The sequence below is a fragment of the bacterium genome, assembly GCA_040753085.1.
GTDB lineage: Bacteria > UBA9089 > JASEGY01 > JASEGY01 > JASEGY01 > JASEGY01.
Genome location: JBFMHI010000007.1, coordinates 1 through 51855, shown reverse-complemented (window position 1 = coordinate 51855; position 51855 = coordinate 1). Strand labels below are relative to the sequence as shown.

The following is a 51855-nucleotide window of genomic DNA, read 5'->3' as shown; positions in this document are numbered from 1 at the left end:
GCAAAAGTATAGTAACACCAGAAGGTCTAAAAAACAACCTTCAAAATACAAGGGGCGTATTGTCTCTTCGGCCAAAACTGTTACCACTTTTTAGGGCTGTTTCTGACCGAAATGAGACAATGCCTTAACATCGTAGTAGTTATTATTGCAACTATCACGGCCAATGAAGGTAAGCAATACCGTTATCCATTAACTATACGGTTCATTAGATGAATTACTTCGACCTGAAGGGAAGGGTATTCAGTCCAATAATTTTTGCAACCAAGCTTTTGCATAAAACCACAGATAGATGGAGAAACCGTCATGCCCCTGCGGGGCACAAAGAACGATAAAAATAACTACGAGGGAGAAGAAATAGGATTATGTCGATAACCAGGGTTGTTAATGGGATGAAGAATATCATTGGCTATAAAACCGAATGGAAGCCGTTTTTGAAACCGATTAGCTTTATCCTTGGGATTACCCGAAGGTGTAACCTTAAGTGTAAGATGTGAAAGAATCCAAAGAGATTACCTCTGCCCTGTGCGGCTGGATACGCTACCCTTTTGATCGTTGAGGACGGCGGTGTCTATCCCTGTACGGTATCTGGGATAGGGGCAGTAGGAAATATAAAGACACAACCCCTTGATGAGATATGGTATAGCGATAAGATGAACAGGATGCGCCGGTTAATCAAGAGCGGAAGGTGTAGGTGTTGGACCGCCTGTAATATGTGCCCATCCTTAGTAAACTCTAAATGGAGGGAGATCGGCAGAGACTACCTTTTAAACAGGATTAGTGGGAAATGAACCCTGGTTTAAAAAGGTTAGGGGCGATCGCCTACTTCAAGCCTTTTGGTGGCACCTGGTAAGGGGACTTGGGACGGCCAGCCTTTCCCGTCCGAGGATGAAATATTTTTTTCTTCGTGTCCTTCGTGCTCTTCGTGGTTTATCCTTATTTACCCCATCCTTTTACCCAATTTGTGGGTAAGGATAAGCCCTTGATGGGAGGGGTTAGGGGAGGGTGGTAGCTCTTTTTCTAAGGTTTTTAGCAAGAGTAATAATATTGCCCGCCCATTTCACCCTCACCCTATCCCTCTCCCATCAAGGGAGAGGGAATTTTGCTTTATCTCCCAACTAACTGCTTAACTTAGTTTTGAGTAGTTACGTTTGGGCCTCCCTTGTTTGAGGGGGAAAAGGCGACCATCTCCTTAGGCGGGTGGCGAGAGTGTTGACCGGCCGTCATAATATCTCCACCATTGGCATCTCCGGAGATTGGGGATTCGGCATGAGGATTCTTGTCCTTGGGTCAACTACCAGGTCTAATACCTTTAAAGCTACTTGTCCTATGAGAGGCGGTGAGCCTTCCGCCTCTGCCAACACATCGAAGTTACCAGTTCGTCCTTTAATTTCTATAGTTACTACACCATATATTGATTTTGATTCTGTGCTGTTGTTTGCATATTTGACCTTTACTTCCCGAATCTTCTTCAATCCAAGTTCCTTCACGATATTGTGAGGTAACACAACCATCGTGGCGCCAGTATCAATGACGGCATCGATCTCAATGGACTTCATCGTCTCAAGCAAATTCGTAATTTTGACCTTTTCGATTACCTTCCCCATATTTGGCACCTCAGTCATCGTTTCTTAGTAAGTGTTCGACCACAAAGACACTAAGACACAAAGATTAAAGAATTATGTAACCGTTCAGCACATGATGCTGGATGCTCGATCCTCGATGCTCGATCTTCGATCCTCGATGCTCGATGCTCGATGCTCGATGCTCGATGCTCGATGCTCGATCTTCGATGCTGGTAAAGGATTCAGTATCCAGGATCGAGCATCCAGAATCGAGGATCGAGGTTGTGTCTTCGTGCCTTGGTGGTTGAACGGTTACTTTTTATTTTATCACAGAGTTAGAATCTATGTCAACTAAAATCTTGAATGAGACAGCAATTCTTATTGTAACCGTTCAGCACATGATGCTGGATCCTCGATGCTCGATCTTCGATGCTCGATCTTCGATGCTGGTAAAGGATCCAGTATCCAGGATCGAGCATCGAGCATCGAGTTTGTGCCTTAGTGGCTGAACGCTTACTTTTTATTTAGGTCAATAGTAGTTATCGACTTTTTATTCTGTTACTTAAATGCCTTACGGTTTTGCCGCAGAATCCAACATCCGGTGATTTTGTAGCACGAAGTAGAACTCACCGAACGGGTACTGTTACGAAAGGCAGGATCAAGAGGAAGAATGATTGTAACCGTTCAGCCACAGATGCACACAGATGAAACACGGAAAATCCGTGAGCCGTGTCCGTGATTCGGGTCTGTCCTTAGGCTGTAGGGACAACCCTTGTGGTTGTCCGTCTACGGAACGGACATGGACAAGCACGGACAGGGACAAGCCCTGTCCCTACACTTCCGCCTTCTGTCCTGTGTTATTTATCTGTGCTAATCCGTGCAGCTATACCTGAACGGTTACGAATGATTACACCCAGTGGCCAGAGGGCTATTCGTAATGGCCGAAACGATGAACCAGCTCCAGTTATCGGTTATCGATTACCGATCACTGATTAAGGACAATCATCCGCCGGGTTAAGCGCCAATCTCCGGTTTTAAGCTGGTAAAGGTAGGTGCCGGAGGCCACTGGCCGGCCGGATTCGTCTTTGCCGTCCCAATAAGCGGCCCGGTCTTTGGTTAGATAAGAACCAGCCTCAATCTCTCCCAGGCTGAGTGTGCGCATCAACTGGCCGCTCAGGCTGTAAATCCTGATCTCAACGGCGGCTGCTCCAGGAAGGACGTAGGGGAGCCAGGTCTCAGGATTTACCGGATTAGGATAATTTTGACCTAAAAGAGGCACGGCCGGGACATGTTGGGCTATCCCGATTTGGATGATCGAGGTTAAGAACTCCTTGATTTCTGAAGTGGCCGACCCGACCGGGGCATCTTCCAGGGCCTGGTAAATAGCCCGATAGGCGTCTAAATACTGAGAGTAGTCGAGGGAATCATTGGCCGCCTGCAATGGCGCCGCTGATCCACTCTGGTGACTCTTGTGCCAGTTAAGTCCGATGATCAGCACATCAGAGGCATTAACTTCCCCGTCTCCATTGGCGTCAGCGCAAGTAGCTGCCGAGGTTGACCAGGCATACGCTTCCTGGGCAGTCCATAAGGTGCTGGCCGCCGGACGGGTATCACCCTTGTAATGCCAATAGTAGCCAATAGGCAGGACATCCTTGGCGTCCACATAACCATCATTGTTAGTATCTCCTGGCCAGACATAGAGGCTGGTCACACCGGTAACTGTGCCGACCGTAATCTGTCCCCCCTGCACGGAGAGGCCAAATTCGGTGCCGTCATAGTGTCTGGCCGAGATATTGCTGAAACTGAGGCTTACTGTTTCCTGATAGGCGGCATTGTCTGACAACTGAAAGCTTAGGCCGACTACCACCCCGTATCCATTTGCCCCGCCCGTAAAGTAGGAGGCCTTCCGGCTGACGCCCACCTCCACCTGTCCCCTATCCCGATCCACCTCGTAATCAAAAACCAGTTTGTCAGAATCCATGCCCAGGAAATCGCCTATGCTGACCGAAGTGACCTCCAGGTAATTGGCCGGGGTAAAATTGAGGCTAAAGGAGAGGCCAAAGAGGTCACCCACCGGATAGGTCGAATCCCCTACTTCGACCGCCAGGGTAAAAACATCTCCCGGCGCCACCTGGTAGGAGGCAGGATTAAGGTGCAGGGCAGCGGTTGTATCCGGAGACAATACATGTACGGTTATCTCATCCGCCACACTGGATTGGGCGCCATTATTGACCGTCAGTTGAAATTCATAATCTCCGATAACGGCAGGCGTAAAACTAACTTCCCTGGTTTGAGACAGGGTAAATGAGGCCGGATTATCTGGATTTTGCGTCCAGCTATAGGTAAGCGATCCTCCACCAGGGTTGTAACTTCCCCCACCGTCAAGGATGACCATGCTTCCCAGGTAAACCGTCTGATCCTGGCCGGCATCGGCTACGGGGGTTAAGCCTGTTCCCCGCCAGGGGAGATAATCTACAAAATCGCTCACCCGATTGCCTTTCCCCTCCGGATTGTAGAGGCCAAGAGATGACCCGTCTTCGGGGCCGGAAGAATCACCCCACCAGTTATTCTCAGCCAGGATAGTTACCGAGATGTCGGAATTAATGATCCCATAATTCGAGTTGTCTGTTATCTCACAATTAGCAATGGAAGGGGCGGAAGAGGAAGCCGCGGCTATCCCCTGATAGTTGCTGTTTATGGTGCAATCGCTGATAGTTGGCGAGCTGCCCTGGAGGCATTCAATTCCCTTTCTGGAATTTGAAATGATGCACCGGGTGATGGTCGGAGAAGCCGAGGTGAGTCCTATCCCGGTGTTGGCATACCGGATGGTGCAATCCTGAAGGGAAGAAGCCAGGCTGTATTTAGAAAAGAGGAGGCCTCTCCAATCGTTAGCCGCCGGTGTGGTGGCATTATCATCGTTGTTGGTGTCTCCTCCGGCCGAATCATCCAGATATGAAGTAAAAGTGGCCCCATCAGCCGTAAAGGAGCCCGTATTTATCTCAATAGCGCCAATAGTCTTGATGATCACGCCGGAGCCGATCTCCAGTTTGGGAGCCGATAAGGCGGCAGATGCCCTTGCGCCCACCCTGGTTCCTTCAGCTAAAAGGAAGGGAACGGCTGTTTCCACCCAAGCCACATCAGTATCTACTCCGGCATCGGCCGTGACTTCCTGAATCCGGATGGCATTGTAGGTGTTGCCCTGCATGGTATTGCCGCTTATCCGGCCGGCATTATCGGCCGTGATGAGGATGGGGTAATTGTGGCTATTATTAATGAATTGGTTGTTGCTAATAGTAGGCTTAGCCGCATCATACCCAAAGGTGGTAACGACCCCTCCCTCCAGAGAATGGGGGTCAAACCCGTCGTTGCTGCAAAAGATATTGCCGGTGATGGCCGGAGATGAACCATTCCGGCAGGCAATCGCCCGGTAGGTGTTTTGTTCGAAGATGGAATTTTGAATGGTGGGCGAGGTGCCGTTCAGTTCCAGCCCGTATTTGGAATAACGAAGGGTGCAGTAGGTCAGAATAGAGCTATTCGAGGCGTTATTCATCTGGACGAAATCCCAATCTCCCTTTTGACCATCCGTGTCTCCATCATGGTTGGTATCTCCGCCGGCATCATCATCCCGATAGGAGGTAAAGATAATCCCTTCCCTTTGGCTGGTGCCGGTTCCATTGGCCTTTAGTGTTCCCTGAATGGTCAGTTTCGTATTGATCTTGACCACCACGCCGGAGTCAATGGTTAAAGTCACGCCGCTGTCAACCGTCACCCACTCAAAGTAGATGGGCACGGGGATGTCTTTAAAGTTATTCCAATTTTTATACCAGGTAGTATTCAAGCTGTGTTTGGGTTCAGTCAGGTAAATGCCATTGTGGTTATTGCTAGATACGTTATTATCCTTGATCACATAACCGCCGATATAGGCAGCCAGGCTGTGTTTGCCTTTAACCACGGCCCAGCCCAGATTGTCTTTGATCTGATTATCCACTATGGTTTCAGAAGATGAGGCGGTGGTGTAAATTCCGCCTGAGGCATTGGCGGAGATAGTGCATCCAGAGACAGACAGATCAGTGGTATTCCCGATCAGTGAATCGCCCAGATTTTCAAGGCCCCATCCATCATTAGAGCTGATGGTGCAGTTAGTTACGGTCAGAGTTCCGCTGGGGACCTCAAAGAGTATCCCGCTTGATTCATTATCGGTAACCTCACATCCAATGATATTAGGATGGGAATCACCCTGGACATAGATCCCATAGCCGCAGCCTTTAGATATTCGACAATAACTAATAGTGGGCGAGGCTGACCGAATTTCGAGGTTATCTTTCTTTAAGGTATCACTGGAACCGGCATAGTAGATGTCACAGTAGCTCAAGATGGATGAATCACTGCTCTCATCCGTAAAGATAATGCCGCGCCAATCGCAGACGGCCGGAGAAGAGGCGTTGGAGGTGAAGGTTATCCGACTGCTGGAAGTCCCTGCGGCCGTCAGTCTCCCCTTAACCGTAAGGCTGAGGTCTGAACCGGATTCAAATTTTATTACCACCCCTGGCTCAATGGTCAGATGGGCATCTTGGTTGATGACCAAATTGTCTTCCACAATAATGGGGCTATTTTTCGCCCGCCAGGTTTCCTCACCGGTCACCGCATATTCTCTTATCTCCCCATTAACGCGGTTAATATAAGTGGAGCTGATGGCCACACTCCAGGTGTTAGAGAAGCCGCTTTCATTTCCGGCCTGGTCGATGGCATTGACCCGCCAGTAATAGGTCCGCCCATTCTCTAACTCGAGACCAGGGGTATAAGCAGAGGCGGTCACCGTAACGCTTAAGAGCGGCGAGTAAAAATCATTATCCCGGTCTATTTCAATAACATAAGATGAAGCCCCCAGGGCATCCGCCCAGTCAAAGGCCGGCGTAACGTCGCTGACAGAGCTTCCCGTGGTCGGGGAGATCAGGGCGGGTGTATCAGGGGCGGTAATATCCACGGTAAAGCTGAAGGCGGTGCTGGTATGGCTCTTATTGCTGGCGGCATCAGTGGCGATTACCCGCCAGTAATGGGTCCCTTCGTCTAAGTCTGTATCAGCCGGGTGGTAGGTCCTGGTATCTTCGCTATTATCTATCTCAAGGTTATGGAAACCCGAGGTCTTGGCCACCTGGATCTGATAGGTAACCTGAGACGGATCAGCCACTGCCTTCCATTCAAAGGTGGGACGTTGAGTATTTATGACCGTCTTATCCTTCGGGGTTAGAAGAATAGGAAAGGCCTCGCCATCCGAGGGCAGAGTATCGACTACAAATTCAAAGGTTTCAGTGCTCCAGGCCGTTTGATTGGTGGCTAACTCATACGCCCTGACCCGCCAGTAATATTGCCCATCGCTTAGAGGAGTCGCCGGGGTGTAACTGGAGAGAGACAATCCGCTTACATTAAGCTCCGGCGAAGAAAAATCACGGTTATCGTCTACCTGGAGGGTGTAAGTGGCCCCGGTCACATCAGACCAATCAAAAGTCGGCTTATTATTAGACAGGTAGCTGTCGTCATCGGGAGAGACAAGGCTGGGGGCTGACGGGGGCGTAATGTCGAGCACAAATTGCCGGGTCTCGCTCCAGGTGCTGGTATTATCCGCCTCATCTCTGGCCGCTACCCGCCAGTAGTAAGTTCCTTCACCCAGGAAAGTAAAGATACAACTGGAGCCGGTGAAGAGACCGGGGTAATAATAAGGTGTATCTGTCGGATCATTGCTGAACATAATGGCCGAACCAAAGCTCGGCCCGGTATCCACCTGGATGATGTAATAAATCGTGTCGGTTATATCGTCGGTATCGGTCACCTCCGACCAATCGAAGAAGGGGGTCTGATCTTTGATTTGGCTGTAGTTATCCGGCGAGACAAGAGCCGGCGCATCAGGGGCCGTTGTGTCGATGGTGAATGAACCCGGCGATGAGTTGACCTGAATCCAGCCGGTCCAGTTTTCGGCAGCATCTCTGGCCCGCATTCGCCAGTAATAAGTCCCATCCGCCAGAGGGTTGGTTACAGTATAGCTGGTTTGTCCGGCCAAACCGGTGATATCGATGACGGGCGAGGCATAATCCGGATTATTATCCACCTGAAGGCCATATTCAGCCGCCCCGGTTACGGTCTGCCACTGCAGGGTGGGGGTATTGTCATTAGTAACCGTTTCTTGCCCTTGAGGGGGCCAGATGAGGGCCGGTGGTTCATCCGGGGGCTGGGTATCAATGGTCAACATCTGGAAGATGCTTCCGTCGCTTTCGTTTCCGGCCGCATCAATAGAAATTACCCGCCAGTAATAAAGATCATCGGAAAGGGCGCTGGTCAGGATGTAATTGGAGACATCAAGTAGCCTGGTGAGAACAGGCGTGAGAAAGTCACTGTCATCGTCTATTTCAAGTCGATAGGTAAGGCTTCCTGCCTCGCCGGTTGTATCGGCATCATTCCAGTCCAGACTCGGCGTAGAATCATTGGTCAGGGTAGGATTGCCCAGAGAGGAAGGGATTTCAGGATCCGGCGGGTCAGTGGTATCAAGGGTAAAGTTCCAGATGGAGCCTATGGTGGTGTTGCCGGCCTCGTCAATAGCCGTAATCCGCCAGTAATAAGTGGTTTCATCCACCATGTCCGTGCCCGTATATTGATAAGCGGAAGTTGTTCTGGAAGTCAGCGACGTGGTGTCTTCGACGATCAGTGGGCTGGTCAGGGTGGGGCCGGTGCCTACCTCGATAGTGTATTTGGTAAAATTAAGCTCGGTTACATCCTGCCAATCAAAAAGCGGGGTGGTGTCGTTAATTAAACTCCCATTAGTGGGATAAACCGCTACCGGCGCGGTGGGGAAGGTGGTATCGATAGTTACGGTCTGGGTCATCCAGGAGCTGGCATTCCCGGCGGCATCCTTGGCCCTGACCCGCCAGTAATAGATGCCATCAGCCAGGGTGAGGGTTTTAGTAAGGACTGTCAGATCATAGGCCGAAGCAGTCAGCGGGCTCGAAAAACCGCTTTCTGTATCGATCTCAAAGTCATAAGTGATCGTATCGCTGGTGTCAGTAGCCGCATTCCAGACAAAGGAATAGGTGGAGCTGGATAAATACTGGCCATCGTCAGGTGTATCCGAGAGATCAGCCGGCATAGTCGGGGCCGTCGTATCTATTCCAAACCACCACAGGGTTGAGGTGTTGGTGTTCTCGGCACAATCAGTGGCTATTAGCTGCCAGTAGTAGGTCTCACTCTCATCCAGGGCAGTCGTGGAGGTATAAGAAGAGCCGGTCAGTCCGGTATTGCCGGTCAGTGAAACCAGATAAGAGGCGTCGAAATCTCCGGTATCACTGCTGCTGATCTGAAGGGTGTAGGTAAGACCGTTCACATTCGTCCAGGAAAAGGTAGGTTGGGCCTGGTTGACCCAGCTTCCATTGGCCGGTAATGATAAACTCGGCGCTGACGGAGCCGTGGAATCAATGGTTACCTCCCAGACAGTACTCCAATTGCTGACCAGATCGTCGTTGCTGTCATCATACGCCCTGACCCGCCAGTAGTAGAGGCCTTCACTCAGAACAGTTGACGGCGTAGAGGCGGTGACATCAGCCGTCGTGGTGTCACTTACCTCCGGCGTGGCAAAGGTGGCATCAGCGCTGATCTGAATGGTGTAATAACCTTCATCAGCCACGTTTGACCATTGGAAGAGGGGTTGCCCGCTGTTAGTGCAGCTTTCATCAGACGGGGCGGTGAGGGTAGGCACATCCGGCGCCCCTTCCTCCGTGTCTATGATGACACTCCAGATATCGCTCCAGTTGGTGGTAAGGCTATCGTTATCATCAATGCCTTTTACGCGCCAGTAGTAGGTTCCCTCGCTCAAGGCCGTAGTTGTGTCAAAATAGGCAGCGGCCGCGGAGAAGGTATCCTCTATGGTGATTGAGCCAAAGGTGTTGTTTGGGGCTATCTGAATCCAGTAGCTGTCCGAACCATCAGTAGCCAGACCATCTACCGGCTCCCACTGGAAGGTTGGGGTTTGACTGGCCGTGTCACTTCCGTTGGCCGGGTAGAGGAGGGTAATGGATTGGATGGTAAAAGTCCAACTGCCGCTCCAATTAGTATACTCCGACCCTCCTTGATAGGCCTGGATTCGCCAGGTATAGACATCATTATCTAAGGCAGGGGCATCCACGTAATAAGTATCCGAAGTAATGGTTTGAGAAGGGGTGCTGGCGCCGTCTATCTCGATAGAGTAAGTATCAGCGCCAGTTACCTCTGACCAGATCAAGGTGATTATTTGACTGGTGGTATTAGTCCCGTCGGCCGGAGCCGTAAGCGTCGGTAATGAAAAAATGATCTGTCTGGATTCAGTGCTGGCCTCATTATCCGCCAGAACCCGCCAGTAGAAGGTTCCGGTGAGGGGATCAGTTTCACTGTAAGAGAGGGTGTAGGTAGTGGTAGAGGTATCGAGTTCAGCGCTCCGCCTGACGGTCCCAAAGGTAACATCAGTAGCTAACTGAAAGAGATAGCGTGTCGTGGGTGTATCCGCCGGAGCCCAGCTAAAGGTAGGCACAGCCGAAACCGTATCATGGGCATCGGCCGGACTAATAAGATAAGGCCCGGTATCCGCCGCCCAGACCTCCTTATCTGCCCAGATTAAACAGACTAAAAGAATTAAGATAAGATAAGGCCATCGTCTCATAAAAAACCCTCCTAAGTTTATTTAGCGATTGGTAACTAATGATGGTTAATTACTTGAAATGATAGCTGGTTGATTGGGCTGGGATAGGTGGTATGAATCCTGGTGAGATGAAATAGAACGATGCTGGATGGAGACGCAGATTTTCGCAGATTCGCCGGATAAGAATCCTGAAAATCTGCCTTTATCTGCCGCCTAATTAAACAAAAGAGACTTATCCTGAGGATCTCCTTCCTCAAAACAAGCCTCCTTGCTTAGTGTATTCCCTTTTCTTTCTTTATCGGCATTTTAAAGTCGATACTTAAGACTTATTTTGCTTGACAGAGGAACAATGATTTGATATACTTTCTCTTACTTACCCTCTCCCCTCAGGGGAGAGGGTAGGGTGAGGGGTAAAAGAGGCTTTACCCACAAATACTAACTTGACAAGGCACTAAGCAGGTTTGCTAAGATGAGCAAACAGAGTGTTTCGGATTATCCGAGAGAGTTCACCCTTAGAAAAAGAGGAGGCTTCCTGCACCACATAACACAATGCCTTTAAAGAATATAATGATGGCTGAGTCATTGATGAGAGAGATCTTAGATAAGATTAACAAGATAGCTCAGAAACACAGGGTTAAAAGAGTGATTCTCTTTGGTTCTTTCAGTCGCAAGACTCAGAGTAAGAAGAGCGATTTAGACCTCATCTTTATAAAAGAGACAAAGAAACGCTTCTTAGAGAGGACAGAGACCTTATGGGGGGATCTATCTCAGGGTATAAACCTACCTATAGAGGTTCTTGTCTATACCCCTAAAGAGTTTAATCGGATGATTAAAAATAATAATCCCTTCATTAAAAGAATACTCAAAGAAGGAAAGATAATCTATGAGCAAAGAAAACCAGAGAGATGAAGCCTTAAGATGGCTTAGGCAAGCGAGGTTAGATTTGGAGACCGCCCAGATTTTGCTCGAAAATAAGAGATTTGCTGCTGCCTGTTTCTTTACTCATCAGAGCGCAGAAAAGGCATTGAAGGCAGTCTGGTATTATCTCGATGAAGAACCCTGGGGTCATTCAGTAGAGAAGATGATTGAAGGATTAACCTCTACTGAATTTAAAAAAAGATTGCTTCCTCTTAGAGAAGACGCTATTTTCTTGGATAGGTTTTACATTCCTACGCGCTATCCCAATGGTCTCCCTTGGCCTTTAATTCCTGAAGAGGCCTATTTTGAATCTGATGCCCAACAATCAATAGATAAATCTCAAGAGATAGTAAGAGAGGTGGAGAGATTAATAGAACCATAAAGGGAAGGAATAGGGGAGATTCTTTTTGAGGCTGAGAAGATCAGAAGATTTGGGGAGCTTTTGGGAGATCTTAGGTAAAGAAAGTGGGGGAAAATATTAGGCAGGTTTGATAGGGTGAGTAAAGAGAGAGTCTCGGATTATCCGAGAGAGTTCCTTATTTTAAAAGGAGGTTTATTCAAATGTCTTTTCAAAGTTTCTGGCGTAGTTTGATGATTGTTTTATGGCTCGGCTTTGGTTTCTTCTCCCCTGGTTGTGCGCCGAAGGAAGAGGCAAGGGAAGAGCAGGTAATAACTATGGGGCTGGCGGCGCCTATGACCGGTGACAATGCCCAATTTGGTGAGATGATCAAACGTGGGGCTGGATTGAAGGTCAAAGAACTGAATGCCGCCGGGGGAATTAAGGGGATCAAGATTAAATTAATAGAAGAAGATGATGTGGCCAACCCTCAGGAAGCAGCTACAGTAGCCCAAAAATTTGCGAATAACCCTGAGGTGCTTATTGTCATTGGACACTTTAACTCTTCCTGCTCCCTGGCCGGGAAACCTATTTATCAAGAAGCCGGCTTAGTGGAACTCTCGCCAGCCTCGACTAATCCTACGGTAACCAAAGGTAGTGACTGGACATTCAGAAATATTTACGAAGATACCTTTCAGGGAATATCAATGGCTAACTATGTGAAAGAGAAACTGGGGCTTAAGCGGATAGCGGTCTTTTATGACAATGATGACTACGGCACCGGCTTAAAGGATACCTTTGTGAATGAGGCTAAACGAATAGGTCTGGAGATAGTAGGCACAGAGGCTTACGAACGAGACACGGCTGATTTTAGGCCGCAGTTGGCTAAATTTAAACAACTCAAACCTGAAGCCATATTTATGTCCGGCCTTTACACTCAAGCGGCCCAGATTGCGGCTCAATCCAGAGAACTGGGTATGTCAACCCAGCTTTTAGGCGCCGATGGCATCCTGTCTTCTGATTACATCAAGATTGGTGGTAAAGCCACGGAGGGAACTATCCTCTCCTGTCCTTTTCTCTTTGAGTTAGGCGGGAAAAAGGCCGAAGAATTTGTCAACCGGTTCCAACAGGAATATCAGATGGAACCCGATGCCTGGGCAGCCCTGACTTATGATGCCGTGGGGATTGCGGCTACGGCCATTGAGAAGGCGGGTCAGGATCGAAAGGCTATCCGGGATCATTTAGCTTCTATGGCCAACTCTGAAACCGGCTATGATGGCGTCACTGGGCTGACCTATTTCGATGCCAATGGCGACTGCAAGAAACCTATCCATGTAGCCATCGTCAAAGATGCTAAATTCATGCCGGCTCCAAAGCAGATTATGGAGATAGAGGAAGGAACAGAGCCGGAAGTAGAAACAGAGACAGCCGCCGGGTTGCCTTAATTCTGTTTAGAGCCTATCCCAAGACCGATCCGATCCGCCACCGTTAGGGAGCCACTGGCGCCCTCTATCCATCGGCAGTTGTAGCTACCTCCTTAGCCACAAGGGCGGGTAGGGCAGCTTTACTAAGATGAGTAAACAGAAAGCCTTGGATTATCCGAGAGGGTTCATATTATACGAGGAGGAAAAGAGATGAAGGCGACCAAGGACAATAAGGTAAGCCGATATATAGCTCAGGCAGAGAGATACTTACAGCAAGGCGAAAAGGAGTTTGAAGCGGGTTATTTGCGTCAAGCAGGAGAGAAATACTGGGGTGCAGCAACACAAATGCTAAAGGCCTGGGCAACTGCCAAAGGCATACAGCATAACGGTCATGCCTGGCTATTTGAGGCGGCGGATAGGCTTTCTGAAGAAGAAAAAGAACCTATTTTGAGAAAAGAGTTTGGTTTGGCAGGTATGTTGCACACAAATTTTTACGAAGGATGGCTTAACAAAAGAGAGGTAGAGGATTATGCTTGCGAGGTAAAGGCATTTTATGATAAAATAAAAGAAATATTGAAAAATAAGTAGCAAGAAGATGAAGATAAAGAACGGCATTGATCTACAGATGCCATACGCCCGTCATCTGGAAGGCAAGCTATGGGAACTGCGTATTTCATTTGGTCGGATTGAATATCGTGTGCTTTACTTCGCTCGTGTCAAGCGGCGGTTTGTATTGCTGCACATCTTCAAGAAGAAGACCCGGAAGACACCGAGACGAGAGATCGAAATAGCCCTATGGCGAATGGACGAATTGCTTGACGAAAGAAGGGAAGGAGAAAGGTGAGATGAACCCATCGGCGAGCACGTACTCTCTCGACGAGTACACTGCCAAACAAATGGAAGACCCTGAATTTCGTGCTGAATATAAAGCATTGGAATCAGAGTTCAATTTCATCCGTCAGTTAATTGACTTACGGCTTAAGAAGGGACTCAGTCAGCATGCGCTAGCTGAAAAAGTAGGCACCCAGCAGCCCCGCATCTCCCGTCTGGAACACGGGCAACTTGGCTCGATCGAATTTCTGTACCGACTGGCGCGTGCGCTGGATGCACAGTTGAAGATTCAATTAGTGCCTGACAAACAGCACCCTTCGGCTTAAGGCGTCCTCTTTAAGTTTAGAGTTTAGCATTGGATAACAGAGGAATAGAGCTTGGAGTATTTGCTTATTGGCCTGACTAAAGGGGGGACATACGCCCTGATCGCCGTGGGCTACACTATGGTTTACGGGATCATCCAACTGATCAACTTTGCTCACGGCGAGATTTATATGTTCGGGGCCTTTTTTGTCCTGGCCCTGATTATCCCTACGCCATCGCCGACCGCCCTGGCGATCTGTTCGATGGCCGGAACAACCTTCCTTATTACCGCCCATACCTTTCTTAAAGACCGATTCTCCTCTCTGGTATCTCTTTTCTTAAGCCTTTGTATCGCTGTTATCATAAGCAGTTCTCTTTATCCTCTATTTGTTTTTTCCACCCCCTTTTACTTAGCCGTGCTTATTTCCCTTGCCTTAACGGCCTGTCTGGGGATGGCCATAGAATCTATTGCCTACCGGCCGCTCCGAAAGGCGCCCAGACTGGCTGCCCTCATTACGGCGATTGGCATGTCCCTTTTCCTTCAGAATGTTGCTCGGCTAATCTGGACGGCCAGAACTCAAAGCTATCCTGACCAATTTATCCCTTCTTTGCTTAAGATTCCCATTTTCTCAGATGAATTCTTAAGACAAATGGGGTTCTTTAACTTGATCCTGGAAGGACACCGGATTCATCTTTTTGGTGACACCTACCTTACCCTGCTCAGATTTATCATCCTGGTGGTCACCCTTTTGATGATGTTTATTCTTCATCTTATTATTCACAAGACCAGGATAGGCAAGGCCATGCGGGCCTGTGCCCAGGATAGGGTTATGGCGACCTTGATGGGGATTGACGTAAATCGGGTGATTATTTACACCTTCGCCATCGGTTCTACTATGGGTGCCGTGGCCGGCATCTTGAATGGCCTGGCCAATCATGATCTTAAACCCACTATGGGCTATTATATGGGCGTCAAGGCCTTTGCTGCGGCGGTGTTAGGTGGGATCGGAAATATCCCTGGAGCTATGTTGGGTGGTTTTGTCCTGGGAATTACTGAAAGCCTGGCTGTTCCTTTAGGGCTTTCCCAGTGGATGAACGGCGTGGCTTATGCGGTGATGATCTCCTTTATCGTCCTGCGGCCCTCAGGGATACTGGGAAAGACTACGGTGAAAAGAGTCTAAATTGCTTTCGAGTTTCGAGGAACCCGGAGCCTGAGATATGCTAAAAAAACATCCTTACCTCATCGGGATTTTGATGGCCATTGGGGTAATGATTATCCCCTTTACCGTTAATTCCTACTTCATGAGTGTTCTCATCGTGATTGCCCTGTATATGGTCCTGGCCCTGGGCTTAAATATTCTCCCGGGCTATTGTGGCTTGCTGGACCTGGGATATGTGGGTTTCTTCTGCACCGGTGCCTACACCACGGCCTTTCTGGTCAAGACTTGCGGCTGGAGTTTCTGGTTCATTATTCCTTTCGCCCTCCTGGCCGGAGCTGTCTGGGGCATCCTGCTGGGGGCGCCTACCCTTCGGTTAACCGGAGATTATTTTGCCATTGTCACCTTTGGTTTTTCTGAGATGGTGGTGTTGCTTTCAAGAAACTGGACCTCGGTTACCGGCGGCGCTCGTGGTTTTCCGGGCATACCCTCACCGAGTTTGAACTTAGGCTGGCTGCCCGATTTTCTCAAGGAATCGCTGGTAAGTCTTCTGGCCTTAAAAGAAGGGGCGGGGGGAGTCTACACCTTCGCCCTTGTTCCACCCAGGGCTTACTACTACCTTATTATCCTCTTTCTGGGGCTAACCATCTTTGTGATTCATCGCCTAGCCAATTCAAGATTAGGCCGGGCCTGGTTCGCCATTAGAGAGGACGAAGTCGCGGCTGAAAGCACCGGCATAAACATAATGTGGTATAAAACCATTGCCTTCGCCATCTCTGCCTCTCTGGCTGGACTGGCCGGAGCCTTTTACGCGGTTTATGCCCGCAACCTGCATTGGTCAAGATTTCAATTCTGGGAATCGATTCTTATTCTCTGTCTCATTGTCTTAGGTGGACTGGGAAGTATTCGGGGGGCAATGATGGGCACCGCTATCCTCATTTCCCTGACCGAAATCTTGCGCTTCCTGCTGGATAGATTTGGCTTGCCGGCTGATACCCGGTTTCTCTTTTATGGCCTGATTATGATCCTCATTATGCGTTACCGGCCGGAGGGCCTCTTCGGCATTACCCGGGTAAAACGGGAGATGCGTCCGGAGGAAGATCGGATCAGGCGGATTGAGGACAGTTCTTTTTATGAGGAAAGGAAATGAATCAGTTACGTTAAAGCCTTCCAAGGAGGCGGAAATATTTGTTTAGGATTACAACCCTCGAGGTTCGAGGATAAATATTCATCTATTGTCTGACCGGGGCAATATCTTTCTTATTCAACTTTCCTTTGTCTTGCCCGGACAGCGGGAGGTCTGAAGATGCCGGAATTACCAGAAGTGGAGACCATTGTCAGGGGGTTGAAAGAAAAGATCCCTGGCCAACAAATAAACCGGGTGAAAGTAAATCTGGACAAGGTCGTAAAGGGTGATAAAAAGGATTTTGGCTTACGGTTGACAGGGCTTGCCTTTCAGGATGTCAGGCGCCGGGGGAAAATGATTGTCTTCCATCTCTCTGAAGGTTGGAGCTTAGTGGTCCATCTTAAGCTGACCGGGCAGCTTATCTATACTCAGCCGGAAGCGCCAGTAGCTAAACATACCCATATCATCTTCGAGCTGGAGAGGGGAAACCAACTTCGCTATTTAGATCTGCGCCAGTTAGGATTTCTGCTTTTGGCCAGGACAGACCAGGTAGATAACCTCCCTCAGTTGACCGAACTAGGAACTGATGCCTTAGAAATTTCTTCTCAGGATTTCGGAAAACTAATCTCCTCTAAGAGGGGAGCCATTAAGTCGTTACTTCTTAACCAGAGCCTTCTGGCCGGCGTAGGAAATCTCTATTCAGATGAGGCCCTCCATCGGGCTCAAATCCATCCCCTTCAACCAGCCAACACCTTAACTCCCTCCCAAATTGAGAAACTTTATCAGGCCATCCGAAAGATCTTAATTAAAGCCATTGAGTTAAAAGGATCAAGTGTAGATAATTATGTCGATTCAGAGGGTGAGCGAGGTGCTTACCAGGCTTTTCATCAAGTTTATGATCGGGAGGGCAAGTCTTGTTTCCAATGCGGGCAACCTGTTAAGCGAATTAAGCTGGGCAGCCGCTCTACTTACTTCTGCCCTAATTGCCAGAAGTTAGAGGTCAGAGGTCAGAAGGCAGAGACATCTGACTTCTGAACTAAGAAGGCAAGATGGAGAAGGTAGACATTACCATTATTGGAGCCGGTGTGGTTGGTCTGGCCATTGCGGCGGAGGTGGCTAATGAAGCCAGAGAAGTGCTGGTGATAGAACGGCACGAAAGCTTTGGACAGGAGACCAGTAGCCGAAACAGTGAGGTCATCCACGCCGGCATTTATTACCCCAAAGGCTCCTTAAAGGCCAAATTATGTGTTGAGGGGAAACAACTCCTCTACCAGATATGTCACCGCCAGGGAATTCCCTGTCAACAAATAGGCAAATTGATCGTGGCTTTAAATGAGGAAGAGATTAAGGGGCTGGAAGCGCTTTTAGCTAAAGGAGAGCAAAACGGGGTTAATGATCTCCGAATAATCTCGGCCGATGAAGTCAAAAGGATGGAACCGCACATTAAGGCTAAAGCGGCTCTTTATTCTCCCTCCACTGGGATTATTGATACCCACCGTTTAATGAAATATTTCGAATTTACAGCCAAAGATAAAGGCGCCACCTTAGCTTATGAATGTGAAGTGCAGTCCGTCGAAAGGTGGGCGCCAGGATACAAAGTAGGCCTCCAGGATGTAGATGGCCAGGTATTTTCCTTTTTAAGCCGGGTAGTAATCAATTCGGCCGGCCTTCAGGCGGATAAAATAGCCGCCTTAGCTGGTATAGATATTGATACGGCTGGATATCGGATACACTATTGTAAAGGGGAATATTTCAAGGTGAGGGGAGGCAAACATAAGCTCGTCCATCACCTTATCTATCCTTCTCCTACGGCCATCAGCCTGGGCATACATACTGTTTTGGATCTACAGGGGATGATGAAGTTAGGCCCTAATGCCTTCTATGTCGATGAGATTGATTATCAGGTGGAAGAAGCCCATAAGAAGGACTTTTTGACCTCTGTCAAGCCAATTCTTCCTTTTGTGGAAGAAGAAGATCTTACTCCGGATATGGCCGGGATCAGACCAAAGCTTCAAGCTCCGGGCAAGCCGGTCAGGGATTTTATCATCAAACACGAAGAGTCCTTAGGATTAGGCGGTCTGATCAATCTCATCGGCATAGAATCCCCTGGTTTAACCGCTGCTCCGGCTATTGCTGGATACGTAAGAGAGATGGTTGAAGGGTATCTTCTCAATAAATCGGGGTAACCAGGTTATCGGTGAGGCGTAGCCAATTTGAGAAGATACGTGGGAGAGACAGCATGTAAGCCAGGCAGTTAATCATTCATTGAATGAATATTCCGGTAGATAAAAGAGAGCCGAAAGATAAAATAGGATAATTTAGAGGGGAACAAAAAGGGATTGGTTTTAACTTAAAGATATATCATCCAAATCGCTTTATATCGCCTTAAAGGTTCTGTTTATTCCTGCCGAAAAGAATATTAACGAAGGCTAATAATAGGCCCTGCCGGTTTTATGGCCGGCAGGGCGGATATTTTCCCTTTAGTATTCATTCACTGAATGTATAAAAGTAGACGGTAGTCAGTGAACAGTAGCCAGTAGAAACCACTGATCACTGACTACTATCTCCTGTCTCCTCCTATGATTAATAACAACCACCTCAAATTTCTGCAACCTACACCTCCCTTCCGGGAGTTAATGATCCTCCTCGAAATCGAAAAGAATTCAAGAATAAGTCAACATATCCTGGCTCACCGGGTTGGATTGGCTCCTTCTATGGTCAATAATTACATTAAAGGTCTTACCGAACGAGGGATTGTCGAGGTCAAGGGCGAGAGCCACCGCCGTTTGACTTACTCCTTGACTTCTAAAGGGCTTGACCAAAGGGCCTTGCTCCTAAGCTCTTACATGATTGAGACCATAAAATTATACAAGAATGCCAAGGCAGAGTTTAAGGTTCGGCTAAATAAATTTATTGAAGAGGGACTTGAACGGGTAATCTTTTATGGGGCCGGGGAGACAGCCGAAGTAGTCTTTCCCGTGGCTGAAGAGCTGGGGTTTAATGTGGTGGCGGTGGTAGATAATGATCCACAAAAACAGGGCCAGGAATTTGCGGGGCGGATTATCCTGGCGCCAAGTCATATCGAACGGATTAGACCGGATGGGGTTATTATTACCTCAATGGGGTATCACCACCAGATATACGAATCAATTAAGCGTCTGGAAGAGCAGGGGATCAAGGTGCGGAAACTGTGATGTAAGATGAAAGCAGACATTATTGAGAAGGCCAAAGAGGTAATTCGCATTGAGGCTGAGGCCGTGGAGGTCCTGGCCCCTCGAATAGATGAGTCTTTTGTCAAAGCAGTAGAGCTTATTTTGGCTTGCCAGGGTAAGGTAATCGTCACCGGGATGGGTAAATCTGGCTTGATCGGTCAGAAGATTGCCTCTACTTTGGCCAGCACTGGAACGCCGGCTATGTTTTTACATCCGGCGGAAGGGATTCACGGCGATCTGGGTATGGTGGGCGGTAAAGACCTGGTGGTGGCCATCTCTAATTCCGGCGAGACGGCTGAGATTAATGCTCTTTTGCCGGTGCTAAAAAAGATGGGCCTGAAGATAATCTCTCTGGTGGGGGATAAAGGGTCCTATCTGGCCAGAGAAAGCGATATTTATTTAGACGTTGGTGTGAAAAGAGAGGCCTGTCCACTGGGATTGGCCCCTACCGCCAGTACCACGGCCGCCCTGGTAATGGGAGACGCCCTGGCCGTGGCCTTATTGAATAACCGGGGTTTTACTCGGGAAGATTTTGCCTTCCTCCACCCGGGCGGTAGTCTGGGCCGAAGATTGATGCTTAAAGTGAAGGATATAATGATCACCGGGGAACAGATCCCGGTGGTTTCCGAAGACGTCACGATGGAAGAGGCCCTCCTGGAGATAACCGGGAAGCGATTGGGATTCACTACCGTGGTAAATCAAGAAGACAGGCTGGTAGGAATAATAACTGATGGAGATGTCAGGCGGATTGTGCAGGCGCATAGAGATTTTTACCAGCAAAGAGTGAAGGATGTAATGAGTAAGAATCCGAAGACTATTGAGTCTGACAGGTATGCGGTGGAGGCGGTCGAGATGATGGAAAGGCATGAAATTACCTCCCTGGTCATTGTAAATGAGGCGAAAAAACCGGCCGGAATAATCCATCTTCACGATCTACTTGGCCGAGGAAGATTCCGATTTGAAGGATAGGCGGATAATGAAAGGCGTAGAGGAGGTTATGAAAAAAAGAGGGCCAATGGAGCCTCTTTTTAATCAAAACCGGATAGAATTAGCCTTTCTCTTTGGTTCCATCTTAGAAACTGAGGAGGCTAAGGATATCGATATCGCTGTCCTTTTTAGTAAGTATGATTTCGATAAATATATCAACACTTATGAGGACCTGTGTCGAATCTTAAAAACAAGGCAGATAGACCTGGTAGTGCTTAACCGGTCGAATCCGGCTATTAAGATGGAATCTTTGCTGAAGGGAAGAATACTTTACTCAAATAACGAGAAAACCTGGAGCAAGTTTAGCGTCAATACCTGTTTCGAATATGAAGAATACCAGAAGTTTAAAAGGGAATACCTGGAAAATCTTAGACTTAGCATAAAGGAGGGCTTATCTGTGTCCCATAGAGAATTAAACGAAGAAAGATTACACACTTACCTTTCTCAACTTAGAGAAGCAATGAAGAAGCTTAAAAAACTATCTGGTAGATTTTCCTCTTTTAGTGAATTTGAGGCTATGGAAGAGACAAGGGATCTCTGTATTCATTATCTCCGGATAGCGCTTGAATCAGTGCTTGATGTTTGCCGGCATTTTTTAGCCGTAACAGGTGTGAGCTTGACAGATTATAACTCTACTAACCTGATAAAGCTATCTGGAGAGAAGGGGCTTTTGCCATACTCATTTGCCAATAAGATAAAAGGTATGGCCGGGATGAGAAATGCTATTGTGCATGTTTATTGGAACTTAGATTACCAGGTTATCTATAAAGCCATAACCGAAAATTTAGCTGATCTTGATGAGTTTGCCAAAAGGGTGGAAGAATTTCTTGAGAGGGAATCATCATGACAGAAGCGGTCATTAACTCTAAGCAAACGGCTTGTCATGGCCTTAAAAGAAGAATATCGCTATCTTGGGGCCTCAGACTCGAGTGGGAAGGATACTAATCACTCGATGATCAAGTTTTTGAAGTCCCAAAAAGAAGGGAAACGACGTAAGTATCTGATTCCCCTTGATTTCAATCTGCTACCCTTCTTCTTTTTGAGTCCAATGTAAGCCCAATGAAATCAAGGGATTATAAAAAAACTTGAACATTAAAAATCAGGAGACAAGATATGGACGATAAGGTTATTGCCTTATTCTTAGAGAGAATTCAGGATTTTAGAGATGAGATTGATACTATATATCTCTTTGGATCACAGGTAAGGGGAACTGCCAGGCCCAATTCAGACTACGATTTATTGATAGTAATTCCTCAAAAAGATAGAAGATTGAAGGATAAACTTTATGATGTGGTTGTTGATATCTTATGCGAAACGGGAACGGATATTTCACTTAAGATCCTAAAAAGGGAAGACTTTGATTATTTATCGCAGATTCCCACTCCATTTATGGAGAATATCTTGAGAGAAGGTATAAAGATTGAATAAAGAGATTATGGTAGGATATCTCAATACTGCAAGGAGTAAGATTGAGGCGGCTAAGATTCTATTGGACCACTGTAAGTATGATGATGCAGTCTCTCGAGCATATTACGCTGTCTTCCATTGTGCCCAGGCATTACTTCTTAGTATTGGAGTTAAGGCCGAGAGCCATTCAGGAGTAAGACAGTTATTCGGCTTATATTTTATTTATACTTTTGCACTTTTTGTCATTCCTGCGCAAGCAGGAATCCAGAAGCCTTGATATTACTGGATTCCCGCTTTCGCGGGAATGACGAGAGGTTATTGTAAAGTATTTGTATTTCAAGTAGTTACAAAAAAGTGCAAAAGTATAGATTTATATAAAGATTGCAAAATTCAGACCAAAAGTATTCTCCCGGATTGAAGATGTAAGTTTGGAATCAGCAATCTCGGGTTGATCCAAGAGGTGGCCGAAAGTAAAGATAGAATACAATCCTGCATCTATTTTATTATTATTAAGGCCTGACCCTTGACCCTTTAAAGCTTTAAAGTTATTAGATGGAAGGACTGTATTTTTTATTGACATTTTGGTCAATGGATGACCCCATATTATTTTCGTAAAATTCTGTGGTTAGATTTCTTAAAATCCCGATGAAGAAGGAGGTGTTTTGCCTTGAAAGAACTAAAGATTACTATGGAATTCTGGAGGGAAGGTGAATTGTATGTAATTCACTGTCCAGAACTTGATATGATAGCCCAAGGATATTCTTTAGAAGAAGCAAAGAAAAACCTCTTTGAGGTTATAGAGATTCAATTTGAAGAAATGGAGGAAATGGGTACACTTAATGAGTTTTTAGAAGAGAGAGGTTTTAGGATTATAGATGACATATTAACCTCTCAAAGAGAAATTATAGGTTTCGATAAGTCGTTTGTTAAATTGGAGTGTGTTTAGATGCAACGAATGATTCCTACTAATTGGGAAACTCAAGTAAAAGTGTTTGAAAGATTTGGGTGTATTTTTAAAAGACAAAAGGGATCTCATCTAATCTTTCGATTTTCTGGCGCAAAAAGACCAGTGGTAATTCCAAAACATAAAGAAGTCAGTGTTTCTATAATCAAGGCTAACATGAAAACTGTTGCTATGACTCAAGAAAAATATTTTGAGTTGATTAATGAAATTCAAAAAAGGAAATCGACACTAATTGTACGAGGTGTAAAGAGTGGTATATACCGATTGCCTGAAACCACAAGATTAATCAACAGGGACTTTAAGAGACATAAAGAGACCTAAAAATAATCAAAATATACTCTTGTAATGTCTCGTATAAGTCTCGTTCAAATCACTGTTAAATATTCTTATTCATGACTAAAAAATTTACTTTATCTTTTTCTTAAAAATGAGGTATAATTCTGAAAAAATGAAAGTATCTTCAATTTGGACTCATTAAAGATATTAGCAAAAGAAGATATTATATCAAGTTTTTGAAGTCCCAAAAAGAAGGGAAACGACGTAAGTATCTGATTTCCCTTGATTTTAATCTGCTACCCTTCTTCTTTTTTGAGTCCAATGTAAGCCCAATGAAATCAAGGGATTATAAAAAAACTTGAACATCGAAAATCAGGAGACAAGATATGGACGATAAGGTTATTGCCTTATTCTTAGAGAGAATTCAGGATTTTAGAGATGAGATTGATACTATATATCTCTTTGGATCACAGGTAAGGGGAACTGCCAGGCCCAATTCAGACTACGATTTATTGATAGTAATTCCTCAAAAAGATAGAAGATTGAAGGATAAACTTTATCTCGACAGTTAAAAGTTCTTCGTAAGTCATTGGTATTGTTGGTGTTTGTAAACCGAGCCACCTTTAGAGGTAAATGTCCTATTCTAAATGGGTTAGGCTTGAAAACCCGTGATAACTTTTAACTGTCAAGAATTATGATGAACAGGATAAATTTAATCCCGTCAATCCTGTTCATCCCGTCAAAAATAGAACTGAATAGTTACAATAGACCTAAAAAAGGAGAAGTAATGAAGGTTGTAGCCTATATCTTTGTTGGTTTTGTGGGTGGATTTGGGAACCCTTGCCAAAATTTTATCTGGGAAGACCTGAAAGGAAAGCCTGTCCTTTTGCATATAATAGATAGACTGAAGATAGGCAGGAAGATAACTGATATCATTCCTTATACACATCTTTGGAAAGAAGGAGAAGAGGATAAAAAGGCACTGGAGCTTGCAGAAAGGTATGGGTTAAAGTTATATTTTATAAAGACTGATAGATGGGAAAGTATGCTTGAGTTTCAAAAAAATATAGGAATTGAAGACAATGATATTCTATTTATTCCAATTAATTCGCCCTTAATTGATCCGGAAATTGTAGATTTTTTGGTAGAAAAAATTAAATCATTAGAAATTGATTATATGTGGACAGAAGGCTTTCCAGAAGGGATAGGAACAGAGCTATGGAAAGCGGATATTTGGCATAAATTTTGCGAAATTGATCCAAAAGGAATATTCTTGAGAATTACTGGGGGACATCACTCATTTGCAAAAACATCAACTTTATTCAAGAAATATTGTGTAAAAGCTGAGAATATTTGGAATAAACTAGATCTTAATCTATCAATTGATTCATCAAAGCAACTAAGTTTAATGAGAAAAATTTATGATAGGTTCTATAAAGAGGGAGAGATAGTTGATACAAAAGAGGTTTTAAGAACTTATGAAGAAGAACCAGAATTCTTCGAGGTTTTACATCGTGATCAGATTGAGATTGAATTGACTAATGACTGTAATCTAAATTGTATTATATGCCCTCGAACTTCAAAGATGACACGGGAAACTGGCTATATGGATTTTGATCTTTTTAAAAAGATAATAGACGAAACATCTGCTTCAAGTGTACATTTTTCAGGTCTTGGAGAACCTCTACTTCATCCAAATGTTTTGGAGATGTTTGCTTATGCTAAAGATAAAGGGCTTGAAGTTGGCCTCTGGACGAATGGACTAAATTTAGATGAAAAATTTTCAAGGGATATTATTGAGAAAGGACTTCTGGACTATATAATTTTAGGTTTAGATGCAGCAACAAAAGAGACTTATGCTAAGATAAAAGGAGTTGATTTATTTGATAAGGCAGTATATAATATTACAAAATTTTTGGAGCTAAAGAGAGAGCTTTTAAAAGATGCTCCCAGGGTTTATGGGACAAGAAAGCCGTTAGTTGGTATTCAAATTGTTAAAATGAAAGAGAATGAGGCTGAGATTGAACAATTTATGGAAAGATGGGATTTTCAAGAGAAAGCCAAAAAGATGATTAATTACCGAAACGGGGTACAACAGAAGGATTCACGGGTAAATGTTGAGTTATGGGAAACCCTTTATGAGAAATTCTTACCAGTTGAATATGCTATCATTGGACATTTCAATAACTTCTGTGGTCAGATAGAGGATAGAAGTGTCGTAGATGTTACCCCCTTAAAGAGATTTCCCTGCAAGCAACTGAAAGCAGGCCTTTCTGTGTTATGGAACGGAGATGCAGTCCATTGCCGCCAGGACTTTAATGGAGAGTATAGCTTTGGAAATCTTAAAGGTCAAGCATTGGAGGAAATCATAGAAAGTAAGAGATTAAAAGGCATCTGTCAGATACACAAGAATAAGAACTATAAGAGATTACCACTTTGTGCTAATTGCAAAGAGTGGTATTATAATATTTATGCTTAACCTCATATTAAACTTGGATGCTTACTCTCTTTGTTTTTTGGCATTTGAGCAAATACTGATTTTGAGGTGTTGAATGGATATTGAGGTCAAACTAAATCAGTTCGCTGATTTTATACAGGTAATGATTTTAAGGAGACTTGCTCAATCTGTGGCAAGGCAAAGTTGCAAGTTTCTTGAAATAGGGAGTTGGTGTGGTGATTCGACGATTATATTGGCGAAAGTTGCTAAAGAAGTAGGTGGGCAGGTGTTTTGCATAGATTGGTGGAAAGGTAATCGAGGGACTGAATTGGAGGATATAGCAAAGAAGGTGGATATATTTTCAGTTTTTTGGAGTCGGATATATAATGAAGGTCTTGAAGATGTGGTTATCCCTATCAGAACACGGTCTGATATTGCTTCTAAGATTTTGAAAGAGAAAATGTTCGACCTGATCTATATTGATGGAGACCATAGATATGAGGCGGTATTAAAAGATATTCAGGAGTATCTCTCTTTAGTTCGTCCTAATGGAATACTATGTGGGCATGACTGTGAAGGAAGTATCTTTGATTTTGATAAAGGAATTTTAGAACAATATAAAGATATTGATTGCTACGGCGGTGTTCACTGTGGAGTTGTTCTTGCTGTGGGTTCTATATTTAAGGATTATTCAATTGATAATGGTGTTTGGAGTGTCCAACTCACTAAAAAAGGTAAATGGAAACCAACTAATTTAATATATCCGGATATTTCAAAAATAATAGAAGAAGCACTATCCTTTCAGCTATTAGATAAGCATATGAAGAAACACATTCTACTCACTGTGGGAGATATTTACCTTCAGCAGCGGAGATATTCTGAAGCCAAGGAGAGATACGAAGAAGCCCTTGCTTTAGAACCATCAGACAAGAATACAAAGGTAAATGTTCTAATTCACCTTGCAAACCTCTACTTCCAGCAAGGCAAATTCCCCGAGGCAGAAGAGAAACTCAAAGAGACCCTCTTTCTTGAACCCCCAGACAGAAACACAAGAGCAAGCATCTTGTTCGGTCTTGGAAATATCTATTCTCTTCAGCAAAGATACAAAGATGCCGAAGAGGAATATAAAAGGGCATTATCCTTAGAGCCACCAGATAAGAATCTAAGGTGTGGTATTCTAATCCAGCTCGCAAACCTCTACTCCCAACAAGGCAAATTCAATGAAGCAGAAGAAGAGTTGAAGAAGGCTTTAGCTTTAGAACCAACTCACAGGAACACCAAGGCAAACATCTTAATCAGTCTGGGGAATATTTACTCCCTTCAACAAAGATACAAGGATGCCGAAGAAGAATATAAAAAGGCATTATCCTTAGAGCCACCAGATAAGAATCTAAGATGTGGTATTCTAATCCAGCTCGCAAACCTCTACTCCCAACAAGGCAAATTCAATGAAGCAGAAGAAGAGTTGAAGAAGGCTTTGGCTTTAGAACCACCTGACAGGAACACCAAGGCAAACATCTTAATTGCTCTTGGAAACCTCTACTCCCAACAACAAAAGCATAAAGAGGCAGAGGAAAGACTCAAAGAGGCTATCTCCTTAAAACCATCTGACAAGAACGTAGTAATTTCAATCTATTATACCCTCGGCTCAAATTATGAGAGAGAAGGAGAATTAGAAAAAGCAAAAGAGAAATTTGAAGAAACAATAAATTTTGCAAAAGAAATCCCTTCTTTTGCAAATAGAAATAGATTTATAGGTGGTGCCCATTTCCATTTAGGAAGTATTTATCGAAAACAGAAGAAAGAAGAACTGGCGAAACAACACTTTGAAGAATGCCTCAGGTTTATTCCAAACCATAAAAAGGCAAAAGAGAATTTGGAGAGGTTCTAATATAAAGATGCTTGATATGGAGGAGGTTTTTGGAGATGAAAACACAAGTGAGTCAAGATGTTAATCCTGTAAAATGGTATGAACATCTTTATGGACTTACACTAGAACGATGGAATTCATTCCATGGGAAAAATTTTTGGATTACTGGTGCAGGAACAGGTTATGGTCGTTGTATAGCTTGTGCTTTGGCTGCAGCTGGAGCTCAGGTTTTTTTGACAGGCAGGCGTATTGAAAAATTACAGGAAACTATTGAAGAAATAGCATCTTTTAGTATCACTACAGAAAGCTGCCATATAGTAAAGTGCGATGTTACCAACTATGATGATATCCTAAGGGCTTGCGATAAAGTAAAAAGCCTATGCAGTAGTTTAAATGGTTTGGTACACTGCGCTGCTATACCCAGCAAGCCTGGTAGCCTTAATCCACTTCAAGAAGATTCTTTAGAATATTGGAATAAGATAATGGCAACAAATGTTACTGCACCATGGTTATCAACCAAAACAATCTTCCCGTATATGCTTAATAGCGGGAGTATTAGGGTTTTGTTTTTAACTTCTGGGGCTGGTTGGGCATCCACATCTGGTGTAGGGATGTATAATGTATCAAAAGCAGCCCTAAACAGCCTTTGTCACTCAATGGCACAAGAATATGCTCATAGTTTTCCAGGAAAAGATATTCAGATGAATGCGTTAGATCCCGGTGAGGCAAGAACAGAGATGAATCAAGGTCCAACCCAAAGTCCTTATGCAGTTTGTAGCATGGTGCTCATCCTATTATCTCATCCAAAAGGAGGGCCAAACGGCTACTTTTTTCATCGTGATGGACGGCATCTGCAATTTTGCTATACAGAACCCTATTATAAACTACTTATTGTGAGGTAAGTAAAATGTCTGAAAAAATATCTACTGTTTTTACCATCTATCCAATTGAGATTCCTGAGATTAAATTTCTTCCTGACCAGGATTTTATACTTCTCCAACTACCTATGAGATATATGCCAATGATGCCAAATGGATTAGGTTATGTACATAATATTTTAAAAAGAACAAGAATTCGTTTCCAGACAGTAGATTTGAATATTATTTTTTATCATCTTTATCACTCTAAAAGAATACTCAATAGATTAGAGAAAATAGTTACACCAAGTGGATATGTTATGAAAGATGACCCATGGGATAATACTAACTGTGATGAATGGAATAAATTAGAGGTTATTGAACATTTTCGACCAGAAATTAAAAAGATTGTTAATAGTTTAATAAAAGCACATCCTAAAATTATTGGTCTTTCGTTGAATGGGACTAATCTTTCAATTTCACGAGAGGTTGTCAATGAAATTCGCAAGACGATGCCAGAGGTTATCGTTATAGTTGGAGGTTATGATTGTGTATACCCCAAGGTTGGGCCAAAGAAATTTTCAGAATTTGACTACATGATTATTAATGAAGCAGAAATGACTCTTAGCCCACTTGTAAAGGCACTACTTGTTGGAGAGAAACCAAAAAACCTGCCGGGAATTATTTCTCGATATGATTCTCCAGACAGAGTTTGGGAAAGTGCCCCGTTATTTCAAGACCTTGATTCAATTGATTTTCCACGATATGAGTGGACTGAAATTAATCTATACCATACCTACGATAGTAAGTATTTAGTACCTATTGTAGCAAACCGTGGTTGTCGCTGGTCAAAATGCCGCTTCTGTTGTGAATGCTTTCATTGGCGTAAAAGAGATCCCAAAAAAGTTGTCGATGAAATTGAGTGGTTTGCGGAACAAAGATTCACGAGCTTCCATTTTAACGAGAGTGATTTCAACTGTGACCAGGATACTACTTTTGAGTTATGCAATGAAATCATTAGACGTAAGCTAAAAATTTCTTTTGCTGCTGCAGGATTTCGTATTGACAGACGTAATACCAGAGAATTTTTTGACCATCTCCATGCTGCTGGTTTTACTTCCTTGCAATTAGGGGTTGATGGTTGGACAAACCATACACTTCGCTTGCAAAGAAAAGGGTATACAATGGAAATAGTGGAGCAAAATCTTCGTGATTGTTACGAAGCCGGGATTTTCGTGTCTGTGAACATAGTAATAGGTGTTCCTGGAGAAACAGAAGAAGATGTTGAGGAGAGTATTGATAATATGCTTAAAAACAAAGAGTATATTGATGTTGTAGGAACTATTGAACCACTTATATTGGGACATGGTAGTGAGTATTACAAAAATCCACAACTTTACAACATTCGTTTTAAAGATAAAAAGCAGGATATTTATGAAAAATATCCAGATGCTATTCCCTCTGAACTTTGGTATAGTGTTGACCCATATATTGATCATGAAGTAAGAATTGATCGATTGAAAAGAATTACTCTCGCGTTATGGAATGGTGGTATATATATTGGAGCTTATGCAAAACAGAGTATCGAAAGGAAGATCAAAAAAGCGATTGCCTTAGAACCAGAGTTAGAAAAGGCACTTTCCTTAGAGCCAGAGAATAGAAGAATAATAGTTTTAAATCACTATAGCTTTGGTTCAAATTATGAGAGAGAAGGAGAATTAGAAAAAGCAAAAGAGAAATTTGAAGAAACAATAAATTTTGCAAAAGAAATCCCTTCTTTTGCAAATAGAAATAGATTTATAGGTGGTGCCCATTTCCATTTAGGAAGTATTTATCAAAAAATGGGAGATGAAGAAAAGGCAAAACATCACTTTGAAGAGTGCCTTAGATTTATCCCAGATCACAGAAAGGCAAAGGAGAATTTGACGAATAGGGAAAGAAGTTAAATGTTCAATTTTAAGTTAGAGTATCGAACAACATACCAAGATATTTTAGATTATTATAAATCCTTTGAGGAGGCCTTCTTGGATGGAAATTACACATTTGTAGCCACCTTTGCCAAGGATGACCTGGAACTACAGGGTTGTGCCCTCATTATGTTGGGAAACTTTCCTAAGGGGTTGGAGCTTTTAGATGAAGAGAGAGTGAATACCCCAAGGGCTCAACTTCATCGTGCCTTTGCTCATTGGTGCATGGGAAGAAAGGAAGAAGGGATTATCCTTTTGGAGGAGTTAATTCAAAAAGGTAATGCAACTCTTCTTTGTCGTAAATTTCTTAATTTGCTTAGAAAAGAAAGAATTAATTTGTTAATAATGAATGCTGAGTTTGACATTCCTAAGTTCTTATTCAGGGATCAGTTCAACATTAAGACCATTGGCTATTCTCCAACCGATGATTTTTACATCGATTTTGATTTCGATGGAAAGATGCTGCCTTCTCTTTTACAGTGTAAGCACTTTGAACCTGACTTCTTTTTTGTTTATCGGCCAGAGTATGTTCCAATATTTGCCAATATGGAAAAACTTCCCTTTGAAAAAATCGCATTTACCACAGACTTTGATCTGCATATCTATCAGAAATATCATGATTTCACCAAATTTGACAAATTAGTGGTTTATTCAAGTATAGAACATTTTGAAGTCGTGAGAATATTCAACAAAAGAACCTTTACTTTTATTTTCTCAACTATACCCATTCACTTCTTTCCTAAAGGAATGAGAAGAAACTCAAAGATATATGATCTTATTGTTACAGGTTCCACCTTTATTCCTCTTTTCAAAGATAAAGCAAAACTCATTGCTCAACTTGGGACTTCAAACCAGAAATACAGAATTCTGTTGGTAGATGGCCATATTACTTTTGTGGACTACCTTGAACTTATTTCAACTGCCAAAATATGCCCTACTTTTGTCCGTTTTGAGGGGACTTTTCCTACAAGAGGTCTGGAGGCTTTGGCGGCTGGCTCTCTAATCTTACACTATGATAGTGGAGTTATGGAACTTTTTTTTGATAAGCAAAAGGATATCTTTCCCTATAGTGATGATATTACAAAGGCATTTGAAACAGCAATTAACCGTTTTGATGAGGTGAAGAATGCTGAGTCAGATCATTTGAATTTATTTGAAAAAAATAGATCAATAGAGAGGTTTTTTAAGTTCTGTTCTTTTATCTCCTTACTTCCTAATAATCCCAAACAAGGTGATGCCCTTCCTCAAGTGCATACTAAAGCAGTGGGGTATTGTCATGACTCCATTAGACTACATTCTACTCCGAAGGAGAGGATGGAGGACCTCAAAAAAATAGGCCGGGTAAATAAGGAGAAAAAAGAGACTTATCATACCTTAAATAATTCAGCCATTCACTACATTTATCAATACCAACTTGTTCTCAAATATCCTTCCATGTTTGCTGGTGAATATAAATATTTAGTTGAGGAGGCCCTAAGAACTTTCTATCAGGCGATTGAGCGTTATAGAGAAAAGATGGTTCTATGGTTTAACATGGCCAGGACACAGTATCATTTTAATGATCAAGAAAAGGCAAAGGAGGCTTTTTTATTTCTTATTGAAGATGGAGATAAGCTGGAACTCGATGAAGTAAACGATGATATTATGTCTCCTCTTTTCTTCTTTGGTGACTATTTCCCTTATCGAGACTATGTGGATCAAATAATGTTAGCTTTATTAAGGCGTAAGAGTACCGTCTCACCCAAATCAATCATTATGAGTGGAGCTGCCTTCTACCTTGCAAAGATATTATTTGCTGAACAGAATCTGCCCAAAGCCATTGATTATGCTAACCAATCATTAATTTATTTTCCCTCGAATATGTATAGCAAAATGCTTCTGGTAGAAGTGTTGGGTAAGTGGGAGGAAAAACAACCAGATGATTACCAAAAGATGATTCAACTTTTTGAAGAGGCGGTAAATGAATATCCAAGATTGATTCATCCAAATATCATTTTTTATGTGGAAGCGCTTCAAGCCTTAGGAGAGGAAGAAAAATCTATCGAGGCTCTCAGGAATTGGTTTCTTCTCTTTAAACGGACTAGAGAACAATTCGAGGTATGGCCCATTGACAGAGATTTTGTTAAAAGGATGCTGAAATTTAACAATTACCTTCCTTCTGAAGCAAAAGAGCTATTTTTTAAAATAAATCAATTGTTCGAAGGGAAGGAAATCTATCAATTCACCCCTTTTGAAATGGAAGTTATAACAAGGGTATTCAAAGAAGAAGGTAAGTTAGTTGAATTGTGCCAGATTCTAAGCGAAGATAACGCTCTCTTTAGCAATCCAGGATTCTTATATTGCTTAGGGGACTTTTACGCAGAGATAAGGGATTATCAAAATGCTTCCAAAGTATACGCCAAATTATTGAGATTGAAAGAAATAGATACTTTTTTAGTGAGCCTTACCAGAGTTTACAATTTCGCAAGTGCAGTTGAAAGTCAAGGTTTTTTAATGGAAGCGAAGCAGATATTTGAGGCTTTTACAGGTTTGACTTATACCGAGAGAACTGATCTCATAGGAGGTACTCATTTCCATCTTGGTTGCATTCACCAAAGGATGATAGAAAACGAAAAGGCAAAGCAGCACTTTGAGGAATGCCTCAGGCTTATTCCAGAACATAAAAAGGCAAAGGAGAATTTGGAGAGCCTTAGTGAGAATAGCCATCAGGATGCTTCGGTTCAAGCAGAGAGATGAAGCGCCCCTTTCAGAGATTCTATCTGAGTTAGCGGAGAAAAACAGAGGGATCTAATTATGGGTATAGAGAAATTACTTAAAAAACCAGAGGATTATCGATTGGAGTTCAAAAGGGAGTTAGGAGAACCATTATCTCTGGCCAAGGAGTTAGTGGCATTTTCTAACACCAAAGGCGGTAGGATTGTCATTGGAGTTGATGATAAAACAAGGGAGGCGGTTGGTATTGATCTTACCAAGGACTGGGAAGAGTTCATCATGAATGTGGCCACTAATAATTGCCATCCCATGATTTCACCACTGGTTGAATTTTATACATTGCAGGGCAAAACAATATGTATGATTGAAATTTTTCCAGGTAGACTAAAACCATATTTTGTGAGAAGAATTGGTCCTGAGAAAGGTGTTTATATCCGGATTGGTTCAACCAATAGGGTAGCGGATAAAGCATGGATAGATGAGTTAGCCCGACAAAGTAGAAATATAACCTATGATCGTTTAGAGGTGATAGGGGCAAGATTTGATGATTTTGACCTTGAGAAGATAAAATTTTACCAAAAGAGAAGGAATGAACGGTTGAATACCCCTCTCGAGGATGTAAATGAAGACTTTTTAGAAAAAGTTGGGATCATGAAAAGGCTTAACCGAGGTATCTATCCAACTATTGGTGGTCTTCTATTGATGGGAAAGGCCCCACAGAAGATAACTGATCTCCCGAGGGCTATAGTAAAGTGTGCACGATTTAAAGGAAACGAAAAGGGATTGTTCCTTGATCAGGCGGTTTTTGAAGATTCTCTCTATGAACAGATAGATAATACGGTTCGCTTTATCGCTAAGAATATCCGGTTAGGCGGTGTGATTAAAGGTTTATTAAGGCAGGACACATATGAATATCCACCAGAGGTATTTAGAGAGGCAGTGACGAATGCTGTTGTTCATCGTGATTACTTTCAGGCAGATAAGAGTGCCATTCGCGTGGCCATATACGATAATCGAATCGAGATAACGAGCCCTGGTCTTTTACCCATCGGAGTGGATATTGAATACATCGGAACTCAGCAAAGGACAAGGAATCCACTAATTGCCAAGATACTGTTTGAGATGAACTACTTTGATGAATGGGGGCAGGGTATAAATAAGATGAGACGTTTTATGAAAGAGGCCAATCTTTCTGAACCAGTTTTTGAAGAGATAGGAGATGAATTTAGGGTAACCTTATTTGGACCTGGTGAGGATTTTTTGAAGAGGGAAACATTGGATGAAGGTTAGTTTGGATTTGATTGAATTCTTAAAACAAAAGGCTTTGTGGGTAAGGCAAGAGACCCTTAAAATACACAAGATTGCCCCAGGAACAAGACTGGCATCCTCTTTATCCGATGTGGAGATATTTACCGTCTTATGGTATGGGAAGATTCTGAGGTTTGATCCAGATAATACACAATGGGAAAGTAGAGATAGATTGATAGTGAGTAAGGGTCATGGAGCAATATCTTTATACCCCATACTTGCTGACTTTGGTTTCTTTGATAAAAGGGAACTCAAAAGGGTTGGTAAGGAAGGCTCTTTCTTGGGGGGTATTCCAGACCCTATAATCCCAGGTTTTGAGACAGTGAATGGCGCTTTAGGGCATGGACTTGGAGTTGCCTGTGGCATGGCTCTGGCACTTAAAAGGAGAAGAATAGAGGCTTATATATTTGTTGTGTTGGGTGACGGTGAATTGTTTGAAGGGGCTGTTTGGGAGGCAATTATGTTTGCCTCTCATCATAGACTGGATAATCTAATCGCTATTGTTGATAATAATAAGAGATCTATGCTTGATTACTGCAAAAATATCATAGACTTGGAACCAATAGAGGATAGGTTTAGGAGTTTTAACTGGAATGCAGAGAGTGTTAATGGTCATGATGTAGAAGAACTATATCTTGCTATAACAGAATTTAAGAATAAAGATGGCAGCCATCCCAAGGCAATAATCGCAAATACAATAAAAGGAAAGGGTGTTCCTTCATTAGAAAATGACCCCCTCTGCCATGTAAAATCGTTAACTAAAGACGAAGTCGACAGTTTACTTAAGGAGTTGAAGTGAAAAGTACCCCGGCAAAAATAATGAGGGATGTTTTGATAGAAGAGGTCTATAAAAGGATGTTTCATAATGAAAATATCTTCTTTCTATCTGCTGATTTTGGATCACCAGCCCTTGATAAACTGAGGAAAAAATTTAAAGATAGATTTATAAATGTTGGAATTGCTGAGCAAAACCTTATAAATCTATCGGCAGGGTTGGCTCTTGAGGGCTTTACTGTATATGCCTATGCTATAGCCCCCTTTTTGACAATGAGGGCCTATGAACAGCTGCGGGTGAATCTATCTTTGACCTCACAAATAAAAGATATAAATGTTAATCTAATAGGAGTTGGAGCAGGAGTGAGTTACGAAGTATCCGGACCTACACACCATTGCTTTGAGGACATCTCCATAATAAGAACACTTCCTAATTTTATGGTATTCTCACCAAGTGACTGGCAACTTGCAGAGAGTTTTGTAGATCTCTCTATTAACATTAAGAAACCCAAGTATATAAGATTAGACGGAAAGCCATTGCCACAAATATATAATAATGTTGAAAGATTCGATTTAGAGAATGGATTCTGTGAACTATTGAAAGGAGAGAAAGTCTGCATAGTCTCTACAGGATATATGACTCATAAGGCGCTAAAGATAGCAAAAGAAATAAAGAAGAGTAAAATAGATCTTGGAGTGATAGATCTCTTTAGGTTAAAACCAATTGATGAGACTCTTCTTTTTGAGAGACTAAAGGGATATGAATCTGTTTTCACAATTGAAGAGGCATTTATAGATAAAGGGGGTTTAGATAGTCTGGTATTAAATATATTAAAGAATAAAAACTCGAGGATCAGATTGATGAATTTTGGGTTTAAGGATAAATATGTCTTTGATATGGGAAGTAGGGATTACCTATACCGATTACATGGCTTTGATGAAGAGAGCATTATTAAGACTATTAAAGGCTTCGAGCAATCTTTTTGTTAAACAGGGATTATCACGTAACCTAAATACTCGACAGCTAAAAGTTCTCCGTAACCCATTGGTATTGTTGGTGTTTGTAAGCCGAGCCGCCTTTAGAGGTAAATGTCCTATTCTAAATGGGTTAGGCTTGAAAACCCGTGAGAACTTTTAACTGTCAAGTTAACAACAATAGTGACTTAAAAGATAAGCTATTAGGATGATTTCTTACGTTTTTTACCAACGCAACGTCCCTTATTTTTTTGGAGCGAGGAATCACTTAAAGGGATTACTCTGTTTGTACTTGACAATTACCTAAATAGGTGACCCCATATACAATGCGTTTAGATAAACAGGAGAAAGAAGGGTTGAGATTTGCCTTGGCGGATTTTAAAGGTGAGATATATCTTTTTGGCTCAAGGCTTGATGAGAAAAAGAAAGGTGGCGATATTGATTTGCTTTTAATTCCGCAAACTAATGTAAACAGATTAAAACTTTCCTTAAGGATTCAGGCAAGATTTTTTTCAAAGTGTGAGGAAAGGATTGATATTGTAGTTTATAGGGATACCCCATTTTGCAGAGAGGTTATGAAGAATGCAAAAAGAGTTGATATTTCAGGAATTTGAAGACCTAAAAAAGGCTGTTATATTACTTGAGGCATCAATAAAGAAGTATAAACCTTATAAGATACATAAGATATATACTCCTGAGGAGCTGGAATACTATGATTCTTTGTCTTTCAGATTTGAAAAAAGCATAGAATTAACACTCAGTTTTTTAAAAGGACTTGAGATGTTTACTCATGCAAGGATAAGTGATACCTTGAGAGATAGATTACTAAATATGCAGAAGATTGAGATTATAGATGATGTTGATTTCTGGTTTGAGGCAAGAATACTTAGGAATAAAATAGCTCATGCATATATTACCGAAGAGTTAAAAGACCTTTATAATGAGATTTATGAAAGGTCAAAAGTAGTCTTTGAAACCTTAAAGAGAATTGAGATGTATCTTGCAAAAAAGATGTAAAAGGATTGATGAAATAATTCTTTTTACACAAAATGATCTTGGTAGTTTTTTGAAAGGTGCCTCCAGTTTATTCCAGGGCATAAAAAGGCAAGAGAGAATCTAAGAGAATTGTGAATTGCCGGTTGAAGAAAGAGGAGTTTTTAATCAATGAAGAATCCATTTCCAGTGGGCATTCCAGCCAAAAGTGACGATCTGATAGGAAGAGAGAAGGAATTAGAAAGTATTTCTAAGATGCTTATGTCCGGCCAGAGTGTCATTTTAATCTCTCCAAGAAGATATGGAAAGACATCTCTGAGTTTGGAGATATTAAGAAGGTTAAAGAAGGAAGGATGTTACACTCTTTATTTAGATATCTTTTCTATCCTTGATAGATATGATTTAGCCAGGCAGATTACAGAAAAAACTTTAGAGAATAAGAAAATCAGAAATTTTTCAAGGATGATAAGAGAAAAGTTTGCTACTCTACTGAAATCGATAGAATTTAAACAAGTTATAGAAGAGTTTGAGTTTGTCCTGAAGTTTAAGGATGAAGGCGTAGATGAATGGGAACTCTTACGAGAAACCTTAAATTTTCCAGATAAGATAGGAATAAAAGAGAACAAAAAAATGGTGGTGGTCTTTGATGAATTTGGCGATCTGGCAAAATTAAATGGCTTAGAATTACTGAAGCTAATGAGATCTATTTTTCAACTTCAGGAAAAGACAAGTTATCTCTTTACTGGAAGCCAAGAAAGCGTGATGAACGAACTCTTTCTAAGCAGAGAGCAGCCCTTTTTTAGATTTGGTATTATCCAAAATTTGAACCTCTTACCCCTTGATAGAATAAGAAGATATGTTGAGAAAAAATTTAGCCAGGAGGGAATTGCAATCAACTCAGAACATACTGATTTCATTGCCCAAAAGACCAAAGGCCATCCCTATTATACCCAACTTCTCTGCCAAAGGATCTACTTTAATCTGCTTGGAAAAAATACCATTGAGAAGGAAGATATTGAGAGGGCTTATTTGGATGCCATCTTAGAGGAACGGAACTTCTTTGAGCAATTGTGGACAGAGCTATTAGGAAAGAGGCATTACCGTGATGCCTTAAGAACCATACTTTTCTCTAAGAAACCTCTCTATTCCATAAAAGAGTTGAAAGAAATCAATCTTTCTCGAATTTTAAGAGGATTAAAAGGCAAAGGAATCATTAAGAAAACTAATCAAGCATATGAGATTGCAGATCCTTTTTTTAAAGAGTATCTAATTCTTAGATTTAGCGAGAAGATATTATAAAACAGACAAAATTTGTCTGAGACAGAATTTGTCTTTTTGTCTCTAATGCCCACTTTTATTTAGGCTGTATCTGTCAAAAAATTCAACAACCCGATAAATAGCTAAAGTTACCGTAATGTCGTGGGCTATTCCATTATTTTCTTCGTGACTCAGTGGCTTTGTGGCTGAATAGTTGCTTTTTTGGCAATCTCTTTGTTGAAAGGGGTGTATAGATATTGAAAATATTAGTAACTGGTGGGGCTGGTTATATTGGATCTATATTAGTTCCTGAACTCTTAAAGAATGGCTATGAGGTAATTGCCGTAGACAATTTTATGTATAACCAGGTATCTCTATTGGACTGTTGTTACAATGAGAACTTAAAGATTATCCGTGGCGATGTTCGCAACAGAGATCTCATCTCTAATTGTCTGAAGGAGGTCGAGGCCATCTTTCCCTTAGCCTGTCTTACCGGGGCGCCACTCTGTGCCAAAAACCCGATTGGGGCTCAAACTATCAACCTTGAGGCCGTGAAGATGATCCTGGAACTGAGAAGCAAGGATCAACCGATTATCTTTCCCACCACGAATAGTGGGTATGGGATAGGGGAGAAGAGCAAGTATTGCACTGAGGAGACGCCGTTGAGACCTATCTCATTATATGGCCAACTGAAAGTTGAGGCAGAAAAAATGCTCTTAGATGATGGAAACTGCATTACACTCCGTCTGGCAACAGTCTTTGGGATAAGCCCCAGGATGCGCCTTGATCTATTGGTCAATGACTTTGTCTATCGGGCCGTTACAGATCGCTTTCTTGTTCTTTTCGAGGCACACTTTAAGAGAAATTATTTACATATAAGGGATGCAACCCGAGTCTTTATCCACTGCCTTGAGAACCTCGATAGAATGAAGAATGAACCATATAACGTAGGCTTAAGTGAGGCCAACCTGAGTAAATGGGAACTGTGTGAAAAGATACAAAAGCAGGTTCCTGATTTTTATTTTATAGAGGCTGAGGTCGGCGAAGACCCGGATAAAAGAGATTATATCATCAGCAATGAAAAGATAGAGGCGAGGGGGTTTAAAGCAGAAATTTCTTTAAAAGAAGGAATAGAGGAATTAATCAAAGGATATCAGATTATCAGGAGAAATCAGTTCTCTAATGTTTGAGGAGGGTCGGATGAAAGAGCGGTTGGACTTATTAATTGTTAATCCAGGCAATCAGAAAGAGGTGTATGGTGATTTGAGCCTGTCACTTTCGGGGATTGAACCGCCGATCTGGTGTGCTATGCTGGCCGCCTTTATTCGAGACCATGGTTGCTCAGTAAAGATCATTGATGCCGATGCCGAGAATTGGGCCCCGGAATATGTCGCCGAAAAAATCGCTGAGTATAGCCCCCTCCTTGTAGGTATCATTGTTCTTGGGACAAACCCCTCAGCCTCTTCTACACCAAAGATGCCGGCAGTAAGAGAGACTATTCAGGCATTGAGAGAGAAAATGCCTGATCTCATGATACTCCTTGGTGGTCTTCATCCATCAGCCCTTCCCGAAAGGAGTCTGAGGAAAGAAGGTGTTGACTTTGTCTGCGAGGGTGAAGGATTTTATACTATCCTCAAGCTCTTAGATACGTTGAAGTCGGAGAAAAGAACTGATGATTACCAGATCGAGGGCCTCTGGTATATCAAAGATGGGAAGGTGATTTCAAACCTCCCTGCTCCATTAATTAAAGACCTTGACGAACTTCCATTTCCAGCCTGGGATCTCCTATCTATGAATAAATACAGGGCTCACAACTGGCACTGCTTTGAGGACCTGAGTAGTAGAGATTCTTATGGAGTTATCTACACTAGTCTGGGCTGTCCTTTTAGATGTAGCTATTGTCCTATCCATGCCTTTTATGGTAAGCCAGGCATCCAGTATCGAAGTCCCCATAAGGTAGTAGAGGAGATAGATCTTTTGGTAAAGAATTATAATATTAAGAATATTAAGATTATGGATGAATTATTTGTTCTTAGGGAAGACCGGCTGGTAGAATTCTGTGACCTCATTATTCAGAGGGGATATAGATTGAATATGTGGTGCTATGCCAGGGTTGATACGGTGAACAAGAATGTGCTTAAAAAGATGAAACAGGCAGGTATCAACTGGGTGGCCTATGGATTTGAATCTGCCAGCGAAAGAGTCCGCCAGGGTGTCTCCAAGAAGATTCACCAGGAGAAGATAAGCGAGGCTATCGACATGACCTACCAGGCCGGTATCAACATAATGGGGAATTTCATCTTCGGCCTTCCTGATGATGATTATGAGACAATGCAGGAGACCCTGAATATGGCCAAGGATTACAATTTTGAATATGTGAATTTTTACACGGCTATGGCCTATCCTGGATCGCAGCTTTATAATTACGCCTTGGAGCAGAGATGGCCGTTACCAGAGACCTGGCTTGGATATGCTCAACTGGGCTATGAGACCTTGCCTCTTCCTACCAAGTATCTTTCCGGACCGGATGTCTTAAGATTTAGAGACAGGGCATTTCATGAGTATTTCTCTAATCCGAAGTACCTCGAAAAAGTAAGAAGGAAGTTTGGGGAAGAGGTAGAAAGGTCTATATTTGACATGCTAAAGAAGAAGTTGAAACGCCGATATGCCTGAGGAGGTGTTTAATAAGATGATTATTAGTAGAACCCCCTTTCGGATTTCCTTCTTTGGTGGGGGGACAGACTATCCCGTGTATTACCGGGAACATGGGGGAGCGGTGTTGGCTACTACTATCGATAAATACTGCTACATTACCTGTCGATATCTCCCGCCCTTCTTTGACCATACCCATCGGATTGTTTACTCTCAGATAGAGAATGTAAAGACCGCCTCGGAGATTCAGCACCCCGCCGCTAAGGCGGTGTTGCAGTTTATGGATGTAAATGCCGGGGTGGAAATACACCATGATGGAGATTTACCCGCCAAGACAGGGCTGGGGTCAAGCTCATCATTTACCGTAGGGCTTTTGCATTCCATTTATGCCTTGAAGGGTATCATGGCTACCAAAATGCAATTGGCCCAGGAGGCCATCCATGTGGAGCAGAATATCATTAAAGAGAATGTCGGCTCTCAAGACCAGGTCTCAGCAGCCTTTGGTGGTTTTAACCGGATAGACTTCCATCGGGATAACACCATCAAGGTCAATCCTGTAATTATAAACAAAGAGAAGCTGAATCAACTCCATGCCCGGATGATCTTCTACTTTAGTGGATTCTCAAGAATTGCCTCTGAAGTGGCCGAAAAGCAGATTGAAAATATCCCTAAAAAGAAGAAAGAACTATCCACCATGCACCAAATGGTAGATGAAGCCCTGGCCATTCTTACCAATGAGCATGGAGATATCTTAGATTTTGGGAAGCTATTGCATGAATCTTGGGTCCTCAAGCGTGGTTTAACCGAGAAGATATCGACTTCTGAAATCGATAATATTTATGAGGTCGCCAGGAGGGCCGGTGCGGTAGGCGGAAAGCTGTTAGGTGCAGGAGGCGGCGGGTTTATGGTGATATTTGCTGAGCCGGAGATTCAGCCAAGGATAAGGGCCAGACTGATGGGTCTCCTGGAGGTTCCTTTTAAGTTTGAAAATCAAGGCAGCCAGATTATCTTCTACCAGCCGAATGGGTTTTATTAAAGAAAATGGGGACACCGCTAAGTCTGAAAGATATAGATGTGGTTATTCTCTGTGGTGGGTTAGGTAAACGACTTCAGGGTGTAGTGGCTGATCGGCCTAAGCCTATGGCTGAGATAAACCAACGGCCTTTTTTAGATATCCTGATAGAATATGTGGCTGGGTATGGTTTTAATCGCTTTATTCTGTGCATAGGATATATGGGTGAGGTGATCAGAGGGCATTATCAAAAGAGCCGTCGCCCTTCGACTATCTTATTTTCCGAGGAAAAAGAACCCTTAGGCACGGCAGGGGCCATAAAGAATGCCGAACCACTCATTCAAAGCAGCCCGTTTCTGGTTATGAATGGAGATTCATTCTGCCAGGTAGAGCTGGATAGATTCATTGATTTCCATATCACTAAAGGGACCTTGGTTACTATGGTCCTGGCTTGGGCTGGAGAGACGGCAGATTATGGTTCAGTAACTATAAATTCCTCAGGGCAAATCTTGAGATTCGATGAAAAGGTCTATCGGGGAGGTAGAAGGCTTATTAACGCCGGGGTATATCTTATGGAAGAAGAAGTGCTTTCTCTGATACCTCCCCATAGAAATTATTCTCTCGAATACCACCTCTTCCCCATGATTATTGACAGAAAGGTTTACGGGTATGTGACCGAGGGGGGGCTGATAGACATTGGGACTCCCCAGCGATACGCAAAGGCCAGAGATTTTATCTACGAAAAAGGAGGCTTGAGTGCCTACTCAACAGATGCCTTTTGGAACAATGGTGATCACCCAGAAATCCAGGGACTTGGTCAACGAGATACTTGATTCTAAAAGGGTTTCCTGCGGTAAGTATGTAAGGCAATTTGAGGAGAGATTTGCCGAGTTAGTCGGAACAGAAGAGGCGGTGGCCGTCTCAAGTGGAGCGGATGCCGATGCCTTGGCTTTAGCGGTTCTCTATGATTTGGGGGCCAAGCGAGACGATGAAGTCATTGTGCCGGCCTTATCTTTCGTAGCTACGGGCAATGCTGTTCTGCAAGCCGGCTTTAAGCCGGTTTTTGTGGATATTGAAAGAGAGACCTTAAATATAGACCCCCATCAAATAGAACAGGCCATCACCACCAAGACAAGGGCCATAATGCCGGTTCATCTTATGGGAAAACCGGCTGAGATGGACACGATTAATGAGATTGCCCGGCGGCATCATCTCTATGTGGTAGAAGATGCGGCTGAGGCCCATGGGGCAAGGTATAAGAGTAAGAATATAGGAACTCTGGGGGATATGGCGGCCTATAGTCTATACTTAGCCCATATGATCACTACTATAGAGGGGGGAGTCATCACTACCAACCATCCTGAATTTGCCGAGGTCTTAAGGTCTTTAAGGTCGCATGGAAGGGCTTGTAAATGCAAAAGTTGTGTCTTAAATCTTGCCTCAGCCTATTGTCCCAAGAGATTTGAGTATGGCGAGGGAGTAGATCTCAGGTTCATATTTGAAAGGATTGGATTCTCCTGTAAGATGAATGAAATAGAGGCGGCTGTTGGGTTGGGAAGCCTGGAAATCTACGACGAAATCCTAAGAAAGAGGAAGAAGAATTTTGCTACGATGAGTGAGAAGTTTAAAAGGTTTGACCAGTATTTTGTTACTATCAAGGAAGAACCTTATGAGGAGATTGGACCACATGCCTTTCCGATTGTTCTCAAGGAAGGTGTTAGATTTAGTAGAGACCATTTCGTTGATTTTTTAGAAAAGAATGGGATTGAGACAAGGAGTCTATTCGCCTCGATGCCAACTCAGTGTCAGGGTTTTAAATTTCTGGGATATAAACTGGGTGAGTTCCCCGAGGCGGAATACATAGGAAATAATGGACTTCACATCGGGGTGCACCAAGACATAGATGAAGAGCAGATAGATTATTTCATCGAGGTGGTGGATAGATTTTTAGAGGTAAGCTATGGAGAAAGACGCGCTCATATATGTGGCCGGACATGAAGGCTTTGTTGGTTCGGCCATTGTCCGAAAGTTAAGGTGCCTGGGTTATAGAAATTTACTCCTCAGGAAAGAGGCGGAACTCAATCTGACTGACCAGGCCGAGACCAGGCTGTTTTTCCAAAGGGGGGCGCCGGAATATGTGTTTCTATGCGCCGAGAAGGTGGGCGGTATCCTGGCTAATAACACCTACCCAGCCGATTTCATTTACCAAAATATTATGATTCAGACGAATGTTATTGATTCGGCCTACCGAAATGGGGTCAAAAAACTCCTGTTTACGGGAAGCTCATGCAGCTATCCTAAGATGTGCCTACAGCCTATGAAGGAAGAGTATCTGCTCTCTGGCTATCTGGAACCCACCAATGAAGCTTATGCGATAGCTAAAATAGCCGGTATAAAGATGTGCCAGTCTTATAACCGGCAGTATGGCACAAACTACATAGTCACTATGCCGGCCAATTTATATGGGGTGAATGATGACTTTGACCCACGGGATAGTCATGTGATACCGGCCTTGCTTAGGAAATTTCATAAGGCCAACCTCTCCAAAGAGGATGTAGTTATCTGGGGAACCGGTCAGCCTAAAAGAGAATTCCTCTATGTGGATGATTTTGCCGAGGCCTGTATTTTCTTGATGAATGAATATAATAGCTGTGAAATAATAAATGTTGGGTCAGGAGAAGATATATCCATAGCTGAACTGGCTAATCTAATTAAGCAAGTAGTGGGTTTTGAAGGTAGCATAGTGTATGATCAGACCAAGCCTGATGGTATGCCCAAGAAGCTTCTGGATGTAAGCAAGATAAGAAGTCTGGGTTGGAAGGCTAAAACAAGCTTGGAAGAAGGCACAAAAGCCACCTACGATTGGTATAAGGAGTCTGGATCAGCCCAGTGAAGAAACTAAGTATCGTCATAGCCACTTATAATAGGCGGAAATATTTGAAGAATTGCCTCCATTCTATTCTTCAAGGAAATATCGAGGTGGATTATGAAATAGTGGTAGTTGATGGTGGTTCAACTGATGGCACCCAAGAATTTCTAATGAAACAGCCCTATACAAGAATTATTGAAGATAAGCGGGAAGGTCCAACAAAGGCATACAACCAGGGGATTAGGGCGGCTGAGGGCGAGTATGTATGTTGGTTAAATGACGATCTCATGTTAGTAAATGATTCTCTGATGAACTTGTTAAATTTTTTAGAGAGAGAGAAAGGTAACCGGGTAGAAATAATAGGGGCCTTTTATTTTTCCGAAGTGGAAGAGAATAATTTTGATATTAGATCTACCTTTGGATTGCCTGATGCCAGCTTTGGGATGGCCAAGACTTCAGTTATGAAGAAATTGAAATATTTTGATGAGACCTTTGTTAGATTCCATTCAGATTCAGATATTAACTTAAGAGCCTGGGAAAGAGGCTTGGTAACGGTGGGGGTGAGGGAAGCAAAGCTTAAGCATTACTTAGTAGATGACCACATTAGAAAAGATTTTGCGCTCCAGGGCTATGATGATTATAGAGTATTTTTAAAAAGATGGAATTACCACCGGGTTAAGCGTCTAATATTTTCAATAAAAGAAAAATTAATAGATAAATACCTTGAAAAAAATAGCTATTGGCAATATTTCCTTGTTAAAGCATTATTTCTTCAAGAAGAAGGAGAATTAGGAAAATCGGATTACTTAATAAAGAAAATATATTTATTATTAGATGAAGTTACGGAATTAAATAGTGGATGGGCCTATGAATGGGGATTAGGCGTGGCGAAAGATATATTTTATGAAAGTAAAAAATTTAATACCGCCGAGAGATGGTTTAAATTCATAATATCATTGAAGGATAACTGTAGTAAGAATATAAGGGTAACCAGCCTAATTCATCTGGGGAACCTTTACTCCCAACAAGGAAAATTCAGCGAAGCAGAAGAGAAACTAAGGGAAGCCATATCCTTAGAACCTAAGGATAAAAGTAGAGTAGTATCTATTTATTATGCCATGGGATCAAATTATGAAAAGCAAGGTAAATTAGATAAAGCCAAAGAAAAATTCAATGAAGTTATAGAATTAAGTAAGGAGTTTGCCTCATATAATTCAAATAAATATATTGGTGGAGCTCATTTCCATCTGGGATGTATTTATAAGGGATTGAATAGGACAGAAGAGACAAGACATCACCTGGAGGAATGTCTAAGATTTACACCCCAGCACAGAAAAGCAAGGGAGAGTTTGATGTTTTATAGCCTTGAGCCTAAACACCTGAGTAGTTATCTCTCCACTCTTCCTTCTCCACTGAGGATGACAGACAAATGAAGGAGAAGAGATTTATACCTAATGAGATCAAAGAGATTCTTCTTATCAGGTCAGCTCGTATGGAACAAGTAAATAGGGTGCTCCATGATTTAAAGATGAAATCCCCTCAAGCTTCCATCACAGTTTTGGCCCAAGCTCAAGTAGAGAATGAATTAAGGAAGGATTCACAGGTAGAGGAGATAATTTTATATAATGAGAGAAAATTTAACATCTGGAATGGCCTTAAATATTTATCTAAAATAAGGAAAAAAAGATTTGATTTAGCCGTTATTCTATACAATACCCCTTCTGGGGTTGGCTGCCTCAATGTGGAATTATTTGCCTTACTCATTAGGGCTAAATATAGAATGGTCTATGAATTAGACGGCCATAGCTTTGTTCTCCCATGGTATTTCTGCCCTCTGAAATTCATAAGGGCTATAAAGAAGGTAATAGACTTATTCATATTTTTATTTATCGCTTTCAACATAAAGTCAAGGAAAGAGTTCCCCAAGGGTATAAAGAGAAAAAAGAAGATGGTATGTATAGGAATAGATGGACGTGTCTTGGGTTATTATAAGGGGGGGGTGCCGGAGTACATATATAACCTGGTTGAAAATCTTGGTTTGATGAAGGAGAATGGATTTAAGTATATAATATTTCAGGGGGGGCAGAGAAACTCCTTCTCGGCTAACAGTAACATTAGGCAACAGACTATCAGAATCCCTTCTTTTCACTTTCAAGAGCAGATCTTCTGGCCAGTGGAGTTGTCAAAGCAGGGGATAGATTTATTCCACGGCACTGCCTGTATTACTCCCCTCATAAGACCGTGTAAATCGATAATAACTATCCACGATCTCGCCTGGGTCCGATTCCCTCAATATCTACCAGATCCATTTCTTTCAGGCTTGAAGAAATGGATACCTATCTCCATCAAAGGCGCCGACCTTATCATTGCCGTTTCGAGGAAGACAAAGGAGGATATAATAGAATTCTTTGGTGTCCCCGAGAACAAGATTAAAGTGGTTTATGAGGGAGTAAATAAGAGGGTATATCGACCTATTGAAGATACCAGGTCGATGGAGAAAATCAGGCAGAAATACCATATCTTTGATCCTTTTATCCTGAATGTAGGGGCATTGCAGCCCCGAAAGAATATTCAGGGGATAATAAAGGCATATTATAAGCTTAAAAATGATAATTACTTAGACTATAAATTGGTTATTCCGGGAAGGAAAGGCTGGCTCTATAATGAGATCTTTCAACTGGTGAGAGACTTAGAGCTGGAGAAGGATGTCATCTTTACAGGAGCGGTAGAAAATGAGGAACTGTCATATTTATATAATGCGGCCGAGCTATTTGTCTTTCCATCCTTCTATGAGGGATTTGGCTTGCCAGTATTAGAGGCAATGGCCTGTGGGACGCCGGTTATAACCTCAAATACATCATCCTTAACTGAAGTAGCCGGTGAGGCGGCTATTCTGGTTGATCCTCATAATGTAGAAGAATTGGCTGAAGCGATGCATAGGGTTTTAACAGATACCGCCTTAAAGGATCAGATGAGAGAAAAAGGTTTAGAGCAAGTAAGTAAATTTTCCTGGGAGAAGTGCGCCAGAGAGACCTTAGAAGTTTACCAGGAAGCTTTGGGTCGGATATAAAATCCGCCATCTTTGATGATCGAATTGAGATTACAAGCCCCAGGGTATCACCTATGGGCATTTTCCTGGAAGACCTTGGCCTTGGTTCATCTGAGATAAGAAATAGGGTTGAGGCATCAGCTCTTATCGGCTAATTTGCCTCGATCTTCAGCCTTCAGTCGTCAGCCTTCAGTCGTCAGCCTATCCACCTGAGTAGTTACAAAAAAAAGAGGGTCACTAATGAGAGTAACTGCCATCATTGAGACAGACCTTTCTCCCAACTGGCAGGGAGAACGAGGTTGGATATTAGAACCGATTCAGGGCAAGCCTGCACTGGAGCATCTCCTGAATAGATTAAAAAGGTCCAGGCGTGTGGGAAAGATCGTCTTTTTTGGTCCAGCCCGACCAGAGAATGAGCCTTTCTTTAGACGGGCTAAGGAGTGGGGGATAGAGGTTTTTTCCGGAGACATAGCTGAGGTAAGCCATCAAATAGGGACAGATACGTTCCTCCGAGTAAAAGGGGGAAATATGTTGGTTGATCCGGCCATCATCGATCAAATGATTGAATCCCATCGACAAAAAGGAGCCGATTATACCTGTCTGGTTGGCCTTCCTCAAGGGACAGAGGCAGAGGTGTTTTCCAATAAGGCCTGGCCCACATCTAATAATAACCCCTCTAAGACACCCTTCCCAAGGCCTCAATCTGTCGAGAAGGTCGCTGACAATCTGAGGGTCAATAGGTTCGAGATAAAGGATCCCTTAATGGGGCCGGCCTTAAAGTTGGGTATCAACCGGAAAGAGGATGCCTATTTTCTATCAGAGATCTTCGACCTCATGGGCGGGCCCATAGAAGAAATCAGCCTCAGAGAGGCGGTTGAATTTTTGTTAGGCTATCAAGAAACCCTGGCGGAGAAAATGACGGCCGAGTCAAATCTGCTTGCCCGTAAATTATACAACAAGAAGCTCAATATGATCGAATGTCACCTCCAGAAAGAAGAACTCCTCTCCCGGCCAATATGGCTTCAATTAGAGCTTACTTCTCGGTGCAACCTGAAGTGTATCATGTGCGGTCAGAAAAGGCAGGATGGGCTAAGGCTGGGGGATATGCCCCTGAATTTATTTAAGCAAACCGAGGATGTCCTGTCTTATCTTCCTCAGGTCAGCTCCTACGGCTGGGGGGAATCCCTCCTCCATCCCGACTATTTAAAGATGTTTCGGATTATGAGAAAATACCAGGCGGATGTCCTTCTTTATACTAATGGGATGAGGCTAACGGAAGAAATAGCTAAGGAGATAGTTGTGGGCGGGTGCCGCGATCTGGTCTTTTCCTTTGCCGGAGCAACCAAAGAGACCTCGGAATACATCCGGCGGGGCTTAGACTTCTCAAGGCTTGTCCGGGCGGTGGAAATGGTGCAAGACTTAAAGCAACGCTTTATCAGCTCGAAACCCAACCTGAGGATCGCCTTTTTAGCCATGCGAAAGAATATCAGGGAGCTTCCTCAACTGGTCAGATTAGCTTCAAGTCTGGGAGTAAAAAAGATACTAATTACTTATCTGGTGGTAAATAGGCCGGAACTTAGAGATGAATCCCTTTACTATCATCAGGAATTGGCTAATGAGTTTCTTAAGGCCGGCCTGGAAGAGGCTAAAAGGCTGGGTGTTTCCATAGACCTTCCCGGTTTCTTTGGGCGGAAGAGTGACAACGGCTCCCAACGCAAGGTCTGTTATGAACCCTGGACCAATGCCTATATCTCCAACGAAGGCAAGGTCATCCCTTGTTGTAAGATTTCCACCCCCTTAGGCGATCTCTCTAAACACACCTTTGAAGAAATATGGAATTCTAAAGCCTACACAAACTTCCGCCAGAGAGTAAACAGCGACCATCCCCCGGCCGAATGTCGGGAATGTCCCTTCTTTAAATATCAGGACATCAACGACGAAAAAACCCACCTCCAGTTGGACGGCCACTGGAAGCTTAGATAAGAGTAACCGTTTAGGGGGTAATGAAAGTTGAGGGGGGATTTTCGACCTGTACGGTTAGGCTGAGCCTTGGAAACCGCTAAAGCGGTTATGATTCTATATGTTGTCTTATTCGCATCACCCTGATAAATCAGGGTGCTAATCTCAGTAGAAATGGGGACATTAATCTCGCTAGAAATGAGGAGATGATGAGAATAGCAACCCAATTTATCGGGGTGAATCGGTAGAGAACAAGCCCCCTCCTAACCGCTTCAGCGGTTTCTTAACCGTACAGGTCGGAAATTTTTGTAACTATTCAGCTTTTAAGGCATAAAGACACAAAGATTACCAATAATAGCACACGGATTACACGGATGAGACGGATTGACACGGATAAAAATTTATTAGAAAAAATCCGTGAGAATCCGCCAAAATCTGTGTCATCCGTGTGCTATTCTATCATTCTCTTCGTGGCTTTGTGGCTGAACGGTTACAGATAAGATAGTTCGGCGAGGTTCATCGTTTCGGCCGCTCAGGGGTTAATGGCGACTATCCCACCCCTCGCCGCCAGGAAAAAATTGAGGGTTTTCAGGCCAATAGTAGGTTCCTGGCTATTTCTTCATCACGTTCGAGCTGCCTTTTAAGTTGGGTGGAATCACGGAAGGTCATATCCGACCTGAGGCGGGGGCCAAAGCGTACCCGAAGAGATTGACCATATAGATCCCCCTCGAAATCGAAAAGGTAGACTTCCAGGCTGTATTCAGAGTGCTTTCTGTCAGGACATCTTCTATCGGACGCATCGTTACGCCACCAGGGAAGACCGAAGTTAAAATCAAACGGTTGCGCTGCAGTTCCTTTTCTTCTCGAGATAGGATTGTTTTCTCAGTCTTCGGCAGGGAAAGCATCTGGCCGCAAGGCAGTAACTGTTTGAGGCAGGGAACTGGGCCAGGCAAACGTGGCTCGAAAAGAATAGCGCCCTGCTCAGCAATGTCGTAGATCGTCCTACGGCTGAGGTTGTATTCCTGTGCCATACGCACCACTCCACCCCAGGGACGGTTAGGAGCGTAATACCGCTGAGCGATTTCTATGCGGTCATAGGCTGTCACATCCGGACGCTGGTATTGGCCACGCCGCACGTGCCATTTACTGAGGGTCTGGTAGCACGCTTGGCGGTGTGGACAAGCAGATAGTTTGCAAGCGGAGGGCGTGTCTTCTGTTGCTTGAGTGTGGTAGCAGGCAGATAGTTTGGTCGTGGATGATGGGTCAGGGTCGGCAAATCTCCCTATCTCCGGTTCCCCAAAGGGAGTGAGAAACGAGCCATCTGACCCAAAAGCAGTTATGGATAGACTGGTTGGAAGCGTATCCCGTAGAGTGATGGTATCCTTCATTTGAACCTCCTTGTAGTAGTCCGATTAGTGGTGTGATTGGGATATATTCAAAGTATACCATCTTTGGGGAAATTATTCCTCAGTTTTGAAACGATGCCTGTTTTTTACATTATTGTTATCTTTTGTATAGCCGGGGTTTTCTTGAATTGTGCTCACTCTCCAAAACAAAGAACTTTAATCTTTAAAGATGAAAATGCCGAAAAAAAGCAGAATATTTACAAAATAGCATAAGGACTAATCCTAATGATGTAGAAAGTCGCATGGAATTGGGTAAGATATTTTTGAAAGAGGATTTTATTGAGGAGGCTATTGGTGAATTTAAGCAGGTTTTGGATGTTGATTCAAATTACATTCCTGCATATCTTTTGCTTTCTTTAGCCCTTCAAAAGTGTCCAAATCCTGATTTATTAAGAGTGGTTGAATTATTAGAGAAAGCTGTTCAAGTAGCTCCAGACAATGCTGATGTTCACTTGAATCTTGCCCAAGTTTATAATAACGTGAATATGAAAACTCAATTTCACCAGAACTCCCTGTAACCCAATATGTTGTGCATCGTTGGACGCTTCTCTGAAATCGCTAAATCTTGACGAAGAGAGCTTACCACAGTAAGTTTAAA

At 43.0% G+C, this 51855-nt stretch carries 46 protein-coding genes; 42 read left to right on the top strand and 4 right to left on the bottom strand.

Annotated features, from left to right (window positions below; all coding sequences use genetic code 11):
• Nucleotides 1-45 precede the first annotated feature (45 nt).
• Together AB1797_02020 and AB1797_02015 are read left to right on the top strand one after the other, a co-directional pair.
• A complete protein-coding gene (locus AB1797_02020; protein MEW5766391.1) occupies nt 46-213 on the top strand; it encodes a DUF4870 domain-containing protein in 168 nt (55 codons plus the stop codon).
• Nucleotides 214-515: 302 nt separating this feature from the next.
• Nucleotides 516-788, top strand: a complete 273-nt coding sequence (locus tag AB1797_02015) for an SPASM domain-containing protein (protein MEW5766390.1) — start codon at nt 516-518, stop codon at nt 786-788.
• A 432-nt stretch (nt 789-1220) separates the two neighbouring features.
• On the opposite strand, the gene AB1797_02010 is transcribed toward AB1797_02015, so the two are convergent.
• The gene (locus AB1797_02010) at nt 1221-1604 is read right to left on the bottom strand and encodes a retroviral-like aspartic protease family protein (protein ID MEW5766389.1); all 384 of its coding nucleotides are present in this window, start codon (nt 1602-1604) and stop codon (nt 1221-1223) included.
• Between the two features lie 115 nt (nt 1605-1719).
• Between AB1797_02010 and AB1797_02005 the strand changes: the two genes are divergently transcribed.
• Nucleotides 1720-1917 carry a hypothetical protein gene (locus AB1797_02005; GenBank protein ID MEW5766388.1) on the top strand — a complete coding sequence of 66 codons (198 nt, stop codon included), beginning with the start codon at nt 1720-1722 and terminating at the stop codon, nt 1915-1917.
• 630 nt (nt 1918-2547) lie between these two features.
• Here the strand turns inward: AB1797_02005 and AB1797_02000 are convergent.
• Together AB1797_02000 and AB1797_01995 are read right to left on the bottom strand one after the other, a co-directional pair.
• On the bottom strand, nt 2548-10239 hold the full coding sequence (locus AB1797_02000; GenBank protein ID MEW5766387.1) for an Ig-like domain-containing protein: 7692 nt from the start codon (nt 10237-10239) through the stop codon (nt 2548-2550).
• Between the two features lie 35 nt (nt 10240-10274).
• The gene (locus AB1797_01995) at nt 10275-10475 is read right to left on the bottom strand and encodes a hypothetical protein (GenBank protein ID MEW5766386.1); all 201 of its coding nucleotides are present in this window, start codon (nt 10473-10475) and stop codon (nt 10275-10277) included.
• Between the two features lie 292 nt (nt 10476-10767).
• Between AB1797_01995 and AB1797_01990 the strand changes: the two genes are divergently transcribed.
• From AB1797_01990 to AB1797_01805, 38 genes are all read left to right on the top strand, one after another.
• Entirely contained in the window at nt 10768-11127 is a 360-nt protein-coding gene (locus AB1797_01990; protein MEW5766385.1) for a nucleotidyltransferase domain-containing protein, read from the top strand.
• Nucleotides 11102-11518: a HEPN domain-containing protein gene (locus AB1797_01985; protein ID MEW5766384.1), complete on the top strand. Its 417-nt coding sequence runs from the start codon at nt 11102-11104 to the stop codon at nt 11516-11518. The genes AB1797_01990 and AB1797_01985 overlap by 26 nt, the downstream gene beginning before the upstream one ends.
• 179 nt (nt 11519-11697) lie before the next feature.
• Complete coding sequence (locus tag AB1797_01980; protein MEW5766383.1) at nt 11698-12918, top strand: ABC transporter substrate-binding protein; 1221 nt, start codon at nt 11698-11700, stop codon at nt 12916-12918.
• Between the two features lie 189 nt (nt 12919-13107).
• On the top strand, nt 13108-13485 hold the full coding sequence (locus tag AB1797_01975) for a PaREP1 family protein (GenBank protein ID MEW5766382.1): 378 nt from the start codon (nt 13108-13110) through the stop codon (nt 13483-13485).
• A 7-nt stretch (nt 13486-13492) separates the two neighbouring features.
• Complete coding sequence (locus AB1797_01970) at nt 13493-13741, top strand: type II toxin-antitoxin system RelE/ParE family toxin (GenBank protein ID MEW5766381.1); 249 nt, start codon at nt 13493-13495, stop codon at nt 13739-13741.
• Between the two features lies 1 nt (nt 13742).
• Entirely contained in the window at nt 13743-14054 is a 312-nt protein-coding gene (locus tag AB1797_01965) for a helix-turn-helix transcriptional regulator (GenBank protein ID MEW5766380.1), read from the top strand.
• Nucleotides 14055-14105: 51 nt separating this feature from the next.
• Nucleotides 14106-15212, top strand: coding sequence for a branched-chain amino acid ABC transporter permease (locus AB1797_01960; protein MEW5766379.1), 1107 nt, complete (start codon nt 14106-14108; stop codon nt 15210-15212).
• A gap of 37 nt (nt 15213-15249) precedes the next feature.
• Nucleotides 15250-16338: a branched-chain amino acid ABC transporter permease gene (locus AB1797_01955; protein ID MEW5766378.1), complete on the top strand. Its 1089-nt coding sequence runs from the start codon at nt 15250-15252 to the stop codon at nt 16336-16338.
• 156 nt (nt 16339-16494) lie between these two features.
• Nucleotides 16495-17349 carry a bifunctional DNA-formamidopyrimidine glycosylase/DNA-(apurinic or apyrimidinic site) lyase gene (mutM, locus tag AB1797_01950; protein MEW5766377.1) on the top strand — a complete coding sequence of 285 codons (855 nt, stop codon included), beginning with the start codon at nt 16495-16497 and terminating at the stop codon, nt 17347-17349.
• Between the two features lie 14 nt (nt 17350-17363).
• Complete coding sequence (locus AB1797_01945; protein ID MEW5766376.1) at nt 17364-18500, top strand: NAD(P)/FAD-dependent oxidoreductase; 1137 nt, start codon at nt 17364-17366, stop codon at nt 18498-18500.
• Nucleotides 18501-18893: 393 nt separating this feature from the next.
• The gene (locus tag AB1797_01940; GenBank protein MEW5766375.1) at nt 18894-19508 is read left to right on the top strand and encodes a winged helix-turn-helix transcriptional regulator; all 615 of its coding nucleotides are present in this window, start codon (nt 18894-18896) and stop codon (nt 19506-19508) included.
• A gap of 6 nt (nt 19509-19514) precedes the next feature.
• Nucleotides 19515-20495 carry a KpsF/GutQ family sugar-phosphate isomerase gene (locus AB1797_01935; protein ID MEW5766374.1) on the top strand — a complete coding sequence of 327 codons (981 nt, stop codon included), beginning with the start codon at nt 19515-19517 and terminating at the stop codon, nt 20493-20495.
• Nucleotides 20496-20502: 7 nt separating this feature from the next.
• Nucleotides 20503-21360: a HepT-like ribonuclease domain-containing protein gene (locus tag AB1797_01930; protein ID MEW5766373.1), complete on the top strand. Its 858-nt coding sequence runs from the start codon at nt 20503-20505 to the stop codon at nt 21358-21360.
• A 266-nt stretch (nt 21361-21626) separates the two neighbouring features.
• On the top strand, nt 21627-21941 hold the full coding sequence (locus tag AB1797_01925; GenBank protein MEW5766372.1) for a nucleotidyltransferase domain-containing protein: 315 nt from the start codon (nt 21627-21629) through the stop codon (nt 21939-21941).
• Nucleotides 21934-22197, top strand: coding sequence for a HEPN domain-containing protein (locus tag AB1797_01920; protein MEW5766371.1), 264 nt, complete (start codon nt 21934-21936; stop codon nt 22195-22197). Before AB1797_01925 ends, AB1797_01920 begins: the two co-directional genes overlap by 8 nt.
• A 390-nt stretch (nt 22198-22587) precedes the next feature.
• The gene (locus AB1797_01915) at nt 22588-22866 is read left to right on the top strand and encodes a hypothetical protein (protein ID MEW5766370.1); all 279 of its coding nucleotides are present in this window, start codon (nt 22588-22590) and stop codon (nt 22864-22866) included.
• Nucleotides 22867-23205, top strand: a complete 339-nt coding sequence (locus AB1797_01910; GenBank protein ID MEW5766369.1) for a type II toxin-antitoxin system HicA family toxin — start codon at nt 22867-22869, stop codon at nt 23203-23205.
• 341 nt (nt 23206-23546) lie between these two features.
• Nucleotides 23547-23732 carry a nucleotidyltransferase domain-containing protein gene (locus AB1797_01905; GenBank protein ID MEW5766368.1) on the top strand — a complete coding sequence of 62 codons (186 nt, stop codon included), beginning with the start codon at nt 23547-23549 and terminating at the stop codon, nt 23730-23732.
• A gap of 122 nt (nt 23733-23854) precedes the next feature.
• Complete coding sequence (locus tag AB1797_01900) at nt 23855-25639, top strand: radical SAM protein (protein ID MEW5766367.1); 1785 nt, start codon at nt 23855-23857, stop codon at nt 25637-25639.
• Nucleotides 25640-25712: 73 nt separating this feature from the next.
• Complete coding sequence (locus AB1797_01895; protein ID MEW5766366.1) at nt 25713-27488, top strand: tetratricopeptide repeat protein; 1776 nt, start codon at nt 25713-25715, stop codon at nt 27486-27488.
• 35 nt (nt 27489-27523) lie between these two features.
• The gene (locus tag AB1797_01890; GenBank protein MEW5766365.1) at nt 27524-28369 is read left to right on the top strand and encodes an SDR family oxidoreductase; all 846 of its coding nucleotides are present in this window, start codon (nt 27524-27526) and stop codon (nt 28367-28369) included.
• 5 nt (nt 28370-28374) lie between these two features.
• A complete protein-coding gene (locus tag AB1797_01885; protein ID MEW5766364.1) occupies nt 28375-30270 on the top strand; it encodes a radical SAM protein in 1896 nt (631 codons plus the stop codon).
• Nucleotides 30271-33027 (top strand): hypothetical protein, encoded by a 2757-nt coding sequence (locus AB1797_01880; protein ID MEW5766363.1) that lies wholly within the window; start codon nt 30271-30273, stop codon nt 33025-33027. It abuts the gene before it with no gap.
• 57 nt (nt 33028-33084) lie between these two features.
• Entirely contained in the window at nt 33085-34293 is a 1209-nt protein-coding gene (locus AB1797_01875; protein MEW5766362.1) for an ATP-binding protein, read from the top strand.
• Nucleotides 34283-35110: a transketolase gene (locus tag AB1797_01870; protein MEW5766361.1), complete on the top strand. Its 828-nt coding sequence runs from the start codon at nt 34283-34285 to the stop codon at nt 35108-35110. Before AB1797_01875 ends, AB1797_01870 begins: the two co-directional genes overlap by 11 nt.
• Nucleotides 35107-36075, top strand: a complete 969-nt coding sequence (locus AB1797_01865) for a transketolase C-terminal domain-containing protein (GenBank protein MEW5766360.1) — start codon at nt 35107-35109, stop codon at nt 36073-36075. Before AB1797_01870 ends, AB1797_01865 begins: the two co-directional genes overlap by 4 nt.
• A gap of 311 nt (nt 36076-36386) precedes the next feature.
• Complete coding sequence (locus tag AB1797_01860) at nt 36387-36674, top strand: nucleotidyltransferase domain-containing protein (protein ID MEW5766359.1); 288 nt, start codon at nt 36387-36389, stop codon at nt 36672-36674.
• The gene (locus AB1797_01855; protein MEW5766358.1) at nt 36643-37077 is read left to right on the top strand and encodes a nucleotidyltransferase substrate binding protein; all 435 of its coding nucleotides are present in this window, start codon (nt 36643-36645) and stop codon (nt 37075-37077) included. Before AB1797_01860 ends, AB1797_01855 begins: the two co-directional genes overlap by 32 nt.
• Before the next feature lie 147 nt (nt 37078-37224).
• A complete protein-coding gene (locus AB1797_01850; GenBank protein ID MEW5766357.1) occupies nt 37225-38352 on the top strand; it encodes an ATP-binding protein in 1128 nt (375 codons plus the stop codon).
• A 215-nt stretch (nt 38353-38567) separates the two neighbouring features.
• Nucleotides 38568-39500 (top strand): NAD(P)-dependent oxidoreductase, encoded by a 933-nt coding sequence (locus AB1797_01845; protein ID MEW5766356.1) that lies wholly within the window; start codon nt 38568-38570, stop codon nt 39498-39500.
• Between the two features lie 10 nt (nt 39501-39510).
• Complete coding sequence (locus AB1797_01840) at nt 39511-40983, top strand: radical SAM protein (protein MEW5766355.1); 1473 nt, start codon at nt 39511-39513, stop codon at nt 40981-40983.
• A 16-nt stretch (nt 40984-40999) separates the two neighbouring features.
• Nucleotides 41000-41998, top strand: a complete 999-nt coding sequence (locus AB1797_01835) for a kinase (GenBank protein MEW5766354.1) — start codon at nt 41000-41002, stop codon at nt 41996-41998.
• A gap of 5 nt (nt 41999-42003) precedes the next feature.
• Nucleotides 42004-42807 (top strand): nucleotidyltransferase family protein, encoded by an 804-nt coding sequence (locus AB1797_01830; protein ID MEW5766353.1) that lies wholly within the window; start codon nt 42004-42006, stop codon nt 42805-42807.
• The gene (locus AB1797_01825; GenBank protein MEW5766352.1) at nt 42731-43972 is read left to right on the top strand and encodes a DegT/DnrJ/EryC1/StrS family aminotransferase; all 1242 of its coding nucleotides are present in this window, start codon (nt 42731-42733) and stop codon (nt 43970-43972) included. The genes AB1797_01830 and AB1797_01825 overlap by 77 nt, the downstream gene beginning before the upstream one ends.
• A complete protein-coding gene (locus tag AB1797_01820) occupies nt 43935-44867 on the top strand; it encodes a GDP-L-fucose synthase (protein MEW5766351.1) in 933 nt (310 codons plus the stop codon). Before AB1797_01825 ends, AB1797_01820 begins: the two co-directional genes overlap by 38 nt.
• Nucleotides 44864-46276, top strand: a complete 1413-nt coding sequence (locus tag AB1797_01815; protein MEW5766350.1) for a glycosyltransferase — start codon at nt 44864-44866, stop codon at nt 46274-46276. The genes AB1797_01820 and AB1797_01815 overlap by 4 nt, the downstream gene beginning before the upstream one ends.
• Complete coding sequence (locus AB1797_01810; GenBank protein ID MEW5766349.1) at nt 46273-47913, top strand: glycosyltransferase; 1641 nt, start codon at nt 46273-46275, stop codon at nt 47911-47913. Before AB1797_01815 ends, AB1797_01810 begins: the two co-directional genes overlap by 4 nt.
• 219 nt (nt 47914-48132) lie before the next feature.
• Nucleotides 48133-49875: an SPASM domain-containing protein gene (locus tag AB1797_01805; protein MEW5766348.1), complete on the top strand. Its 1743-nt coding sequence runs from the start codon at nt 48133-48135 to the stop codon at nt 49873-49875.
• 564 nt (nt 49876-50439) lie between these two features.
• On the opposite strand, the gene AB1797_01800 is transcribed toward AB1797_01805, so the two are convergent.
• Nucleotides 50440-50604, bottom strand: a complete 165-nt coding sequence (locus AB1797_01800; GenBank protein MEW5766347.1) for a riboflavin kinase — start codon at nt 50602-50604, stop codon at nt 50440-50442.
• A 901-nt stretch (nt 50605-51505) separates the two neighbouring features.
• Here AB1797_01800 and AB1797_01795 point away from each other — a divergent pair.
• Nucleotides 51506-51775: a tetratricopeptide repeat protein gene (locus AB1797_01795; GenBank protein ID MEW5766346.1), complete on the top strand. Its 270-nt coding sequence runs from the start codon at nt 51506-51508 to the stop codon at nt 51773-51775.
• Nucleotides 51776-51855 lie beyond the last annotated feature (80 nt).

Coding starts and splice junctions, on each gene's coding strand:
- AB1797_02010 (MEW5766389.1), bottom strand. CDS start 1,604: ATGGGGAAGGTAATCGAAAAGGTCAAAATTACGAATTTGCTTGAGACG.
- AB1797_02005 (MEW5766388.1), top strand. CDS start 1,720: ATGCTCGATCTTCGATCCTCGATGCTCGATGCTCGATGCTCGATGCTC.
- AB1797_02000 (MEW5766387.1), bottom strand. CDS start 10,239: ATGAGACGATGGCCTTATCTTATCTTAATTCTTTTAGTCTGTTTAATC.
- AB1797_01990 (MEW5766385.1), top strand. CDS start 10,768: ATGCCTTTAAAGAATATAATGATGGCTGAGTCATTGATGAGAGAGATC.
- AB1797_01985 (MEW5766384.1), top strand. CDS start 11,102: ATGAGCAAAGAAAACCAGAGAGATGAAGCCTTAAGATGGCTTAGGCAA.
- AB1797_01980 (MEW5766383.1), top strand. CDS start 11,698: ATGTCTTTTCAAAGTTTCTGGCGTAGTTTGATGATTGTTTTATGGCTC.
- AB1797_01975 (MEW5766382.1), top strand. CDS start 13,108: ATGAAGGCGACCAAGGACAATAAGGTAAGCCGATATATAGCTCAGGCA.
- AB1797_01970 (MEW5766381.1), top strand. CDS start 13,493: ATGAAGATAAAGAACGGCATTGATCTACAGATGCCATACGCCCGTCAT.
- AB1797_01965 (MEW5766380.1), top strand. CDS start 13,743: ATGAACCCATCGGCGAGCACGTACTCTCTCGACGAGTACACTGCCAAA.
- AB1797_01955 (MEW5766378.1), top strand. CDS start 15,250: ATGCTAAAAAAACATCCTTACCTCATCGGGATTTTGATGGCCATTGGG.
- mutM (MEW5766377.1), top strand. CDS start 16,495: ATGCCGGAATTACCAGAAGTGGAGACCATTGTCAGGGGGTTGAAAGAA.
- AB1797_01945 (MEW5766376.1), top strand. CDS start 17,364: ATGGAGAAGGTAGACATTACCATTATTGGAGCCGGTGTGGTTGGTCTG.
- AB1797_01940 (MEW5766375.1), top strand. CDS start 18,894: ATGATTAATAACAACCACCTCAAATTTCTGCAACCTACACCTCCCTTC.
- AB1797_01935 (MEW5766374.1), top strand. CDS start 19,515: ATGAAAGCAGACATTATTGAGAAGGCCAAAGAGGTAATTCGCATTGAG.
- AB1797_01930 (MEW5766373.1), top strand. CDS start 20,503: ATGAAAGGCGTAGAGGAGGTTATGAAAAAAAGAGGGCCAATGGAGCCT.
- AB1797_01925 (MEW5766372.1), top strand. CDS start 21,627: ATGGACGATAAGGTTATTGCCTTATTCTTAGAGAGAATTCAGGATTTT.
- AB1797_01910 (MEW5766369.1), top strand. CDS start 22,867: ATGCAACGAATGATTCCTACTAATTGGGAAACTCAAGTAAAAGTGTTT.
- AB1797_01905 (MEW5766368.1), top strand. CDS start 23,547: ATGGACGATAAGGTTATTGCCTTATTCTTAGAGAGAATTCAGGATTTT.
- AB1797_01900 (MEW5766367.1), top strand. CDS start 23,855: ATGATGAACAGGATAAATTTAATCCCGTCAATCCTGTTCATCCCGTCA.
- AB1797_01895 (MEW5766366.1), top strand. CDS start 25,713: ATGGATATTGAGGTCAAACTAAATCAGTTCGCTGATTTTATACAGGTA.
- AB1797_01890 (MEW5766365.1), top strand. CDS start 27,524: ATGAAAACACAAGTGAGTCAAGATGTTAATCCTGTAAAATGGTATGAA.
- AB1797_01885 (MEW5766364.1), top strand. CDS start 28,375: ATGTCTGAAAAAATATCTACTGTTTTTACCATCTATCCAATTGAGATT.
- AB1797_01880 (MEW5766363.1), top strand. CDS start 30,271: ATGTTCAATTTTAAGTTAGAGTATCGAACAACATACCAAGATATTTTA.
- AB1797_01875 (MEW5766362.1), top strand. CDS start 33,085: ATGGGTATAGAGAAATTACTTAAAAAACCAGAGGATTATCGATTGGAG.
- AB1797_01870 (MEW5766361.1), top strand. CDS start 34,283: ATGAAGGTTAGTTTGGATTTGATTGAATTCTTAAAACAAAAGGCTTTG.
- AB1797_01860 (MEW5766359.1), top strand. CDS start 36,387: ATGCGTTTAGATAAACAGGAGAAAGAAGGGTTGAGATTTGCCTTGGCG.
- AB1797_01855 (MEW5766358.1), top strand. CDS start 36,643: ATGCAAAAAGAGTTGATATTTCAGGAATTTGAAGACCTAAAAAAGGCT.
- AB1797_01850 (MEW5766357.1), top strand. CDS start 37,225: ATGAAGAATCCATTTCCAGTGGGCATTCCAGCCAAAAGTGACGATCTG.
- AB1797_01840 (MEW5766355.1), top strand. CDS start 39,511: ATGAAAGAGCGGTTGGACTTATTAATTGTTAATCCAGGCAATCAGAAA.
- AB1797_01835 (MEW5766354.1), top strand. CDS start 41,000: ATGATTATTAGTAGAACCCCCTTTCGGATTTCCTTCTTTGGTGGGGGG.
- AB1797_01830 (MEW5766353.1), top strand. CDS start 42,004: ATGGGGACACCGCTAAGTCTGAAAGATATAGATGTGGTTATTCTCTGT.
- AB1797_01820 (MEW5766351.1), top strand. CDS start 43,935: ATGGAGAAAGACGCGCTCATATATGTGGCCGGACATGAAGGCTTTGTT.
- AB1797_01810 (MEW5766349.1), top strand. CDS start 46,273: ATGAAGGAGAAGAGATTTATACCTAATGAGATCAAAGAGATTCTTCTT.
- AB1797_01805 (MEW5766348.1), top strand. CDS start 48,133: ATGAGAGTAACTGCCATCATTGAGACAGACCTTTCTCCCAACTGGCAG.